This is a genomic window from Paenibacillus sp. fava2 (assembly GCF_058313675.1).
Genome location: NZ_CM177755.1, coordinates 5,845,172 through 5,902,842, shown reverse-complemented (window position 1 = coordinate 5,902,842; position 57,671 = coordinate 5,845,172). Strand labels below are relative to the sequence as shown.

The 57,671-nt window shown below is 45.8% G+C and carries 49 protein-coding genes and 1 tRNA gene (2 of these 50 running past the window's edge); 41 read left to right on the top strand and 9 right to left on the bottom strand.

What is annotated here, in order from left to right; all coding sequences use genetic code 11:
* Both AC4G46_RS25900 and AC4G46_RS25895 read right to left on the bottom strand, forming a co-directional pair.
* Positions 1-603: the 5' portion of an ABC transporter ATP-binding protein gene (locus tag AC4G46_RS25900; protein WP_491125235.1), read on the bottom strand. It extends 129 nt beyond the left edge of the window; only the first 603 of its 732 coding nucleotides appear in the window; the start codon lies at positions 601-603; the stop codon falls past the left edge of the window.
* Between the two features lie 71 nt (positions 604-674).
* Positions 675-1,493 carry a hypothetical protein gene (locus tag AC4G46_RS25895; protein ID WP_491125234.1) on the bottom strand — a complete coding sequence of 273 codons (819 nt, stop codon included), beginning with the start codon at positions 1,491-1,493 and terminating at the stop codon, positions 675-677.
* A 338-nt stretch (positions 1,494-1,831) separates the two neighbouring features.
* Between AC4G46_RS25895 and AC4G46_RS25890 the strand changes: the two genes are divergently transcribed.
* The 5 genes from AC4G46_RS25890 (at position 1,832) to pstA (ending at position 6,724) form a co-directional block, all read left to right on the top strand.
* Positions 1,832-2,281 carry a hypothetical protein gene (locus tag AC4G46_RS25890; RefSeq protein ID WP_491125233.1) on the top strand — a complete coding sequence of 150 codons (450 nt, stop codon included), beginning with the start codon at positions 1,832-1,834 and terminating at the stop codon, positions 2,279-2,281.
* A 201-nt stretch (positions 2,282-2,482) separates the two neighbouring features.
* Positions 2,483-3,898, top strand: coding sequence for a stalk domain-containing protein (locus AC4G46_RS25885; protein ID WP_491125232.1), 1,416 nt, complete (start codon positions 2,483-2,485; stop codon positions 3,896-3,898).
* 60 nt (positions 3,899-3,958) lie between these two features.
* Positions 3,959-4,822 carry a phosphate ABC transporter substrate-binding protein gene (locus tag AC4G46_RS25880; protein WP_221803124.1) on the top strand — a complete coding sequence of 288 codons (864 nt, stop codon included), beginning with the start codon at positions 3,959-3,961 and terminating at the stop codon, positions 4,820-4,822.
* 79 nt (positions 4,823-4,901) lie between these two features.
* The gene (gene pstC / locus AC4G46_RS25875; protein ID WP_491125231.1) at positions 4,902-5,846 is read left to right on the top strand and encodes a phosphate ABC transporter permease subunit PstC; all 945 of its coding nucleotides are present in this window, start codon (positions 4,902-4,904) and stop codon (positions 5,844-5,846) included.
* Entirely contained in the window at positions 5,846-6,724 is an 879-nt protein-coding gene (gene pstA, locus AC4G46_RS25870) for a phosphate ABC transporter permease PstA (protein WP_491125230.1), read from the top strand. Before pstC ends, pstA begins: the two co-directional genes overlap by 1 nt.
* A 116-nt stretch (positions 6,725-6,840) precedes the next feature.
* Here pstA and AC4G46_RS25865 read toward each other — a convergent pair whose 3' ends face one another.
* The gene (locus AC4G46_RS25865; protein ID WP_491125229.1) at positions 6,841-7,758 is read right to left on the bottom strand and encodes a DMT family transporter; all 918 of its coding nucleotides are present in this window, start codon (positions 7,756-7,758) and stop codon (positions 6,841-6,843) included.
* Positions 7,759-7,936: 178 nt separating this feature from the next.
* On the opposite strand from AC4G46_RS25865, the gene AC4G46_RS25860 reads away from it, so the two are divergent.
* Both AC4G46_RS25860 and AC4G46_RS25855 read left to right on the top strand, forming a co-directional pair.
* Positions 7,937-9,280: an aminotransferase-like domain-containing protein gene (locus AC4G46_RS25860; protein ID WP_491125228.1), complete on the top strand. Its 1,344-nt coding sequence runs from the start codon at positions 7,937-7,939 to the stop codon at positions 9,278-9,280.
* Positions 9,281-9,406: 126 nt separating this feature from the next.
* On the top strand, positions 9,407-11,275 hold the full coding sequence (locus AC4G46_RS25855; RefSeq protein ID WP_491125227.1) for a flagellar assembly protein A: 1,869 nt from the start codon (positions 9,407-9,409) through the stop codon (positions 11,273-11,275).
* 963 nt (positions 11,276-12,238) lie between these two features.
* On the opposite strand, the gene AC4G46_RS25850 is transcribed toward AC4G46_RS25855, so the two are convergent.
* Positions 12,239-12,312, bottom strand: a tRNA-Arg gene (locus tag AC4G46_RS25850).
* A 218-nt stretch (positions 12,313-12,530) separates the two neighbouring features.
* On the opposite strand from AC4G46_RS25850, the gene AC4G46_RS25845 reads away from it, so the two are divergent.
* The 5 genes from AC4G46_RS25845 (at position 12,531) to ispG (ending at position 18,197) form a co-directional block, all read left to right on the top strand.
* Positions 12,531-13,376 (top strand): hypothetical protein, encoded by an 846-nt coding sequence (locus AC4G46_RS25845; protein ID WP_491128979.1) that lies wholly within the window; start codon positions 12,531-12,533, stop codon positions 13,374-13,376.
* Between the two features lie 95 nt (positions 13,377-13,471).
* Complete coding sequence (gene tig / locus AC4G46_RS25840; RefSeq protein ID WP_491125226.1) at positions 13,472-14,794, top strand: trigger factor; 1,323 nt, start codon at positions 13,472-13,474, stop codon at positions 14,792-14,794.
* 294 nt (positions 14,795-15,088) lie between these two features.
* Positions 15,089-15,679, top strand: coding sequence for an ATP-dependent Clp endopeptidase proteolytic subunit ClpP (gene clpP, locus AC4G46_RS25835; protein ID WP_221803132.1), 591 nt, complete (start codon positions 15,089-15,091; stop codon positions 15,677-15,679).
* 12 nt (positions 15,680-15,691) lie between these two features.
* Entirely contained in the window at positions 15,692-16,948 is a 1,257-nt protein-coding gene (gene clpX, locus AC4G46_RS25830; protein WP_068726859.1) for an ATP-dependent protease ATP-binding subunit ClpX, read from the top strand.
* A gap of 115 nt (positions 16,949-17,063) precedes the next feature.
* Positions 17,064-18,197 (top strand): flavodoxin-dependent (E)-4-hydroxy-3-methylbut-2-enyl-diphosphate synthase, encoded by a 1,134-nt coding sequence (gene ispG, locus AC4G46_RS25825; protein ID WP_491125225.1) that lies wholly within the window; start codon positions 17,064-17,066, stop codon positions 18,195-18,197.
* Between the two features lie 95 nt (positions 18,198-18,292).
* Here the strand turns inward: ispG and AC4G46_RS25820 are convergent, their stop codons facing one another.
* The 4 genes from AC4G46_RS25820 to AC4G46_RS25805 are packed head-to-tail and all read right to left on the bottom strand — an operon-like array spanning position 18,293 to position 22,381.
* Entirely contained in the window at positions 18,293-19,444 is a 1,152-nt protein-coding gene (locus tag AC4G46_RS25820) for a GerAB/ArcD/ProY family transporter (protein ID WP_491125224.1), read from the bottom strand.
* A gap of 28 nt (positions 19,445-19,472) precedes the next feature.
* On the bottom strand, positions 19,473-19,685 hold the full coding sequence (locus AC4G46_RS25815) for a hypothetical protein (protein WP_491125223.1): 213 nt from the start codon (positions 19,683-19,685) through the stop codon (positions 19,473-19,475).
* Positions 19,682-20,890 carry a Ger(x)C family spore germination protein gene (locus AC4G46_RS25810; protein ID WP_491125222.1) on the bottom strand — a complete coding sequence of 403 codons (1,209 nt, stop codon included), beginning with the start codon at positions 20,888-20,890 and terminating at the stop codon, positions 19,682-19,684. Before AC4G46_RS25810 ends, AC4G46_RS25815 begins: the two co-directional genes overlap by 4 nt.
* A gap of 27 nt (positions 20,891-20,917) precedes the next feature.
* Positions 20,918-22,381, bottom strand: coding sequence for a spore germination protein (locus AC4G46_RS25805; RefSeq protein WP_491125221.1), 1,464 nt, complete (start codon positions 22,379-22,381; stop codon positions 20,918-20,920).
* 169 nt (positions 22,382-22,550) lie between these two features.
* Here AC4G46_RS25805 and lonB point away from each other — a divergent pair, with 169 nt between their 5' ends.
* The 28 genes from lonB to AC4G46_RS25665 all read left to right on the top strand — a co-directional run bounded on the left by lonB (position 22,551) and on the right by AC4G46_RS25665 (position 52,024).
* The gene (lonB, locus tag AC4G46_RS25800; protein WP_491125220.1) at positions 22,551-24,257 is read left to right on the top strand and encodes an ATP-dependent protease LonB; all 1,707 of its coding nucleotides are present in this window, start codon (positions 22,551-22,553) and stop codon (positions 24,255-24,257) included.
* Between the two features lie 424 nt (positions 24,258-24,681).
* Positions 24,682-24,837 carry a hypothetical protein gene (locus AC4G46_RS25795; RefSeq protein WP_491125219.1) on the top strand — a complete coding sequence of 52 codons (156 nt, stop codon included), beginning with the start codon at positions 24,682-24,684 and terminating at the stop codon, positions 24,835-24,837.
* A gap of 338 nt (positions 24,838-25,175) precedes the next feature.
* Positions 25,176-25,745 carry a hypothetical protein gene (locus tag AC4G46_RS25790; protein ID WP_491125218.1) on the top strand — a complete coding sequence of 190 codons (570 nt, stop codon included), beginning with the start codon at positions 25,176-25,178 and terminating at the stop codon, positions 25,743-25,745.
* A gap of 68 nt (positions 25,746-25,813) precedes the next feature.
* Positions 25,814-26,566 carry an SGNH/GDSL hydrolase family protein gene (locus tag AC4G46_RS25785; RefSeq protein WP_491125217.1) on the top strand — a complete coding sequence of 251 codons (753 nt, stop codon included), beginning with the start codon at positions 25,814-25,816 and terminating at the stop codon, positions 26,564-26,566.
* A gap of 46 nt (positions 26,567-26,612) precedes the next feature.
* Positions 26,613-26,828 carry a hypothetical protein gene (locus AC4G46_RS25780; RefSeq protein WP_491125216.1) on the top strand — a complete coding sequence of 72 codons (216 nt, stop codon included), beginning with the start codon at positions 26,613-26,615 and terminating at the stop codon, positions 26,826-26,828.
* Between the two features lie 60 nt (positions 26,829-26,888).
* Positions 26,889-27,716, top strand: a complete 828-nt coding sequence (locus AC4G46_RS25775; RefSeq protein ID WP_491125215.1) for a hypothetical protein — start codon at positions 26,889-26,891, stop codon at positions 27,714-27,716.
* Between the two features lie 291 nt (positions 27,717-28,007).
* The gene (gene lon, locus AC4G46_RS25770) at positions 28,008-30,371 is read left to right on the top strand and encodes an endopeptidase La (protein WP_491125214.1); all 2,364 of its coding nucleotides are present in this window, start codon (positions 28,008-28,010) and stop codon (positions 30,369-30,371) included.
* A 14-nt stretch (positions 30,372-30,385) separates the two neighbouring features.
* Entirely contained in the window at positions 30,386-31,069 is a 684-nt protein-coding gene (gene yihA, locus AC4G46_RS25765; RefSeq protein WP_491125213.1) for a ribosome biogenesis GTP-binding protein YihA/YsxC, read from the top strand.
* The gene (locus AC4G46_RS25760; protein ID WP_491125212.1) at positions 31,070-31,246 is read left to right on the top strand and encodes a transposase; all 177 of its coding nucleotides are present in this window, start codon (positions 31,070-31,072) and stop codon (positions 31,244-31,246) included. It abuts the gene before it with no gap.
* 2 nt (positions 31,247-31,248) lie between these two features.
* The gene (locus AC4G46_RS25755; protein WP_491125211.1) at positions 31,249-32,328 is read left to right on the top strand and encodes an RNA-guided endonuclease InsQ/TnpB family protein; all 1,080 of its coding nucleotides are present in this window, start codon (positions 31,249-31,251) and stop codon (positions 32,326-32,328) included.
* Between the two features lie 131 nt (positions 32,329-32,459).
* Entirely contained in the window at positions 32,460-33,035 is a 576-nt protein-coding gene (locus tag AC4G46_RS25750; RefSeq protein WP_491125210.1) for a non-ribosomal peptide synthetase module, read from the top strand.
* A 102-nt stretch (positions 33,036-33,137) separates the two neighbouring features.
* Positions 33,138-33,920: a tyrosine-protein phosphatase gene (locus AC4G46_RS25745; RefSeq protein ID WP_491125209.1), complete on the top strand. Its 783-nt coding sequence runs from the start codon at positions 33,138-33,140 to the stop codon at positions 33,918-33,920.
* A 140-nt stretch (positions 33,921-34,060) separates the two neighbouring features.
* Complete coding sequence (locus AC4G46_RS25740; protein WP_491125208.1) at positions 34,061-36,052, top strand: S-layer homology domain-containing protein; 1,992 nt, start codon at positions 34,061-34,063, stop codon at positions 36,050-36,052.
* A gap of 104 nt (positions 36,053-36,156) precedes the next feature.
* The gene (locus AC4G46_RS25735) at positions 36,157-36,936 is read left to right on the top strand and encodes a YveK family protein (protein WP_491125207.1); all 780 of its coding nucleotides are present in this window, start codon (positions 36,157-36,159) and stop codon (positions 36,934-36,936) included.
* Positions 36,917-37,603: a CpsD/CapB family tyrosine-protein kinase gene (locus AC4G46_RS25730; RefSeq protein WP_491125206.1), complete on the top strand. Its 687-nt coding sequence runs from the start codon at positions 36,917-36,919 to the stop codon at positions 37,601-37,603. The genes AC4G46_RS25735 and AC4G46_RS25730 overlap by 20 nt, the downstream gene beginning before the upstream one ends.
* Positions 37,604-37,646: 43 nt before the next feature.
* On the top strand, positions 37,647-39,479 hold the full coding sequence (locus AC4G46_RS25725; protein ID WP_491125205.1) for a polysaccharide biosynthesis protein: 1,833 nt from the start codon (positions 37,647-37,649) through the stop codon (positions 39,477-39,479).
* Between the two features lie 23 nt (positions 39,480-39,502).
* Positions 39,503-40,240 (top strand): hypothetical protein, encoded by a 738-nt coding sequence (locus AC4G46_RS25720; RefSeq protein WP_491125204.1) that lies wholly within the window; start codon positions 39,503-39,505, stop codon positions 40,238-40,240.
* Positions 40,237-41,274 (top strand): stalk domain-containing protein, encoded by a 1,038-nt coding sequence (locus tag AC4G46_RS25715; protein ID WP_491125203.1) that lies wholly within the window; start codon positions 40,237-40,239, stop codon positions 41,272-41,274. The genes AC4G46_RS25720 and AC4G46_RS25715 overlap by 4 nt, the downstream gene beginning before the upstream one ends.
* Positions 41,275-41,376: 102 nt before the next feature.
* Positions 41,377-42,006 (top strand): sugar transferase, encoded by a 630-nt coding sequence (locus tag AC4G46_RS25710; protein ID WP_491125202.1) that lies wholly within the window; start codon positions 41,377-41,379, stop codon positions 42,004-42,006.
* Positions 42,007-42,426: 420 nt separating this feature from the next.
* Positions 42,427-43,200 (top strand): glycosyltransferase family 2 protein, encoded by a 774-nt coding sequence (locus AC4G46_RS25705; RefSeq protein ID WP_491125201.1) that lies wholly within the window; start codon positions 42,427-42,429, stop codon positions 43,198-43,200.
* Between the two features lie 153 nt (positions 43,201-43,353).
* Positions 43,354-44,331, top strand: a complete 978-nt coding sequence (locus AC4G46_RS25700; RefSeq protein ID WP_491125200.1) for a glycosyltransferase family 2 protein — start codon at positions 43,354-43,356, stop codon at positions 44,329-44,331.
* A gap of 28 nt (positions 44,332-44,359) precedes the next feature.
* Complete coding sequence (locus AC4G46_RS25695; protein WP_491125199.1) at positions 44,360-45,304, top strand: glycosyltransferase; 945 nt, start codon at positions 44,360-44,362, stop codon at positions 45,302-45,304.
* A gap of 96 nt (positions 45,305-45,400) precedes the next feature.
* Positions 45,401-46,663, top strand: a complete 1,263-nt coding sequence (locus tag AC4G46_RS25690) for an O-antigen polymerase (RefSeq protein ID WP_491125198.1) — start codon at positions 45,401-45,403, stop codon at positions 46,661-46,663.
* 90 nt (positions 46,664-46,753) lie between these two features.
* On the top strand, positions 46,754-48,160 hold the full coding sequence (locus AC4G46_RS25685; RefSeq protein ID WP_491125197.1) for a lipopolysaccharide biosynthesis protein: 1,407 nt from the start codon (positions 46,754-46,756) through the stop codon (positions 48,158-48,160).
* A gap of 68 nt (positions 48,161-48,228) precedes the next feature.
* The gene (rfbA, locus tag AC4G46_RS25680; RefSeq protein WP_491125196.1) at positions 48,229-49,107 is read left to right on the top strand and encodes a glucose-1-phosphate thymidylyltransferase RfbA; all 879 of its coding nucleotides are present in this window, start codon (positions 48,229-48,231) and stop codon (positions 49,105-49,107) included.
* A 12-nt stretch (positions 49,108-49,119) separates the two neighbouring features.
* Positions 49,120-49,680: a dTDP-4-dehydrorhamnose 3,5-epimerase gene (rfbC, locus tag AC4G46_RS25675; protein WP_491125195.1), complete on the top strand. Its 561-nt coding sequence runs from the start codon at positions 49,120-49,122 to the stop codon at positions 49,678-49,680.
* A 33-nt stretch (positions 49,681-49,713) separates the two neighbouring features.
* Positions 49,714-50,709, top strand: a complete 996-nt coding sequence (rfbB, locus tag AC4G46_RS25670) for a dTDP-glucose 4,6-dehydratase (RefSeq protein ID WP_491125194.1) — start codon at positions 49,714-49,716, stop codon at positions 50,707-50,709.
* 334 nt (positions 50,710-51,043) lie between these two features.
* Positions 51,044-52,024, top strand: a complete 981-nt coding sequence (locus AC4G46_RS25665) for an acyltransferase family protein (RefSeq protein ID WP_491125193.1) — start codon at positions 51,044-51,046, stop codon at positions 52,022-52,024.
* A gap of 85 nt (positions 52,025-52,109) precedes the next feature.
* Here AC4G46_RS25665 and AC4G46_RS25660 read toward each other — a convergent pair whose 3' ends face one another.
* Complete coding sequence (locus AC4G46_RS25660) at positions 52,110-53,798, bottom strand: methyl-accepting chemotaxis protein (RefSeq protein WP_491125192.1); 1,689 nt, start codon at positions 53,796-53,798, stop codon at positions 52,110-52,112.
* A 412-nt stretch (positions 53,799-54,210) separates the two neighbouring features.
* On the opposite strand from AC4G46_RS25660, the gene AC4G46_RS25655 reads away from it, so the two are divergent.
* Positions 54,211-57,671, top strand: the 5' portion of a protein-coding gene (locus AC4G46_RS25655; RefSeq protein WP_491125191.1) for an S-layer homology domain-containing protein. Its footprint extends 1,801 nt past the window's final position; only the first 3,461 of its 5,262 coding nucleotides appear in the window; its start codon is at positions 54,211-54,213; its stop codon lies beyond the right edge, outside the window.

Below are 57,671 nucleotides of genomic sequence, written 5' to 3'. Positions count from 1 at the left end.
TTTTTCAGCCTCATCCATGACATGAGTCGTCAAAACGATGGTCGTTCCCTGGCGGTTCAGCGAGCGCAGCTCCTGCCAGATGGACTGGCGCAGCAGTGGATCTATTCCTACGGTAGGCTCATCGAGAATGAGCAGCGGCGGCTCGTGCAGCAAAGCGATGGCCAGCGACAAACGGCGCTTCATGCCCCCGGAGTACTGGTCTACACGCTTGCGCAGATGCTCCTGCAGGTTCACGAGCTCCATCACATCGGCAATCCGCCGCGTGCGGTTTCCGCCCTTTAGCCCGTAGAGTGCGGCAAAAAACTCCAGATTCTCCTTTGCGCTCAGCTCCGTGTACAAAGCGTCCGACTGAGCCATGTACCCGATCTGCTGCAGCATGGCAAGCTTCGGCATCTTGACGCCCATGACCTGCACTTCGCCGGAGCTGACCTCGTCGATGCCTGTCAGAAGCTTCACCAGTGTCGTTTTGCCTGAACCCGACGGGCCCAGCAGGCCGAAGGTTTCTGCACGGTTTACCTGCAGACTGATATCCTTGAGCACCGTTTTGCTGCCAAAAGCCCTGCTGACATGGCTAACAGAAATAACCGGAGTATCCTGATCCATGACTATCTCCTCGATTCCTTTAATGAATTGTTATATTTGTGAGTGAGTACTCACTCATTATTCTAGTGCGTTCACTGCACGTTGTAAATCTTTATTTGCGGGTTTAAAAGAGTACACTCCTCCTGCTCCAACTCCTGGATGTATAAAGCCTCTGTGGCCGTTAGGCGAAACAGCCAAATCAAAGGCAAAAATGCCCTTGATTCCGCCAAAGCAGGCGGAACGGCCAAATCAAAGGCAAAAATGCCCTTGATTCCGCCCCAAGCAGGCGGAACAGCCAAATCAAAGGCAAAAATGCCCTTGATTCCGCCCAAAGTAAGCGGAACGGCCAAATCAAAGGCAAAAATGCCTCTGATTCCGCCCCAAGCAGGCGGAACAGCCAAATCAAAGGCAAAAATGCCCTTGATTCCGCCCCAAGCAGGCGGAACGGCCAAATCAAAGGTAAAAATGCCCTTGATTCCGCCCCAAGCAGGCGGAACAGCCAAATCAAAGGCAAAAATGCCCTTGATTCCGCCCCAAGCAGGCGCAACAGCCAAATCAAAGGCAAAAATGCCCTTGATTCCGCCCAAAGTAAGCGGAACAGCCAAATCAAAGGCAAAAATGCCTCTGATTCCGCCCCAAGCAGGCGGAACGGCCAAATCAAAGGCAAAAATGCCTTTGATTCCGCCCCAAGCAGGCGGAACAGCCAAATCAAAGGCAAAAATGCCCTTGATTCCGCCCCAAGCAGGCGGAACAGCCAAATCAAAGGCAAAAATGCCCTTGATTCCGCCCAAAGCAGGCGGAACGGCCAAATCAAAGGCAAAAATGCCCTTGATTCCGCCCCAAGCAGGCGGAACGGCCAAATCAAAGGCAAAAATGCCCTTGATTCCGCCCCAAGCAGGCGGAACGGCCAAATCAAAGGCAAAAATCCCTCTGAGCCGTGCAGACTATCAGAATTTTTATCAGAAGCGCTGCCTGACTTAATTGAAATTGTGTATAAAGTTACTGTAAACGTTCAGTTACTGTAAACATTCAGTTTGTTCCAATCCCTCATAATTAAACTAAATTCTTCAATATGCGAATTTGTGAGGAAAATGAACAATACCGTTTGCCGCCTGATTAATGCGGGTAAATAAGAATATATGCCCAAAACCGTGACCTTAATCTCAACATTTTACTAATCACATTACTAATCGCAGTTCTATCACCATTCCCGAGTCCAGTCCCCACTATAAAGAGGAGGCTTTTGCTGATGTCCGACAGGAAACCAATGTTACCTCTGCTGGTTCTGCTGGCCGCAAGTCTAAGCTTGGGCGCATGCAGCCGGGCTGAGACAGCCGCAACAGGTACAGGGAGTTTTCATACCCTGGCTGAGGAGAGAATCAGTGAGCCGCAGTATTTGCCCGGTGATTTGCCGATTCCGGAAGGGGCAGGTATTACGTTTACGGAAGGTGAGTTTGCGGGCGGCAAGAAATCATCCATGCTGATCTACGAGACGGACGAAACGATGGCCGAGCTCGGCACCACATACCTCAAATATGTGAAGGAAAAAGCACTCGAAAACGGGACGCAAATTATGGACAAGGACAACCTGCTTATCAGCGGAAAAGCGCCGGGCAGCTATTCCTATTCGATCATCGGCAGCAGCTCGGAGGCCAAGCCGGGCGGTACCGAAATTATTGTAACGTGGGTTGAAAATTAAAAGTTTCATGCTTAATTGCAGGGGCTATCGAATTTTTTGCTGCAGATTTTACATAGCGTTAACTTTCAGGCTATCCTCAGGGTATTTTGGGGCTGGCCTTTTTGTGTACTTAATATTTCCAAAACATTCCTCTCGAACAGAATTCACACTGATAGCAGAAAATAGCATTAGCAGTTACCTATATGAAAAGGGTGAATCTAATTGAGAAATAGTAAATGGTTCAGCGCGGCTTTGGCTTCTGCACTTCTTGTAACAGGGGGAGCAGGCAGTATACTGGGTGCGAACAGCGCGAGTGCCGCAGCCGTGGCCAGTACCGTCAAAACAGGGACAGCCACATGGACTGTAAACAGCAATCCGGCCCAGTTCAGCACAATTGACAGCAGCGGCTACAAACTGTATTCGCTTAGCCAGGTAGCCGGTGAGCTTGGTGCCAAGCTGATTCTCACTAACGGCGGTTTTGAACTGAATGACAGCAAGGGGCTACATACGGTACAGCTTCAAGCAGGCTCCAAAAACTATGTGGTGGATGGTGCATCCCAGCAGTTTACGGTAGCGCCTGTAGTATATAACGGAAAAGTTTACGTTGAGCTGACCAAGCTCGTAACCGCTCTGGGCGGAGAGCTTTCGGCGGAAAGCCTGGAGATTCTGAGCTTTGCCCGTCCGGAAGGCCAGTTTGATACCCTGCACTGGACAGCAGACGGCAGCATCATTGCGAACAAGAGTGACTCCGAAACAGCCCAGCTGCTGAAGTTCAGCGCGTATCCGGGCGATTATGAAGTGTTTTCTTCCAATGAAAGTGCGCTTGATTTCTCCGTATCCGCCGACCAGCAGTGGGGCGCGTTCACCGATGAGACAGGCCAGCTGAAGCTGATCAACCTGTCGAGCGGTGCTATTTCCTCCCTAGGCACCGACACCAGCGTGAAGACGGATCTGGTATGGTCACAGGACGGCAAAACCATCTACTTCATCCAGGGCGACAAGCAGGAAAAAATTGCCCAGATCTCAGTAGAAACCGGAACGGTAAAAGCCGTGCTCGAAGATAAAGTGGAAAATAAATCCGAACTGCGCCTCTCCGCTGATGCGAAAAGTGTGGTGTATATCGTCAACGTAACCGGCGTAGCCAAAAACGATGCCGACAGCACTGAAGATTCCCTGACTGTAGACTACAGCAAAGCCGGAGAGCAGCTGTTCAAGCTGGATCTTGCAACCAAGGATGCCAAGCCAAAAGCACTGACTACCGAGCTCGACAACAAGCTGTATCCCGAGATCCTGGCTAACGGCGGCGTGGTTTATCTGAGTGCAGACGCTGAAGGAAATGCAGCTAACAACCTGAAATCGATCAGCGCAGACGGAGCTACCATTACTAACATTGCACTGGATACAGAAGCTACCTGGTCTGCCGGAGTAAGCACAGGTCTGGTCGTATCCGGGATGGCTGCTGACGGAAGCACTACAATCTATTCCATCGATGCAAGCGGCAATAAAACCGTCCTGTTCCAGACGGCTGAAGATGTATCCGAAGTTGCAGTTTCCCATGACGGCAGCAAGCTGGCAGTAGTTAGCGACGGTAAAGTCCTGCTGATCCAGGGCGGCAAAGCACTGCAGCTGACTAAATAAGACACGTCCCTCATAGCCCACACAATATAACGGCATAGCGCCGGGAGGAGAATTCAGATCATGAAGCTTTTCAAAAAATTTACGGTAACGGCACTGACAGCAGTAATCGCAGTAACCGCATCATTCGCAGGTATTGCGGCAGCAGCCGACACCCTCAAGGGTAAAATCACAATCAACGGTTCTACTGCACTGCTTCCGCTGACACTGCAGGCCGCTAAAGAATTCCAGAAGCTGCACCCTAAGGTGAAAATCGCCGCTTCCGGTAAAGGTTCTGTAACAGGTCCCCAGGCTGTAAAAAAGGGCATCGCTGATATCGGCGCCTGCGACTGGGATGCAAGCATGGACGTTCCAGGGTTCAAGGCTTTTGACGGACAGGTAGCGAACAAGGTAGCGGTTATTCCTTTTGCCACGATCGTTAACAAAAATGTCGGCGTAGACAACCTGACCACTGAACAGCTGGCTGGTATTTTCTCCGGTAAAATCACCAACTGGAAAGAAGTCGGCGGATCTGACGCTAACATCGTAGTAATCACACGTTCTTTCGGTTCCGGTACACGCGTTAACTACCAGGCTAAAGCGCTGGGCGGCGGAGACATCGTGAAGAAAGAAAAGAACTACAAGGAAACAGGCTCCAGCGGTGACATGAAGACTGCCGTTGCCACTACTCCTAACTCCATCGGTTATATCGACCTTGTATACGTAAGCGGCAGCGACATCAAGGCTGTAAAGCACAACGGTGTTGCAGCAACTACAGATAACGTAATCAACGGCTCGTACAAGATCTGGGCATATGGCTACTACATGACTAAAGGCCAGCCAACCGGCGCTACAAAAGAATTCATCGAGTACGTACAGAGCAAGAAATTCCAGAACGGCTCGCTCAAAAAGCTTAAATTCATCCCGATTGCAGCAATGAAAGGCTAAGTAAAAGCTTCATTATATTGAATGGTAACAGCGGCCAGCTCCGGAATATTCGGGGTTGGCCGCTTACAGGAGGGAAAGTATGGGGGCACCAGTCCAAAGCCTGGCATCCAAAGCGCCAAAGAAGGCTGAGCACAGCACGACTAATGAAAAACGCCACAGAAGACATCTGCTTGGCAACCGGTTATCGCGTTATTATTTCTTTTTTAGCATCCTGGCATTGTGCTTCGTGCTTGGACTTGTCATTGTATTCATCGGAAAAACGGCGCTGCTGCTGTTCGGAGATGTCTCTCCGGCCGAGTTCTTCCTGTCCTTTAACTGGACACCGGAGGAGGAGGCTTTTGGTGCAGCGGCCTTTATTGTAAATACACTTACACTGACTGCGCTAACTCTGCTGATTGCAGTGCCGATTTCTGTGGGGATGGCTGTGCTCTGCGCGGAGATTGCCCCGAAATGGATGAAGAGCTTCATCCGTCCCGTGCTCGACCTGCTTGTCGGCATTCCTTCTATAGTATATGGCTACCTGGGCCTCACTGTATTACTACCTTTCCTGCGCAGAATCAGCGGTGAAGGACTGGGCGACGGCGTTCTGGCTGCTGCGCTTGTCCTGGCTCTGATGGTGCTGCCTACGATCTGCCGGATCAGCGATGATGCCATTATTGCGGTGCCGCGCAAATTCCGCGATGCAGCCTATGCCCTTGGCTCCACCCGTCTGCAGGTGATCATGCGGGTTGTGCTGCCGGCAGCAAAACGGGGGATCATCTCGGCAATTATTCTCGGAATGACCCGTGCTGTCGGTGAGACAATGGCTGTTGTTATGGTCATCGGGAATACGCCGCAGCTGGCCAAAAGCCTGTTCACCCCGTCTTCCGTACTGACCAGTAACATTGTAATGCAGATTTCGAACGTGGAATTTGACTCGAACTGGAACTACGCGCTGCATATGATGGCCTTCCTGCTGCTGCTGATTTCCTTTGTGCTGATTCTTATCATCCGCGTAATCGGCCGTAAACGGGAGGATGCCTAATGAATTTTACGCGTAATGCTCATACTGCACGCTCCCGCCGCAACAACAAGATCGCGACATTCGGCTTCTATGCGCTGGGTGCGCTGGTTATGCTGCTGATCTTCTGGCTGCTCTTTACGATTCTCAGCAAAGGATTGCCGCAGCTCAGACCCGAGTTCCTTATCAAGCAGCCTGAGGAGATTGATCCGGGCGGCGGCATCGGGCCGGTGCTGTTCAACTCCTTCTATATCCTGTTTATCTCCCTGCTGATTTCAATTCCGCTTGGTTTGGGAGCCGGGATTTATATGGCGGAGTACGCTCCTGACAACCGTTTTACCGGTGCGCTGCGTATCTGCGTAGAATCCCTGTCTTCCGTACCTTCGATCGTATTCGGTCTCCTGGGTCTGGCCATCTTCGCCGAATATTTCGGGATCGGCCTGACCATTCTCGGGGGCGGCGTCTCACTTGCCCTGCTTAACCTGCCGATGCTGGCCCGCGTAACCGAAGAAGCGGTCCGCGCCGTTCCCGGCGACATCCGTGAAGCCGGCTATGCCCTGGGGATGACCAAATTCCACGTCATCCGTAAGGTCGTACTGCCGGTGGCCCTGCCGGCTATCGTTACCGGCATTTGCCTGGTGGCCGGACGCGCCTTCGGGGAATCTGCGGTTATTATCCTGACCGCCGGGCTCAGCACCTCCGGCGAAATGTGGGACTTCAACCTGTTCTCCCCGGGTGAGACACTCGCGGTGCATCTCTGGTATGTGCAGTCTGAAGCGATTGTCGAAGACGCGCGGCAGATTGCCGACAAGTCGGCAGCGGTGCTGGTCTTCGTCGTGCTGCTGATCAATTTCATTTTCCGGTTCCCGCTGTGGCTGGGCAACCGCAAAAAAGGACACTAGAACGTATGCCACTTCTGCATATGTAATGCTTTCAGGCTGCCGGATAAATCCGGTAGCCTGTTGTTTTTGTTGGCCGGATTGTTCTTCAGCCTTTATTGCCCCCTGCCGCCTGCCGCCTACACCTTTTGTCCCCGCCCAAATAGGTTTACTCCCAGCACCCCGGCAATAATCAGCACCGACCCGGCCCAGTGGTACCAGGCTATCTGTTCTCCCAGGAACAAGGCTCCGGCTGCGATTGAAACGATGGTTGCCAGATTGGAGAAGACACTCATTCTGGAGGCTTCCATCCGGGACAAAATATAAGTGGACGCAAGCGTGGTGCCCAGGGAAGAAATCACGCCAAGATAGAGAACCGCTATCGTAAAGGTGCCGCTCTTCAGCGGGGTAAACAGGGTATTCAGCGTTCCGTCAGCCGTATGGCTGATTAGCGAGATGCCAAAGAATACGGCGAAGCCGGTAGCCATCATCACATAGCTGATTTCGGACGGAGTGAACTGCCTGGCCAGCAGGCGGGCCAGCACGCTATACCCGGCAAAAGCCACACAGGTCAGGAACAGCATCAGAATTCCGGCCATATTCGCCAGGTCAATGCCGCTGCCCTTCATCATGAAGATGAACACGACGCCGAAGACGGAGAGGAAGACAGACAGCTTTTGCAGCAGAGTCGTGGCTTCTTTCAGAAACAGTGCGGCAATTATCAGCGTCACCACAGGGGTGAAGGCATACAGGATGCCTCCCTCGGCCGAAGTAGCATGCTGCAGTCCGAACACCTGAAGTGTAAAGAAGCCCAGCGGGTACATGGAAGACAGCAGCAGCAGCTTGTACACCGGCTTGCCCCGGTAGCTCAGCTTAACCCAGCCGCAGGCGACCGGAACCGACATTACGAGGAAAGAGGCGGCAAACCGGAAGGTCAGCGTATCAACCGGGCCGGAGAATTCCAGAGCCATTTTGGTAAAAAGAAATGAAAATCCGATGATCGCCGCATTCAGTACGGCAAGCAGATAGGCCAGCTTCATTCCAGCAGATTGTTTCATGTGGGTAATTCCTTTCCTTTGTGCAATGTGAAATCAGGAGAGCTATTCCATTACAGCCCCGATCTGTTATTTTAAAATTAAGGGAGTTTAGAGGCGGCTACAACGGGAGATTATTTGAATTGTACCGGTACAGTTTGCTGCGGGACGTTATAATAGGGATATAAAAGGGGGGAGGCTTATGCGTAAATACGACATAGTTCTAGTAGAGATAGAGAAGCAAATCAGTACGGGGCAGTTCCGCCCGGGACACAAGCTTCCGTCGGTCCGCAGTGCTTCGGATCTGTATGGCTGCAGCATCAGCACTGTGATCCGGGCCTACCGGGAGCTGGAGCAGAAGCATCTCATCTATTCCATCCCGCAAAGCGGTTATTATGTAGTCGAGCAGCCCGGAGCCGGGCCGGTTAACCTTGAAGATGACCTCATTGATTTCGGGTCAGCCTCACCTGACCTGAATGTGTTTCCCTATCTGGATTTTCAGCACTGTCTGAATAAAGCGATAGATACCTACAAGTATCATCTGTTCACTTACGGGGAGACTCAGGGCCTGTCCGCCTTGCGGGAGACGCTGGTGGCGCATCTGGCAGACACCCAGGTTTTTGCCAGAACAGAAGCGATCTATATCACCTCCGGAGTGCAGCAGGCGCTGGGGATACTGGCGAAGATGCCTTTTCCAAACGGAAAAGAAACGGTGCTGGTGGAACAGCCGGGTTATAATCTGTACCTGAGACTTCTGGAGGCGGAGGGGCTTCCGGTTAAGGGCATTCCCCGCTCGGGAGACGGGATTGACCTTGAGCAGCTGGAGGAGTTCTTCCGCGGGGGCGGCATCAAGTTTTTCTACACGATGCCCAGATATCATAATCCGCTGGGAACCACCTATACCAAAGAGGAACGTCAGGCAATTGCCCGGCTGGCCGGCAAATATGATGTGTATGTGGTGGAGGATGATTATATGGCTGATCTTGGGGACGGCCGGCACTACGATCCTGTTACTGCTTTTGACCAGTCGGGGCATGTCATTTACTTAAAAAGCTTCTCCAAAATCATTTTCCCCGGCCTCAGCCTCGGGGCCGCGGTCCTTCCGGAAGCGCTGCTGCCTGTTTTTCAGGCCCATAAAAGCTATATGGATACCTCGCTCCTGTCACAGGCCGCGCTTGATATTTATATCAAAAACGGGATGTATGAGCGCCATAAGCATAAAATCCGCAGCCTGTATGCCGAGCGGATGAATCTCCTGAACGAAGCATTGCTGCACTATAATACGGCCGGCCTGATAGAGGTGCCGCGGGTAGATTCCGGGATCTATCTCCAATTGAAGCTGCCGCAGACCGTCAATCTCGAGCAGCTGCTGAAGCGACTGGCTAAACGCAGGGTACAGGCGGTGTCCGGCAAGGGATTCTATCTGGCAAGCTATCTGGAGCGGGAGAAGTTCCTGCGCATCAGCATTTCACGTGCCCGCCGGGAGCAGATTGCCTCCGGGATTGCAGTCATTACGGAGGAACTAGCCGCCGGGGGATGGTGGTAGCCGGTATCCGGCAGAAATAACGGATTCGCAAATGCTTAAAATTGTTAATAATACTACAATGAGTACAATTACGCAGATCGTGCAATTATTCGACAAATGGGCACTTGCCAGGGAGGTGCAGCCCCGATGCCAGAACGCATGAGTGAGCAGGAGCTGAACAAGCTGATCAACATGCTGGAGCTTTCCGAGCATGTGGATGAGGATGAGCTGGATCAGGCTTTTATTGATCATGAAGTTGAAAGTGATCTCGGAGGGCGCGTGCTCGTCCGGGCAGGTAAAATCTTTGTCCAGGACCCGCTGCCCGGCGGCAGTCCGGCCGTCATCTCGGCTGCTGCTCCCGTAGTAGTCCTCGTTAACGGGCAGGCGATTACGGGTCCGGCCGAGGTAACCTCGCTGGATAAGATAGAATGGTCGATTACGGAACCTCCGCTATACAGAATTCATGTATCGGAGGATCATCTGCAGGCTTTTTTCACCCTGTATTCAACGCGGCGTTACCAGTGGAAGCTGAATGACTGCTATTCCTCCAGCATGGTTGAAGTAGAAGCGGCGATGGACACAGACACGGTAATCGGGCTGCTGGGGCTCAATCAGGTCATCGCCGATTTCGAGCAGCGGGGCATTATGCAGAACCTGAACATTTCCGGCATCCATGCCGAGCTGCAAAACCCCACATATCAGCCGATTACAGCGGCCAAGGGGCGGGCGGCGGTTCCGGGGGAGAATGCGGCGCTTGAGCTGTTTTTTTCGGAAACGATTGAGAATGAATTCAGCGAAATAGAGGGACAGGTGGACTTCCGCAGCCATCTCCGGATTCCGTCTGTGATCAGGGGCCAGGTGATTGCCCGCAAAGTCCCTTATATTGAAGGGATTCCCGGCTGTGACGTGTACGGGGAAATTCTGTATCCGCCCCTCCCGGGCGATATTACGATTGTTGCCAAGAATAACACGGTGCTGCTGATCAACAATGAGATCCGTGCGCTGCGGGAAGGCCGTCCCCGGGTTACCGGGGAGAAGGTCAAATATTTTGACATTACGACAACTTATACCGTTCCGGGCAACGTCAGCATCAAAACAGGAAACATCCTTTTTTCCGGTGATGTGGTGGTACGGGGGAATGTCGAAGACAATATGATTATTGAATCGCTCGGCAATGTCTACGTGGAAGGCAGCATTTACAACTCCACCATTACAGCAACCGGCAGTATCGTCGTCAAGGGGAATGTGCTCAACAGCAACCTGTATTCCGGCTACTTCGGCGTGATGTACAACCGGATTTTTAACTGCTCCAAGCTGCTGATCGAGGAGGCTGTCCTGCTCAAAAAAGCGGTCCGTATGCTGATCCAGGCCGTCCAGGCCCGCAAGCAGAGCGTTAAATACGGCCAGGCGGTGCTGCTGCTCCTGGAGAGCAAATTTCAAAAGATTCCCCGTCTGATCAGGGAGCTGCTCTCCTTGCTGGAGACGGTCCAGGCGTCCTATCACCAGGATCTGGACCAGACACTGCATTTCCTGAATCTGATGCTGAAGCCGGTGCAGCTGGTCGACTTCATGAACGAGGCTTCGCTGAACGGTGTAATCGGCATGATTGAGGAGCTGCATGCAGGCGTGGCCCGGATGCAGGAGAACAAGGTGGAGGTCAACATCGGCAAATGCCAGAACAGCACGATTAAGTCCAATGGCGATATCAACATCCACCGGGACGGGATCGTCCAGAGTGAGCTGTTCTCCTCGGGCAACATCACCTTCCGCAAGGTGTTTGCGGTGTGCCGGGGCTCAAAGCTGGAGGCGGGCGGCAGCATCAGCGCGTATTATGTCGGCGGCGAGAGCGGGGCGCAGTCCTACCTGAAGGCCAAGCACAGCATAACCGTACGCAAAATCTACGCCGGCCGGATCACCATCGACAGCTATACCGCAGACATTACTAAGCCGCTGGAAAATATGACGTTTGATCTTGAAAATATCCGTACGGTCAAGCTGCGGATGGAGTCGGAGTGAGGAAGCGTAGTGGGGAGCTTGTGCCGGATGGGATGGATTATGCGACTCGTAAGTATTGTATGGAGTAGTTTGCAAAAGCGTCCGTCCGGGGAACGGTGCATACGAAGCTTGTGCCGGTGCGTCTGCGTTATAAGCGGCTACGGGCAAGTTGTCTGATGTACCAATTGAACCATATCTGCGGGGGAGCCATTAATGCGCCGATTAGATGCTGGCGGGGGGATTTCAACTAACTCTATAGTTTGTTTCTTCAGGCCCGGGGAGGACGCATGCTGTCTGGTTACTAGCTGACAGCATGGGCTGCACCGGCTGCGCGATGTGTTGAGGACTGCTGAGTCCGGTCTGAACTGGCTGCGGGATGTCTAACGGACTCAGAGTCGGTCCGCGCCCGCTGCGCGCTGTCTAACGGACTCAGTGGTCCGGTCCGCCCCAGCTACGGGATGTCTAACGGACTCAGGAGACGCTATTAGTTAGTTTTATTGTGTCTCCACCGTTTAACGGACTCAGTTGCCGTTATTTATGCATTGGGTCAGCGAATGGTGCCTTTTGGAGCAGAATAACGGCTGTGGAGTCCGTTAGAGTTGGATTAAGCAGAAAATCGGCTAAATAGCGTCATCTGAGTCCGTTAAAAGCTGCAGTAGTAGTGTTCTGGTTGAGCTCAGACAAATAGTGACATGTTCCGCCGTTTTACTTTCAGCTATGATCGCAGCTACAATAGCGCTGGCTCCTTGGACTTCGAGTAGTATCGCTGCCCGACAATGCACTCATCCCCCGGAATGCAAAAACAGCCTTCCCGAAGGAAGGCTGTAATGCTTATTACGTCCCGGAAGGGATGCAGCCCATTCGGGCTGATTGCGAAGCGGTTGCTAACGAAGCGGATGCTCCAAAAACGTCCCCCAGCATGGGGTTCTCATCCCCCCGGAACGCAAAAACAGCCTTCCCGAAGGAAGGCTGTAATGCTTGTTACGTCCCGGAAGGGATTCGAACCCCCGACCGTGCGCTTAGAAGGCGCATGCTCTATCCAACTGAGCTACCGGGACACGGACACTCAAAAGCAAGCAAAAATTATGTTATCATAGATGAATAATTTTTTCAACTTGTTTTTTTAAATGCTCTACAGGATATGCTATAATCTACAATTGATCACGGATCGGATAAAAAAGGAGGTGCCCTCATTAATCAATTCAATTCCCCCGCCAAAGAGAATGTCGTGCTGTTTCCGAAGACACTGGATTATTACCAGATTCAGCTTACGGTTATGCTGGAGAGTGAACGCTACGGGGAAGCGATGGAGCTGCTGCGGTTTCTGCTGCAATGCCAGGGACAGGAGGAGCGGCACTACGAGGAATGGCAGTCATTGCTGGACTGGCTGGAGGCGGCATTTCCTTATGATGCCGGAAGTTCAGAGACGGACCGTGCCGCTTACAGCGAGGAGCAGGACCTGAAAGAAGAGGATATGGCCCGTATTTTGGCAAAATCCAAGCTCGAAGAGGACGCTGGTTACCCGGACAAGCTGCTGCGCAAGGTGATGAATGAGCCGCTGTCGGAGGGAACCATTCTGGCGCTGGAGCAGCTATCGTATCTGGAGGGCGGCCATGTGGATGAGACGCTGTCTAGCTGGCTGCAAAAGACCCCGGTGCATCCGCTCCTGCAGTTCCGGGCGCTGCAGACCCTTAAGAAGCGCGGCGTACAGGGAGTCATCCGGCTGGCACGCGGCAGCGAGCTGGCGCAGATCGAGATTGAAGCGGTTCCGCTGCAGAATGAGGATTTTCCGCCGCAGGTTGCCCAGGTCATGGAACGGGTAGCCGAGCAGGCGGAGGTGCATGAGCCTACACTGTATTATTTTGCCCAGGAGCTCTGGGGACAGTTTATTATGTCGATTTATGGGGCGGGCGAATATCGTAAATTACTGGATGGCGGGGATGAACTGCTTGATATCTGGGCGGGTGCGCTGCACCAGCTGGTATCAGAGAGTCTGAACGGAACCCGGCAGGAGGAGGAGACCCGGGCCATGTATGGCATTACCGGAGGCATGCGCTTTCAATTCGAAGGGGCATACCGTTCTCTGAAAGGATTTGTTAAGAGTTCCATACTTGATAAATAAGGCGATGTTGTATATAATATAATGGTTATTCTGTGCGTGAAATACGTAATAATCTAAGTTAACATGCAACCTATTTTTGGAGGGAAAAGTATATTATGAAAGCAACCTGGGAAAAAATAGAGAAGAACCTTGGAGTTCTTGAAGTTGAAGTAGAAGCAGAGCGCGTTGCTGCAGCTCTCGACAAGGCTTTTAATAAAGTGGTTAAGAAAGCAAACGTACCTGGCTTCCGTAAAGGTAAAGTGCCGCGGCCGATCTTTGAATCCCGTTTTGGTGTAGAAAGCCTCTACCAGGATGCAATCGACATCCTTCTTCCTGAAGTATACGGTGAAGCTGTTGAGCAGACTGACATCTTCCCTGTTGACCGTCCTGAAGTGGACATCGAGCAATTCGCGAAAGGCCAAGCCTTCATCTTCAAAGCGAAGATCACGGTTAAGCCTGAAGTGAAGCTAGGTGAGTACAAAGGCCTGGAAGTTCCTGCCCAGAAGGCTGAAGTTACTGAAGACGAGCTGAACGCTGAACTGAAACGCCTGCAGGAGCGTCACGCTGAGCTGGTTGTTGTTGAAGAAGAAGCGGCAGTTAACGGCGACATCGCTGTGATCGACTTTGAAGGTTCTGTTGACGGCGTTCCTTTCGAAGGCGGTTCGGCTGAGCGTCATTCCCTGGAGCTTGGCAGCAACTCCTTCATCCCTGGCTTTGAAGAGCAGGTTGTAGGTATGGCTACTGGTGATTTCAAGGATGTTGAAGTTACTTTCCCTGAGAGCTACCATGCAGAGAACCTTGCGGGCAAGGCTGCAGTATTCAAAGTGAAGCTGCACGAAATCAAACGCAAACAGCTTCCTGAGCTGGATGACGAGTTCGCTAAGGATGTAAGTGAATTCGACACACTGGATGAATACAAAGCAGACCTGAAGGCACAGCTTGAATCCCGCAAGCAGGATGAACTCAAAGGCGTACGCGAAAATGCGGTAGTTGACGCAGCAGCAGCCAACGCTGAAGTTGAAATTCCTGAAGCGATGATCAAGAGCGAAGTAGCGAACATGGTTCGTGATTTCGACAACCGTCTGCGTCAGCAGGGCATGAACATGGACATGTTCCTCAGCTTCTCCGGCCAGACCCGTGAAGATCTTGAAGGCCAGATGAAGGGCGATGCCGAGAAGCGCGTCCGCAACAACCTGGTTCTTGAAGTGATCGCGAAGGAAGAGAACATCGAGGTTTCCGAAGAGGAAGTAACCCAGGAGCTTGCTACCATGGCTGAATCCTTCAAGCGTACACCTGAAGAGATCCGCAGCATTCTGGCAGCGAACGGTTCCCTGAGCAGCCTGAACGAAGAAATTTCCCTGCGCAAAACAATCGACCTGCTTGTAGCAAGCAGCGTTGAAGTTGAAGCACCTGCAGCTGAAGAAGCTAGCGCTGAGTAAGTTCTGCTGTAAACTCCATTTTACCTAGAGCGGCCAGGCAAGTCGGCCTCCATAATAGCAGTCAATAAGGCACGTAAGTTCTGTTACGTGCCTTATTTTTTATCGGTGGAGGGGCGTTTGTGTGTACATAACCAGAAGGCGGATTGGCATTCTGTCAGGAAGTGCGCTATAATGGCAGGCACGCGGTATAATGCGTTTTTTGCCGATAGTGAAAAAATGACATCCCGCCGCGAACGTGTTAAAATATTTCTGAAACGGTAAGACTAATTTGTATAGAGAAAAGAGGTTGGTGGCATGAGTCTGGTACCTATGGTTGTGGAATCAACTAATCGTGGCGAACGCTCATACGATATTTATTCCCGATTGCTTAAGGACCGCATTATCTTCCTGAGCAATGCGATTGATGATGATGTTGCCAATCTGGTCATTGCCCAATTGCTGTTCCTGGCCGCGGATGACCCGGAAAAAGACATACACTTGTACATCAACTCGCCCGGTGGTTCTGTAACAGCCGGCATGGGTATATATGATACGATGCAATATATCAAACCGGACGTTTCAACCATTTGCGTCGGAATGGCAGCCAGCATGGGTTCACTTCTGCTCACAGCTGGAGCGCCAGGCAAGCGTTATGCGCTGACCAACAGCGAGGTTATGATTCATCAGCCGCTCGGCGGTGTTCAGGGGCAGGCGTCCGATATTTGGATTCATACAGACTGGATTCTCAAGACGAGACAGAAGTTGAATCAGATTTATGTGGAGCGCACAGGTCAACCCCTTGAAAAAATCGAACGGGATACGGACCGCGACAACTTCATGAGCGCGGAAGAAGCGAAGGAATACGGGCTTATCGACCAGGTACTCTCTTCACCGATCATATCTTAAAGGGGTGGTTAGATGTTTAAATTTAATGATGAAAAAGGGCAGCTGAAATGCTCCTTTTGCGGTAAGTCACAGGAGCAGGTCCGCAAGCTTGTAGCAGGACCAGGCGTTTATATATGCGACGAATGTATCGAGCTTTGCACGGAAATCGTGGAAGAAGAGCTCGGTCATGAGGAAGAGCTGGATCTCAAGGATATTCCGAAGCCGAAAGAGATCCGTGACATTCTTGACCAGTACGTAATTGGCCAGGAGCAGGCGAAGAAATCGCTCTCCGTTGCCGTATACAATCACTACAAGCGTGTCAACAGCCAGAGCAAGATTGAGGATGTTGAGCTGACCAAGAGTAATATTCTGCTGCTCGGTCCGACCGGTTCCGGTAAGACCCTGCTCGCCCAGACGATGGCAAAGATCATCAACGTTCCTTTTGCCATTGCAGACGCTACTTCTCTTACAGAAGCCGGCTATGTCGGTGAAGATGTGGAGAACATTCTGCTCAAGCTGATCCAGGCTGCAGATTACGATGTTGAGAAGGCCGAACGCGGCATTATCTATATTGACGAAATTGATAAAGTAGCCCGGAAATCCGAGAACCCGTCGATTACCCGCGACGTTTCCGGTGAAGGCGTGCAGCAGGCGCTGCTGAAGATTCTGGAAGGTACAGTCGCTTCCGTTCCTCCGCAGGGCGGACGCAAGCACCCTCATCAGGAGTTCATTCAGATCGACACGACGAACATCCTGTTCATCGTCGGTGGTGCTTTTGACGGACTGGAGCAGATGATCAAACGCCGTATCGGCAAAAAAGTCATCGGCTTCAACGCTGCAGTTGAAGGCCAGAAGGATCTGAAAGCCGGCGAATACCTGTCTATGGTATTGCCTGAAGACTTGCTGAAATTCGGGCTCATCCCTGAGTTTGTGGGCCGTCTTCCGGTCATTTCCACTCTGGAGCCGCTTGACGAAACAACCTTGGTACGCATTCTCTCTGAGCCTAAGAATGCATTGACCAAGCAGTACATCAAGCTGCTGGAGATGGACAATGTGGCACTGAAGTTTGAGCCGCAGGCCCTTGAAGCTATTGCCAAGGAAGCGATCAAACGCAACACAGGTGCCCGCGGTCTGCGTGCCATCATTGAGAGCATCATGCTCGATGTGATGTACGAGGTTCCGTCACGCGACGATATCAAGGATTGCGTGATCACGGAGCAGGTTGTCCAGGAGAAGGCATTGCCTGAGCTGGGCATCAAGAAAGACAAAAAGAAAGAGGAAAGCGCCTAAGAGCCGCTAGCCTTACAATAAACCACATCACAGCCTCCACCGTTCTCCCGCTTATCCCGCTTCACTGCGGAGCGGGAGGGGTGGAGCTTTGACCGTTATGGGGGAGAGAGAAACCATGTTCTTGAGACACCAGACCCGGCCCGTCAAAGTCGGCGGCGTAATTATCGGGGGTAACAACGAGGTTGCTATTCAAAGCATGTGTACGACCAAGACCGCTGACGTAGAAGCTACAGTGGCTGAAATTCTGCGTCTGGAAGAAGCGGGCTGCCAGATCGTGCGCGTAACCGTCAACAATGAAGAAGCGGCTGCAGCGATTAAAGAGATTAAGAAGCAGATCCATATTCCGCTCGTAGCGGATATTCATTTCAACCACAAGCTGGCGTTGTTGGCGATTGAGAACGGCATCGACAAGGTGCGGATCAATCCCGGCAATATCGGCCGCCGTGACAAGGTAGAGGCAGTAGTCAAAGCATGTAAAGAGAAGGGCATTCCAATCCGGATCGGCGTTAACGCCGGCTCTTTGGAGAGCCATCTTCTGGAGAAATACGGCTACCCTACACCGGAAGCAATGGTAGAAAGTGCTTTGTATCATATTGGTATTCTGGAAGAGCTGGATTTCCACGATATTATCGTCTCGCTGAAGGCTTCGGATGTTCCTATGGCCATTGAAGCTTACCGCAAGGCGGCAGAAGTCATCCCTTATCCGCTGCATCTCGGGATTACCGAGTCCGGCACGCTGTTCGCCGGAACGGTGAAGAGCTCAGCAGGGATTGGTGCGCTGCTCTCGATGGGTATCGGCAGCACTGTCCGCATCTCGCTTAGTGCTGACCCGGTAGAAGAGGTGAAGGTAGCGCGTGAGCTGCTCAAGACCTTTGGCCTGATTTCCAATGCGGCTACGCTCATCTCCTGCCCGACCTGCGGACGCCTGGATATCGATCTCTTTTCCATCGCGAATGAAGTGGAAGAGTATATCTCCAAGCTCAAGGTGCCGATAAAGGTGTCGGTGCTGGGCTGTGCCGTTAACGGTCCCGGAGAAGCGCGTGAAGCAGATATCGGCATTGCCGGTGCCCGCGGTGAAGGCCTGCTGTTCCGATACGGCCAGATGATCCGCAAGGTGCCTGAAGCCGAGCTGGTATCCGAGCTGAAGAAGGAAATTGACGTCATCGTGGAGCATTTTGAACGGACAGGCGAAATTCCGGGGCGGAAGCATGCCAATCTGGCGCCGGCTGTGCAGCCGGGAAATGCTTAAGACTGCTGAACCTGAAATGCGATCCTGCAAGAGGGTACTCATTTAACTATACGTTTTTCATAATAAATCCCCTTAGGTTCCGGAGAGTCCGAAGTCTAAGGGGATTTTTGGCTTTCCGGCTGCTGCGTCCGGCTGCCTGCAGGTCTCTCCGGCAGCTTCTGCTTAAGCAGCTTCACCCTGACCAAGGCTATGAGGTAAAGGACGGCCGGCACGATAATCAGAAAGAGCGAAGAAAATTTCATCCATACCGTAGCGATAATGTCATTGACATACACGGTGTTGGTGTAGGTGTTCCAGGCAATAATCATGAACAGCGCGGCCAGCGGATAGATCAGATGATTTTGCCGCTTCAGCCTGAATATGCTGCGCAGCCCCTGGAGCATCGATAGGAACAGTACGGAGATTTTAATGAAATAAGTCAGAATCCATATGGTGATCAGGATGCCTTCGACCCGCTGCAGGGTGTTGCCGATATTAATGGTTTTGGCCAGGGCATAGGCAGGGAAGGTGCTGTTCTCCGTCTGCTCAATGCCAAGCACAAGCACGCTGAGCATAACGATGGCACTGAGGACAAGATCGCCTGCAGCAGTTCCCAGAAGATAGGCGCGTTCACGGGATTTCTGTTGCTTGACCAGCGGGAGGAAGACCATCAGCACAATCACTTCCTGAAAAACAGAGGATTGCAGACCGGCCTGCAGCACCGGCAGCCAACCGTCCTCAAGCACCGGCTTGATATAATTCCATTCAATCTGCGGAGTCAGGGCCAGAATAAGAATGAGCAGCAGCAGCACTACCCACGGGAAGAATAGCTCCCCGACCCGGGCCAGGATGACGATTCCTTTGCGGGCGCTGATAATGGCGGCAACCAGGAAAATAATCTGCACCACCTCCGGGGGCGTTTCCGCCATCACCTCGCCGGAGACGAAGAAGCCGAGATTGCCCAGCAGAGTGCCGACCAGTGAGATGAAATAGAACAGGTAGATCAGTGTCAGCAGCTTGCCCGGCCATTTTCCGGTAACAGATTCCAGAATTTCGTACAAGGACTGAGCGGGGTAGAGCCTGGCAAGGGCAATATACAGCGCAACCATCAGCAGATTGATTGCCATGCTGACTAATGAGGCGATCCAGGCGTCCTCTCTGGCGATATGAGCCACGCCGCTGGGGACAACGAGAATAGAGGTGCCTATGGTTAGACCGAAGGTCAATATGAAGAACTGCAATGCGCTTATCCCGGTTTGGCGCTTCACAGGTAGCCTCCTTTCAACTCATAATGAATCAGCCCGGAAAAAGCTGAACAATGCTGCGGGCCCAGTCGAGCACCCTCCACTGCGGGAATCCGGCCGTCATACCGATGGCTGAAGCCAGGGCGACCGCCCATATCCCGTAAAAGACAAGCAGATCCTTAGGCGAGCGTAACCTGACCAGCTGCGGCGTTTCGAAGACGGGGACCACAATTAGTGATATTACTAAAAAGAGGCTCCAGCTCATTTCTGCTCCATCTCCTTTTGCTGCGGCTGCACGACTGAACCGATCCGCCGGATGGCGACATCGGATTTGACGCTGACCTTGACCGACTGAAAGCTCTCATCCCAATGCTTGCGGTAGCTGCGCCACAGCTTCGGGTACTGCCGGTGCAGCTCCTCGCCCAGCCCAAAAATATCAGAGTCGAATTTCTCCTGAACCAGCCTGATATTGGCAGCCATCAGATTATCAAACTTCTCTTCCATCCGCTGCTCCAGCTCCTTGATGCTGGCTGTCTGGCTGAGATCGAGCCTGCTGTGCAGCGTGGTGAGATTGGCTTCCGCTTTTAGATGGATGACAAATTCGGGCTCATCCATTTCATTAATGGAAATTCTGATGCGGCTTTTGGCATCGGTGATGATAAAGCCCGCGACACCGCCGTCCGGACAATCGACGTTGCCTTCAGTCGTATATACCTCGTTCAGCACATAATTGACGGTTTTACTTGGTGCTTCCCCCAGCCAGCCGATGAGCTTGTCCTTTTTGAATACGGCGATGCCGGCCTGCTTGATCAGGGATTGGGGGATAACGCTCTGTACATTTTTGACAGAACCCTGCTCAGAAGTATCGCCCTGCAGCTGAACCCCGGACATGATCGGGTTGGAGCCGCCGCGTTCCAGCTCTACAATGAACTGCTGGAGCGTCACTTTTCCGGTGCCTGCCCAGTTCTTGTGCGAGACAAGGATGGAGGAATAGAGGGAGTTGGCCGGGATCTGTTCAAAGGGGGTAATGACATCCAGAATTCGGAATGCATCCGTATGCTTGGCTACAAGCAGAAAGAAATCGGTACGGAGCTCATGGTTGCGGGTCAGAAAATCAATGGCATCGCCTACACCCTGCCTGGCATAGGCTTCTCCGAAGACCAGTACCCGGACATGGGCCAGATACAGAGTGCGCGGAGTGGTACTTAGCATGCGCTGGAGTGCTTCCGGCATCGTTTTGCCTGTAGCCTTATAGGTGACAACCGGCAGACTGCCGTTTGATCCGCCGGACAGGCTGTCGGCCTGGCCGGGGTTCATTACCTGTGCGGAGACCGCATAACCATCCTTATCCAGATCCACGCCGAGTGCCATGACAATGGCCAGATCATTGAGCTCCCTGCGGCTCCAGCAGCCGCTGAGAACGGTCAGGCAGATGAGCAGCAGGATGCAGCCGAGAGATTTTGTTTTCAAAAGACAGCCCTCCTCTTTCTGCCATAATCAGCTCCGCCCGAAGTACCGCTTCTTCATCCGTTGTGACAGCCTGACAAAGGTATCCTTCTGTGCTCTCCGGTGGAGCGGGGCAAAGGAGCTCATGTAAGGAACGCCGAGCGACTCCAGGCTGCAGAGGTGCAGGGCGAGGAGTATGAGCGCAATTACCATGCCGTACAGGCCGAATGAGGCGGCAATGGCCATCAGCACAAACCGCAGCATCCGCACAGAGATGCCAATATTAAACGCCGGCAGGGCGAAGTTGGCAATTGCGGTAATGGCGACGACAATAACCATGGCGGCAGAGACGAGTCCGGCGTCAACAGCAGCCTGACCGATGACCAGTGTTCCGACAATCGAGACCGACTGTCCAATGGACTTCGGCAGCCGGATGCCCGCTTCACGCAAAATCTCGAAGGTAACCTCCATAATAAAGGCCTCCAGAAAAGCCGGAAACGGAATGCCTTCACGCTGGCCGATCAGGCTGATCAGCAGGCTGGTGGGTATCATCTCCTGATGAAAGGTCGTAATAGCAATGTAAAAGGACGGTGTCAGCAGGGCGAGCAGGAAGCAAAGGTAGCGGAGCAGCCTGACCAGACTGGCAAAATCACTGCGCTGGTAATAATCCTCGCTGGACTGGAAAAACTGAACGAGCAGCGCCGGAACAATCAGCACAAACGGCGTGCCGTCTACGAGAATGGCGATCCGGCCTTCCAGCAGGGCTGAAGCTGTTGCGTCTGGCCGTTCGGTATTGTACACGGTGGGAAATGGGCTGTAGTGCTTGTCCTGAATCATTTCCTCGATATAATTGCTCTCCAGGACACTGTCCAGCTTAGCAGCGTTCATCCTGCGTCTGAGCTCCTCCAGCGCCGCCATATCCACTCTGTCCTCCATATACATGACGGAAACGGCGGTACGGGTGGTCTCACCCAGCTTCTGTTCCTCGATCCGCAGCTGCGGATTCTGAATCCGTCTGCGGACAAGCGCAGTATTCTCGCGCAGTGACTCCGTGAAGCCCTCACGCGGACCTCTGACGACAGCCTGGGAGGCGGCATCCTCTACAGCACGCTGTTTCAGATTTTCGGTCCCGACGGACAGGGCGAATGCAGCTTTTTCAATGTAAAGAACCGTGTTGCCGCTAAGGATTTCCGCTTCAATCTGCGCAAGTGTGTGGACTTCTCCTACTTTGCCGAGCGTAATCGTCCGTTCTTTCAGCAGCTTCAATCCCCGGGCAGGCTCTGCCCCGTCCATCTCCGAGTATAGAGGCAAATCGCGGTGCAGCGCCTCGATCAGCGCCTGGGGATCGGCCATTCCTTCTATGAAAACAGCAGCAGCGGAGAAAGGGCCCAGCGCGAGAAAACGGTAAATAATATCCGTGCTCTTCCCCAGCCGGCCGCGCATCTCCTCCAGAAAAAGCGCCTGCGTACCCGGCAGCTGCTCCTGCCGCTTTTCCGGATGCTGCTTCTCAGTCATTTCCATCTCCTCCTGTCCGCTCAGTATTTCCGCCTGTATAGGGTAGTATGCAAAAAAATAGTGCAGTCTGAATCGCCTGCGCGTTTACTAATTTCTGAAACGGCTATACTACCTAGTAGCAGCCAATTGGGCCGAAGAGATAGAAATGAATGAAACAGGAGGGTAACCTATGGAATTAGGTATATTGCTGATGATCGTGCAGCTCTTTTTCGCGCTGGTTATCGGCGTTTATTTTTGGAATCTGCTGCGTGGACAAAAGACCAACAAAACTGCGGTGGACCGGGAGTCGCGCAAGGAGCTGGACAAGCTGCGGAAAATGCGGATGATCTCCCTGACCAAGCCGCTCTCGGAGAAGACACGTCCGGCCTCAATCGGAGATATTGTCGGGCAAAAGGACGGGCTGCGTGCGCTCAAAGCGGCGCTCTGCAGCGCGAATCCTCAGCATGTAATCATCTACGGACCGCCGGGAGTAGGAAAAACCGCAGCAGCCCGGGTGGTAATGGAAGAGGCGAAGAAGAACGCGCTCTCTCCTTTTAAGCATGATGCGAAGTTTACAGAGATTGATGCGACTACGGCACGTTTTGACGAGCGGGGGATTGCCGATCCGCTGATTGGCTCGGTGCATGATCCGATTTATCAGGGGGCCGGCGCGATGGGGATTGCCGGAGTACCGCAGCCGAAGCCGGGGGCAGTGACGAAGGCACACGGGGGGATCCTGTTCCTGGATGAGATCGGGGAGCTGCATCCTATTCAAATGAACAAGCTGCTCAAGGTGCTGGAGGACCGCAAGGTACTGCTGGAGAGTGCCTACTATAACTCGGAGGACAGCAACACGCCGGCTTATATTCATGACATTTTCCAAAATGGCCTGCCCGCTGATTTCCGGCTGGTTGGAGCGACTACGCGCTCACCGGATGAAATATCTCCGGCCTTGCGTTCACGCTGCATGGAGATTTATTTCCGGCCGTTGCTGCCGGAGGAGATTGAGGTGATCGCCAGGGATGCGATCCAGAAGATCGGTCTGAAGCCGAGTCCGGAAGCGGTGGCTGTAGTCCAGCAATACGCGACTAACGGCCGTGAAGCCGTGAATATGATCCAGCTGGCCGCCGGGCTTGCGCTGACCGAGCAGCGGGACACGCTGAGCGCGGCGGAAGTGGAGTGGGTAGCGGGCAGCAGCCAGCTGCCGCTGCGCACTGAGCGCAAAATACCGACCTCCCCGCAGATCGGGCTGGTCAACGGGCTTGCCGTCTACGGGCCGGGCATGGGCACGCTGCTGGAGATTGAGGTATCCGCCGCCCTGGCGAAGAACGGGCAGGGCAGGCTGAACATCACCGGCGTAGTCGATGAAGAAGAGATCGGCGGCGGCTCCCGGACGATCCGCCGGAAGAGTATGGCCAAGGGTTCCGTCGAGAACGTGCTAACCGTGCTGCGCATGATGAACCTGGAGCCGGACCGCTACGACCTGCATGTGAACTTCCCCGGCGGCACGCCGATTGACGGCCCGTCTGCCGGCGTAGCAATGGCTGTTGCCATCGTCTCCGCCATCCGCCAGCTGCCGGTCGACAACACCGTCGCCATCACCGGCGAGATTGGCATCCACGGCCGGGTGAAGCCGGTCGGCGGCGTCATCGCCAAGGTCGAAGCCGCCTTCCAGGCCGGCGCGACCACTGTCTTTATCCCGAAGGATAACTGGCAGTCCTTATTTGCCGACGTTGCACCCCTTCAGGTCATCCCCGTCGACACCGTTGACGAGGTCTTCCGTCACCTGTTCGGCTCCGGCACCGCTGACATCCGCCTGCCGGCAGTATCGGGCGAGACGTTCTCTGCGGCTTCGCTGCTCAAGGCGGATGCTGCGGGGGAAAGTGCGCAGGCATAAGACGCGAAAGAATATGGAGGCTGTCTCTCAGAGGCAGCCTTATTTGTCAGTTAAAGCAACAAATTTTACTTACATAATTGGGAATTTGCAGGTATTATATAAAGATGTTGTGAAATTAGTGAATAGGAGTACAGGGTATGCTGAACAAGCTGTTACATAGAAAGTATATTATTGCTCTTCTGATCATCCTGCTGGTTCTGTTTTCCTTCCTGCTGCCGGTTAAGGCGAATATTCTTGGATAGAATCCAGTTAGCTGAGCTTCCGCATTCGCCCCGGCAGCACGCGATGTACATACTGTAATACCAGCAGTCCAGTACCGGAGGAATCATGTCCGGCTTTTTGTGCTGGTCGTACTATTTTCGCTTAATCCCTCATAGAATTGGTTAATAATCAATACTAACAATCCAGCTAAGGGGGGATTCTTATGTTACACGAATGGAGACGCAGATGGAATGACTTTCTGGCCGGGTACTACGAAACTCTTTATGCCGATTGCCTCGTTCCCGCCAAAAGAGAAGAGCTGCTGATGAAAGCCCGCGAGCATTCATACAGATCCTATAGATTGAGCCGGACGCCGTGAGGCGTCTTTTTTTAATGTGACCGGAGGATGAGGTTTAAGTGGTTTTTTACTAAGAATGGGGTATAGATGATGCTCCTTGTGGATCAGTCAAGTAATAGATGGAAATAGAAAGTTTGATGCGCGTTGGCGGAAACGGCGGAGCAGATTTCATTGCTTGGGGACGACAAAGCCGATAAAACCGCGCTTCAAGTCACAAACGCAAACCTAGCCCTAAAAGCCAATATAGCAGACGTCAATAACCAGATTGCCGCAGTGACGAGCGGTCGCCAAAGGGTGTATACTCAACGGTCTCAGCCTTACAGGCTGCGTTTCCTACCGGTAACACGAATATTTATGTTGTGACGGCAGACGGAAACTGGTACTACTGGAACGGAGCGGCGTGGACAGTAGGTGGAACGTACCAAAGCACGGGACTCGCGGAAAAGAGTGTCACTTATCCGAGATTAGCTACAAACTATAATTATGCAGGTGTGTTGAGTACTGAAAACCTTGACACCATTACTAACACGGGGACCTACATTACTGTGGGAGCAACCTTTAATAGACCCCCTGATGCACATACAACCGCTTTGTTACATGTCTGGAGTAATGATGCCGGTACGTACTGCACACAATTGTACCAAGATATTGACGGAAATATTTACTCCCGGATAAGGACCTTAAACTATGGAGGATTTGGCGAATGGACATCATTAAAAAATGAATTGTTCGATCGAAGCGTAACCAATACAAAATTGGCATTAAACTACAACTATAGCGGCGCATTAGATGAAACTGATGACCTGGACGCCTTTTCCAATACAGGCACTTACATTACAACGGGAGCGACGGTGAACCGACCAAACGGAGCGGGAACCACAGCGCTTTTACATGTTTGGAGTAATGATGCTGGGACATACTGTACGTAGTTTTACCAGGATATCAACGGCATTATTTATTCTCGGATTAAATCACTGAATTATGGATCATTTACAGGTTGGACTCCAGTGAACAAACCTCTGGGCGGAAAATAATCGTTAATTTCGGGGACAGTATTGTCGGAAACTTTGAAGCTCCATCAAGTGTGTCTGCATATATTGCCAGTAAAACAGGGGCGACGGTTTATAATGTCGGTTTCGGCGGTTGCCGGATGAGCGCTCACTATGGTTATTGGGATGCCTTTTCGATGTACAGACTTGCTGATGCTGTGGCGACAGGTGATTTTTCTTTGCAGGATCAAGCCTTGATTGACGATACATCGAATGAGATGCCGGCATATTTTGATGCGCACTTAGCAACTCTAAAAGGCATTGATTTCAATGCCGTTGATTATATCACGATTTCGTACGGAACCAATGATTGGTTCAATGATGATACAGGAATGGATGATACAAACCCACTTGAACGATGGACGTTTAAAGGGGCGCTTCGATATACCTTAGAAAAACTGATTCCTGCTTACCCTCATTTAAAGATTATGGTCTTAACTCCTATTTACCGGACATTTAGTGAAACAGAAAACAGTGATAACTATGTGCGTAGAGGATTAAAGCTTACGGATTTCGTTCAGGGAGTAATTGATGTGGCGAAAGAGTATCATATACCGGCATTAGATAATTATTACGATCTTGGATTCAATAAGTTTAATCGAGATTATTATTTTCCTGCCGATGACGGTACACACCCTAACGCACTCGGACGGCAACGCATTGGCGAAAAGGTGGCAGGCGCTTTGGTCAGCAGATTTTAACGAACTATCGGCGAACAGAGTGAAGATTAAGGAGGGCGATCTCAGAGTGAAAAAGTTCAAGGTTTTTATTCAAGTAGGTGGTACTCTAGAGGATCCAGATTTTCATGAAGAAGATATTTTAGAAATCAATGAGACCACCGCAGATAAAGCTATAGAAAAATGGCTTGAACTAACAAATTGCAACGACCCTTCTTACTTATTGAGAGGAGAAGATGGGATAGGCTGGTCGTACTACTTCCCAATAATTTGTTCAGAAATCTAATTTAAATTATCCTCCTAAATGTTATTATTGACTTACTAATATTTAGGAGGAAGTTTCAAAATGGTTAATTTACCACCAGGCATCACCATGCAGGATTATTTGTTTAATGTAGATGTGCACATACTTTTAAATAAAATCGACAGATTCAGAAACTTAAACATTAAAAAAATGTCAGTTAGAGAAATAAGAAAAGAGATTTTGGAAGTTTTAGTGTTCGATAATAGGTCGGTACTGTTATCTTATATGAACAATTTTAAAACTGGTACTTTAGTTTATAGAATAAGAAAGCTCAAAAATTGTGATATTCCAAATAAAGAATTAAATATAATTCAGGACTTGTGGAATCCACCCAGTAAATTTGTAAAATATATGCGATTAAACAAGCCACACGAATCTTTGCTGTACGCGTGTTTTGATATTGAAACAGCAATTGAGGAAACTAAAGTGAACGAAATCGATTCTTTCACTTTAATTACTTATGAAGTAATTGATGAAATTAAGGCAGTACGTATTGGGAACGATGATGATTTTTCTTCATACAGTAGTAATGATAGGTTGAAATTAAGGATTATTAACAATTTTCTTAAAGAAGAATTTACTAGAGAAGTGGGGATTGGAAATGAGTATTTGTATAAAGTTTCAGAAATTATTGCAAAGGACTACTTTGATCTCCCGCCAAGAGACGTACAGGATGCTTGGAGTTATCCTTCTGTAGCAAATAAACCATCTATAAACATATGTTTTAGACCAGATATTGCAAGAGAAAAACTGAAAGTATTGAATGTTCAAGTAGTGGATGGCTATAAAAGAATGCCAAACGACTTAAGTTTAAATATCGTAGGAAACATTAAAGTTATTGACGAAAAATTAACATACTTGAAAAGTTAGTATATTGTAGTCGGAGATTACTGTTCACTAACAAGATCGATAAATAATGCCATTACATAGCAATCCAAAAAGCAGGAGCAATTATCCTGCTTTTTTATTTGAAAACTGAATGTCGGCAAACATAATCAGAATAGCTCAATGCTTTTGACATATTATTATCGCTAACCACAAATAATACATAATGTGATAGGTCTGCTTTTAAACACTTGCTTCCCAGTTGGTGTTTTCAACCTGCTTTTGTTAAAATGATGTATATGACATAACTTGAGAACCATGGGAGGTGCGAAAGCGATGATGCCGAACAAATCCAAAGGTCGTCGTTTTCCTTTATTGCCGCTTAGAGGTCTTCTTGTGTACCCTAGCATGGTTCTGCACCTTGATGTAGGGCGCGAGAAGTCCGTTCGTGCACTGGAAAAAGCTATGGTTGAAGATAACCTGATTCTCCTCTGCTCCCAGTCAGAAGTGAATATTGAGGAGCCTGGACAAGAAGATATTTTTCGGGTTGGTACTGTTGCTAATGTGCGGCAGATGCTGAAGCTTCCGAACGGCACGATCCGTGTGCTGGTTGAAGGAGTGGAACGGGCCGAAATTATTCATTATACAGATAATGAGGAGTTTTATGAGGTTATGGCGCGCGAACTGCCGGAGCAGGAGGATGTCGATCAGGAGAGCGACGCCTTGATGCGCACGGTGCTTAGCCAATTCGAGCATTATATTACGCTATCCAAGAAGGTCACTCCAGAGACGCTGGCTGCTGTCTCCGATATTGAAGAGCCGGGGCGTCTGGCTGATGTCATTACTAGCCACCTGGCGTTGAAGATCAAGGATAAGCAGGAGATTCTGGAAACCATCGATGTCAGCAAACGTCTGGAGAAGCTGCTCGACATTCTCAATAATGAGCGTGAAGTGCTGGAGCTTGAACGTAAGATCAACCAGCGTGTGAAGAAGCAGATGGAGAAGACCCAGAAGGAATATTACCTCCGCGAACAGATGAAAGCGATCCAGAAGGAACTCGGTGAGAAGGAAGGCCGGGCCGGTGAAGCCGAAGAGCTGCGCTCGCAAATGCAGGAGAAGAACCTGCCGGAGCGGGTGCAGGAGAAGATCGAGAAGGAAATCGACCGTCTGGAGAAAATGCCTGCGAGCTCAGCCGAAGGCAGCGTTATCCGCAACTATGTGGATTGGCTGCTTGGTCTTCCTTGGAGCGAAGAGACCGAAGACGATCTGGATATTCTAAAAGCGGAACAGGTGCTCGATGCCGATCACTACGGTCTGGAGAAACCTAAGGAACGTGTCCTGGAATACTTAGCCGTACAGAAGCTGGTTAAGGAGCTGAAAGGGCCGATTCTCTGTCTGGTAGGGCCTCCGGGCGTCGGTAAAACCTCACTGGCACGCTCCATCGCCCGTTCGCTGAACCGCAAGTTCGTCCGCATTTCGCTGGGCGGTGTGCGTGACGAAGCCGAGATCCGCGGCCACCGCCGTACTTATGTCGGCGCCATGCCGGGCCGGATCATCCAGGGGATGAAGACAGCCGGAAGCCTTAATCCGGTCTTCCTGCTCGATGAAATCGACAAGATGGCTTCTGATTTCCGCGGCGATCCGTCCGCTGCCTTACTCGAAGTGCTCGATCCGGAACAGAACAATACGTTCAGCGACCACTTTGTAGAGCTGCCGTTTGATCTTTCGAAGGTTATGTTCGTGACCACAGCGAATGCGGTACACAACATTCCTCGTCCGCTGCTCGACCGGATGGAGATGCTGTATATTCCCGGCTATACAGAGCTTGAGAAGCTGCAGATTGCCAGCCGTTACCTGCTGCCGAAGCAGCGTAAGAATCACGGTCTTGAGGATGCACAGCTCGTAATTGAGGACGACACGTTGCTGAAGATTGTCCGCGAATATACGCGGGAATCCGGCGTGCGTAACCTGGAACAGCAGATTGCCGCGCTCTGCCGTAAGGCTGCGAAGCAGATTGTATCCAGCGAGAAGGAGCAGGTTACGATCCTTCCTGAGGAAGTTAAGGAATATCTGGGTGAATCCAAATACCGCTACGGAATGGCAGAGCTGGAGGATCAGATCGGTACAGTCACCGGACTGGCGTGGACTGAAGTCGGCGGAGATACACTGCTGATTGAAGTAACAGTGGTTCAGGGCACAGGCAAGCTCACGCTTACCGGTAAATTGGGCGATGTCATGAAGGAATCCGCACAGGCTGCCTTCAGCTACACCCGTTCCAAGGCTGAGGAGCTGGGACTTGCCCCGGACTTCCACGAGAAGAACGATATTCACATTCATATTCCTGAAGGTGCAATACCTAAGGATGGTCCGTCTGCCGGCATAACCATTGCTACCGCGCTCATCTCAGCACTCACCAAACGTTATGTCTCCAAGGATGTAGCGATGACAGGTGAGATTACGCTCCGTGGACGTGTCCTGCCAATCGGCGGACTCAAAGAGAAATCACTGGCTGCCCACCGGGCCGGCTACAAAAAAATCCTGCTGCCTAAAGACAACGAACGTGACCTTAAAGACATTCCTGAGAGTGTACGTAATGACGTGGAGTTTATACCGGTGTCCCATATGGACCAGGTACTCCAGCATGCGCTCGTAGATCAGCAGGCAGATATCCGCAGTAAAGCGCCGAGTAGTGTGCATTAGAAAGGAAGTTCCATTTGAAAGTTAACAACGCCGAATTTATCATCAGCGCCGTAGGCCCTGATCAATACCCAACGGACGCCTTGCCGGAGATTGCTCTGGCAGGGCGCTCCAACGTCGGGAAGTCTTCACTTATCAACCGGATGATCAACCGCAAGAATTTGGCCCGCACCAGTTCTACACCGGGTAAGACACAGCATATGAACTATTACCGGGTTAATCAGGATATGTATTTTGTCGATTTTCCAGGCTATGGTTATGCCAAGGTATCCAAGACTCAGCGGGCCTCATGGGGCAAAATGGTCGAGAAATACATGGAGGAGCGTGAGACGCTGAAGCTCATCCTGCTTGTAGTGGATCTGCGCCATCCGCCCACAAGTAATGACAAAATGATGTTTGACTGGCTCAAGCATTACGATCTGCCGCTCTGTGTGGTAGCGACCAAGGCAGACAAAATTCCCAAGACACGCTGGCCAAAGCACATCAAGATCATGAAGCAGGAGCTCGGCGTATTGCCGGGAGATAATTTCATTCCGTTCTCATCGGAGCTGGGACTAGGCCGTGAGGAGCTGTGGGCTCTAATTGAGGCTTACAGCAGACTTAATGAGATGGAAGAAACTGAAGAGCCATTGGAACAAGTTGAACCTGAGGGGGTAACCTCTGGGAAGAATGCGCAATCTGATGAGGAAATCGAATCCTGAGTGTCTGCTGTTGTAGAGTACCTGATAGGGTACACATCGCGTATTTTGTGCCAAGAATTCAAGGGGCTTACTTTCCTGCTTCCATCACTATGGACTAATAGCTATTTCTTCGGAGCTGTCGGCAGCTTATCGCATGAACCAAAAAAGCGGTATTTTGAAGAACATAAGGAGCATTGAATATGCAAATCGCGTACAAATACCGACTGTATCCTAACGGCGAACAGCGCAAAGCGATAGACTTCACTTTAGAACGTTGCCGACTGCTGTATAACCGTTTACTTGATGAACGTATCTTTGCTTATAAAAAAGAAGGTAAGAGTCTCAACTATTACGATCAGACAAATACATTTACCGAGCGGAAAGCAGCGGTTCCAGCACTGAAGCAAGTTCACTCCCAAGTATTACAGGACGTTGCCAAACGATTAGAAAAGACGTTTCAAGCTTTTTTTCGTCGGGTTAAGGCTGGAGAAAAACCGGGTTTTCCCCGCTTTAAGCCAGCCTCGCAGTATGATAGCTTCACCTATCCGCAGGGCGGCTATAAGCTGGAGCGTAACAAGCTCAGGTTGTCTAAGATTGGAGAAGTTAAGATTAAGCTTCACCGTCCAGTGGAAGGCAAGATTAAAACATGCACTATCATCCAGAAGAACGGCAAATATTACGCTTGTCTGTCTGCCGAAGTGAAGCGACAGCAGTTACCTGATTGTTCGGAACAGATTGGTGTTGATCTCGGATTAAGGCATCTTGCTATTACATCTGAAGGCGAGATGTTTGATACGCCGAAATACTTACGCAAAAGCGAGAAGCGGATAAGGCGGATGCAGCGTTCTGTAAGTCGTAAGAAGCGAGGGTCTAATCGACGTAAAAAAGCAGTGCGTATACTGGCTTGTGTGCACGAACATGTTGCCAATCAACGCAAAGACTACGCACATAAACTGTCTAGGAGTCTCGTAAATCGTTTCGGTTTGATCGCTTTCGAGGATCTAAATACGCTTGGTATGGTCAAGAATCATCATCTTGCAAAGTCGATTGCTGACGCAAGCTGGTTTCAACTTGTACAATTCACGAAATACAAGGCTGAGAGTGCTGGTAGAATCGTGAAGCAGGTTGACCCACGTAATACATCGCAACTTTGCTCTCATTGTGGTAAAATCGTCAAAAAAGAGCTGACGGAACGTGTGCACAATTGTCTGCATTGTGGTTTCGTCACGGATCGAGACGTGAATGCTGCTATTAATATTTTGAAAAGAGCCACAGCCTGAACATTGACTGCGTAGGCTCGGATGGAGCCTTCAGCGAGGGAATGGGTTGCCGTTTCCGTTGACCTGAGAAGCCCTTCCCTTTAGGGATGGGAGTCATCACAAAGAATAGAGGGATGGTTATGGCTCAGCGATTGGCAACAGAATATGTAAATGCGACTTTGCAGATGACAGAATTTCAGATGAACCAGTTTCTGCTCACAGCCGATACCTGCTATATCAGCCACCGGGTTAAGGTCGCCGGGGGCGGGGAGCAGGTCATTGTTCTTGAGGAAGCCGGGGGGGAAGAAGTACGCCTCACAGTCGAGAATAAGCGGGGGATCTACATCTGTTCGCTATCCTGCCGTGTGGTCAATTCACATCTCAATAATGCTGTCCGCAAGCTGTTCGTCACCTATAAAGGGACCGGGACTGTGAATAGAATCTATAAAGGCTTTACTATGGTCTATTATTATGAGCGCGGATCTGTGCGCCGGATTTCGGAATTGACGGATTCGGGGAGTAAACTAATCTATCAGCATAAGCATTCCCTGTCAGAAATAATAAATTTGTATAAATCAGATGCTGTAGAGCGGGAGATCACGGAGCTGCGCCGCACGGCTGACAGATTGCTGGATTTACGCAATGCTGCACAGTCTGATAAGGTATGCAGTGAGATTGATAAAGAGCTTGCGACAATAGCAAAAGTCATGTTTTTCCTGGAAGCTTAAGCTTGAACAAAGTACATTTTTAGCAATCATTTCCTAGTGAAATGGTTGTATTTTTTTGACGAATCTATTCAAATCAACTGGAAAAGGACCGATAAATAGTATATGATAGATATTCATAGCCACATTTTGCCTTTTATGGATGACGGTGCTGCCGACTGGGAAGCAGCCCTCTCCATGGCACAGGATGCTGTACAGGATGGCATTTCTACTGTTGTTGCCACGCCGCATCATGCTAACGGAGTATATATGAATCCCGCCCCGGCCATTGGACAAGCGGTAGAGCTGCTGAATGATAGAATCAGGCAGGCCGAACTTCCGCTGCTTGTACTTCCCGGTCAGGAGATCCGTGTCTACGGGGATCTGCTGAATGATCTGGAGCAGGGAGAACTACTGACGCTGGCAAATACGAGATACATTCTGCTGGAAATGCCTTCTTCACGTGTGCCGCGCACGATGGAGGAGACCTGCCACGAGCTGGTGATTCAGGGCTTCGTTCCGGTCATCGCCCATCCGGAGCGCAACGCTGAGATTGCCAGTAACCCCGTCAAGCTTGAGAGATTAATAGAGCTGGGAGCGGTGGGTCAGGTGACAGCCCAGAGTCTGGCCGGAACCTTTGGAAGCAAGCTGCAGAAGCTGTCTATCGATCTGTGCCGCAGGAACGCGGTTCATGTTGTCGCATCGGATGCACACGATAACAGTCATCGTCCGTTCGGACTGAGTGAAGCCTTCAAAGTTTTGGAGAAGGAACTGGGTGATGTGGCTTGCGACAAATTCCGCCAAAATTCGCAAAAAATCATCGACAATGAGGAGTTAATTCGGGTTATTTATAGTAATTCGGGCAAGAAGCTTCATAAAATGTTCGGATTTTTTTCTCGTAAAGGGTGACCAATCATGTGAATGATGGTAGAATGGGTATTACTGGGTTATTGTTATATTTTATCAAAAAAACATTGGTATTGGGCGCAACAAATCCGGCAGTACAGTAGTATAAAGAATATAAATACATATGAAGAGGTGGATGACAAGTGAGTTTGAAGAAGAAACTGGCAGTATCAACTCTAGCAGTAAGCATGGCAGCAGCATCCGTAGCAGGGTTTCCATTCAGCAGCGAAGGTTTGGCTAAACACCTGGGAGTTAGTGTAGCTTCTGCTGCGACTAGCAGCACTATTTTTGAAACATTGAAGACTCGTGCAAATGTACTATACTCTTCCCTGACTGCAGATGAGAAGACTGTTCTTCGTGATTTCCGTACAGAGCTTCAAGGTGTAACTCAAGCCGAGCTGGAAACAGCCTTCGCACCGGTTACTGGTAAACTGACATTCTTGACAGCTGAAGACAAAGCGCTTCTGTTTGATCTGTATGTTGACGTTGTTAATTCTTATTACACAACTGATTTTTCCGCAGTAACGGATATTCAGCAATCCGAGAATTACCCGGCTTATAAAGAACTCGTTAAGAAGATTGCAACTAATGTTGGTGTTCCTAGCCTGACAATTGACGATGTTTACAACTCCATCTTCGGTACTGCCGGCGTTGAACAGACATTGATTCCTATCCTGAAAGGTAAAAGTGAAGCCGTTATCGCATCAGCTTTGCTAGACCCAAGCAGTGAACTCTTCAAGCAGGCTGAAGCTGCTGTTCTTGGAGTCAAAGTGGGTACGTCCACTGTTCAGGATGTAGTATACGGACTCAACGATTTCGAAGTTACAAAAGCCGACCTTTCAACTGTAAAGACTAACCTTGAAGCTGTAGTATCTCCTGCAAAAGCTAAAGCAGCAGCTCTGGTTCTTGCTAAAGCATACTATAATGCTTACCTGAAGGCTGATACTAGTAACCCTGGAACTGGCGGCAACTCCGGTACTGTTACTAATCCTGTTGCAACTCCAGGAACTTACGATGTATCCTCTTTGGTTAGCATTGTAAATGGCACTGCTACTCTGAAGCTGGTAGATGCAGATGTACTTAAGGCATTTGACGCGCTGGTAGCGGCTAATGCTGGTAAGACAGGTCTTACACTCACATTGAGCCTTGGAACTGTTAATGCTGCAAAAGTAGAAGTTCCTTTGTCTCAAGCAATCATTGAAGCTGCCAAAGCTAAAGGTATTGCTAATATCGCTGTTAGCTTTAATGGTCTGACTATTACGATTCCTGTAGGGCAGTTTGGTGCAGCAGTTACATTGACAGCGGCTACTGTTGCTGATACTACTGTTACATCTATCACTAGCCTGAAACTGGCTTCCAATGTATATGAATTTGGTCTGACTGTTGGTGGAGTTGCAACTACTACTTTCAAACAGCCACTGACAATTAAGCTTCCGCTTAAGAACACAACTGGCCTTGATAAGGAACTGCTGTCTGTAGCCAAGATTGTATACGGCGAACTGCAATTCCAAGGTGGTGTGGTTGACGGTGATTACATCGTTGAACCACGTGATACTTTCTCTTCCTATGCAGTAGTTGAGAATAAGGTGACCTTCAGCGACATCGCTAGTGTACAAGCTTGGGCTGGAAGACAGATTCAAGTTGTAGCTGCTAAAGGAGCAATTGAAGGTATCGGTTCCGGTAAGTTCGCTCCTAAGAGCAACGTAACCCGTGCTGAATTCTCCAAGATGCTGATTCGCGCACTGAACCTTGAGAACAGCACAGCAACTGAAAGCTTCAGCGATGTAGCTTCCACAGCATGGTACGCTCCTTATGTTGCAGTAGCAGCAGAGAAAGGCATCATCACTGGACGTAATGCTTCAACCTTTGATCCTAATGCCACAATTACACGTGCTGAAATGGCTACTATGATCGCCCGTGCAATCAAATCTCTTAACCCTGCAGCAACTACTGATGCATCTGCATTGAGCAAGTTCTCCGATGCAGCGAAGATCAGTGCTTCCCTGAAAGACGGCGTAGCATTTGCAGCCAGCAACAACCTGGTAATTGGTAATGCCGGTAAGTTTAACCCTAACGACACTGCTACTCGTGCAGAAGCTGCTGTTATTATCTATCGTACAATCAACTTCAAATAAGAAGTTAGATAAGCAAGTGGAGAGCCTCCTCTCGTCAGTGTGAGAGGAGGCACTTTTTTAGCATGGAATGAAATATTACAGAAACCGCTTGGAGGGAAATTCACTTGTCAGCACAAGAATTGGATCTGCGCGATTATTTTCAGATTGTTAAGAAGAGACTGTGGATGATTGTTAGTATAGTAATTGTAGTATGTCTTCTCGCTGGGATTTATAGCTTATACATTAAGAAACCGGTATATGAGGCCTCCACGAAGATTATTGTAAATCAGACGCAGCAGGTACAAACTACAGGCTCACAGCTGGATTTGAATCAAATCAATACTAACATTCAGTTAATCAATACTTATAAGGAAATTATCAAAACACCAGCTATTCTGGATGTTGTTGCTCAGAATTATCCGGAATTTAATACTACTGCTGAAGAATTGCTGAGAAAAGTTAACGTGAGTTCTGTAAATAATACGCAGGTGATGACACTTGTCGTTCAAGATAATTCATATGAGAGAGCAGCAGAAATGGTTAATGCTATTTCACTTGTGTTCAAACAGGAGATTCCTTCCTTGTTCAATGTACAGAACGTATCGATTTTAAATGAAGCAAAACTTGAACCGCCTGTTACACCAGGTCCAGTTGAACCTAATGTAATAATGAACATGGCGATTGCCTTTATTGTTTCGTTGATGATCGGTCTGGGGATTGCGTTCCTGCTAGAATATATGGATGATACATTGAAGACGGAAGAGGATATCGAGAAGTATTTAGGGCTACCGACAATAGCAATGATTACAAGACTTGGTCAGGAAGAAACTAAAGGTACAGAAACACAGGCTCAGAAGCTATCCAGAAAGGCAGGAGAACTTGAACATGTCACAGCAAACAAATAAACAACGCCATCTTATTACCGTGACGAATCCGCGGTCTCCGGTATCAGAAGCTTTTCGGGCGCTTCGTACGAATATTGACTTTTCTTCTGTGGACGAGCGAATTCAGATTATTATGGTTACCTCCTCCGGGCCAGAAGAAGGAAAGTCGACGGTTACTGCTAATCTTGCTGCTGCTTATGCTCAAGCTGACAAGAAAGTACTATTAATTGATGGTGACCTGCGAAAGCCTACATCTCATAAGACTTTCTCTCTCAGTAATCGTTATGGGCTTTCTTCATTGTTATCCCAACAAGTTGAATTGAGTGAAGTGATTCAGGAATCTGGTGTGCCAAATCTGTCTATTATGACTTCTGGCCCTATTCCTCCCAATCCGGCAGAGATGATGGCTTCCAATCGGATGAGCATGGTTTTACAAGATCTCCGCCAGCAATTTGATGTAATTATGTTTGATACCCCACCATTGCTGGCAGTTACAGATGCTCAAATTGTCGCCTCTAAAAGTGATGGTGTCATCATGGTTGTTAGCTACGGTAAAGTGAAACGAGATATCGCAGCCAAAGCAAAAGCAAATCTTGATCGTGTCGGGGCAAAAATGCTTGGGGTAGTACTTAATAATGTCAAACGTAAAGCCAGTGAAGGTTACTATTATTATTACTACGGTAATTGATATTGTTCTGTTGAGAAAATTGTTATTTTTGGAGGCACTAAAAATGACAGCGAAAACGAGAGTGTTTATGTTGTTTCTCATTGATCTTGCTATTATTTGGTTCAGTATTATAACTTCTTATTGGTTTCGATTCAATGAAGGTATCCCTCATGGGTACGTTATACAGATGTATCAATTCGGAATTATATCAACCCTTGTAATAGGGGGGAGTTTGATCTATTTCGGACTCTACCGGCGGATGTGGCAATACGCAAGTATCGGAGAGATTATTTCAATTCTTAAAGCAATAGTGGTGGGTGCAGTGGTTTCTTACCTTGTTGCACTATTGTTGCTGCCAGAGCGTGTGCCGTTTGCTGTTGAGGTTCGTTCAATGGAAACGATATTGGTTTTGGTTGGTGGTGTGCGTTTTTTATGGAGGGTTTTCCATAATGATCGTATTAAAAGTCAAACAACCGAAACGCATGCCCTAATAGTTGGCGCTGGGGACTGCGGAATATTGATTGCAAAAGAAATGATGGGACCTTCTTTTTCGCATACAAAAATAGTTGGTTTCATTGATGATGATCATAATAAATATCACATGTCAATATTAGGGTTACCAGTCCTTGGAAATCGTTATGATATACCACGACTAATTCAAGAAAAATATATTCATGAAGTTATTATTGCAATGCCGTCTGTTTCAAGAACTGAAATTTCTGAAATTATTAATTTGTCTAAAGCAACGGGAGCCAAACTTAAGATTATCCCTGCTCTTAACGACCTAATTGCAGGTAAGATATCTGTAAAAAAGCTGCGTGATGTTAGTGTTGAAGACTTATTAGGACGGGAGCCGGTCACAGCAGATTTAAATGGGATTCTCGGTTATGTGCATAACAAGACTGTTATGGTAACTGGAGCTGGTGGATCCATAGGGTCAGAACTTTGTCGACAGGTGTCACCTTTTGCACCCGAGAAACTGTTACTGCTGGGACATGGTGAGAACAGTATCTATACAATTGAAATGGAGCTTCGAAAGAAATTCCCTGAGCTCGAGATAGTTACAGTTATCGCTGACGTGCAAGATCGTAATCGTATGATGGATGTTTTTCAGACATATAAACCGCATGTAGTCTTTCATGCGGCAGCTCATAAACACGTTCCGCTGATGGAACGCAATCCATCGGAAGCTATCAAAAATAATGTCTTCGGTACTAGAAATGTTGCGGACTGTGCTGACAAGTTCGGAGCAGAACGTTTTGTTATGATTTCATCTGATAAGGCTGTTAATCCTACTAGTGTGATGGGTGCGACAAAGCGTATTGCAGAGATGTATGTACAAAGTCTGAATACTACTAGTAAAACTAAATTCTCTGCTGTTCGTTTTGGTAATGTCTTAGGAAGTCGTGGCAGTGTAATTCCAGCATTCAAACAGCAGATTGCTGCCGGTGGTCCTGTTACTGTTACCCATCCTGAAATGGTCCGCTATTTCATGACTATTCCTGAGGCTGTCCAACTGGTAATCCAATCTGGTTCCTTTGCCAAAGGTGGAGAAGTATTTGTACTGGACATGGGAGAACCTGTAAAAATTCTAACGTTGGCGGAAGACTTAATTACCTTATCGGGGTATGAACCTTATAAAGATATTGATATTAAGTTTTCAGGTATACGTGAAGGTGAGAAACTTTATGAAGAATTACTGACAGACGAAGAGAATCTAGGTTCTACTCAACATGATCGTATATTTATTGGTAAACCAAATGTGATCAGTCAGAATCAACTGGAGTTAGAATTTAAACGGCTTGAGCGTGTGTTAACTGAGGAACCAAGTGCTATTCGTGAAGTGATTAATCAGATTGTCCCTATGCAGCCTGTTGCCCAAGCCGCTATTAGCTAATTTGTATTATCGGGAGGGTTACAATGTTCAACAAGAGATGGAAAAAAGTATTGGCATGGTCGTTATCTGTGGTAATTGTATTAGCAATTGGTGGCTTGTTTGCTGTTAACTATGCAATAGATAAGCTTATGACTTCGTTGGCTGAAGGAATAGAAGTGGAATCTAATAATGCCTCTGACAGCGAAACTGTATTGGAAGCAACGCCTACATTCACTGCAGTACCTACAGAAACAGCAGCTTCTGATATATCTACTAATGAGAATGTAAATAGTAATGATGATGCTCCTGCTGAGACTGTAATACCACTGAATACACCACAAGCTGCAGAAGAAACAAGACAGCCAGTAGAAGAGAACTCTTCTAAGAACAACGGTGAACAGCCGAGTAGGGTCACTCCTAATCCAACAAAAAGTCCAGCCGCTGAGGAGAATAATAATTTAGAGGGCTATTCAGCTCAGGTGTCGGCTGATAAAGCTAAACATATACAAGAGAATGTAACTGTGAAAGAAAAGGCAGATGTCGCATCTATTGTAATGGGCCAACTCAGCATGTCAGATATAAAAAGATTACAGGAGTTGGCATCTGGAGGTTTAACAATTGAGGAGAAGCGGGAGGCTCGGAGCATTATTCTTGGTAAGGTTTCTGAAGAGCAATACAATGAACTTTCGCAAATTGCTAAAAAGTATGGTGTAAGTGAAGGGAAGACGCAAGCTCAGGTTATAGCTGAAGAAAAAGCATCGGAAGAAGGAAGTGAACAATGATGAGTAAGATTAAATTGTCTGCAGCGACTGTGTTGCTGCTTTTGTCTGTAGGTGTAGCTCCTTTAACCGCTTCGGCTCCTTTGTCTGCATTAGCAGCTTCAACCGAGAAGACTGTAAGTAATACTATCAGTGTCAAAACAAATTTTATCAAAGTAAATACTGTAAACGTTAAAATGGTTTTTGATGGTGTTAAGCTGACGCCGCCATCCGAGCAGATAGTTTTTAGTTATAATAATACAACGTATGTTCCACTGCGTTTTATGTCTTATGCCCTTCAAAAATCTGTAGCATGGGACGCAAAAAATCTTAAAGTAACAGTAAATGAACCAAGCTCATCAGAGCTTGTTTTAATCAAAGAGTACTTAATGAATGTTACAAGTGATCAGAATGCTTTTACTTCTAAGGTCGTAACCTTAAGTGACATGAAAGCTAAGTTTGTTTTTAATGAAAAGACCAAAACTCTTCCGATAGGCCAATCCAGTTATATACTTAATGGTTCTTTATACGTACCGCTTCGTTTCATATCTGAATCTGTAGGTAATAAAATCACTTGGGATCAAAAGACTAAGACAATTACTAATGAATCTAAGGATTATAAGGAACAGAATATCTACTCTTCAGGTAGTACTGTTGAATCAGCGAGCCAAACCTCTTCTGCAACAGTTAAACCAACAGCAACAAGTGAAACCTCAGTTAAAGGCGGATCGACGAATAAAGAAACTATCACGTATGAACAAATTACAAGTGCAACAGAAGCGAAGCTTAATGCTTTGAGATCCCAAAGCACCTCTACTCTAATGAGTCTAGCTCTTGAATATATTGGTGCAACTGATGAAGCTACTAAATCAAGCTTATTGGCTAGAGGAAAACAACAGCTTGCTTCATTTACCTCTAGCTTCAATAGTATAATCTCTGATGCTGAGTCGCAATTGACCTCTAATGGTTACAGTACTGATATTATTAATCAGTACAGAGCAACCTTTGAAGCTGAATTACAAAAAGGGATGGAAATAGCAGAAGGTATGGGGAATTAATAAGTTTTTTGTTTAATCTGTACTGTACAACCTCTATCTATATTGCTGGTGATGAGGTTGTACTACAATGAAATATATGTCCTAAAAGGATCAGGTGAACTTATGAAGCCTTATGTAATTGTAAAACCAATCATTGATTTTGTACTGGCTCTAATTGGGATTCTCCTTTTATGGCCTTTTTTGTTGATAATTGCTTTTTTGGTTAAGTTGAGTTCAAAAGGGCCTGTTTTATTCCAGCAGAAAAGAGTAGGGAAAAACAAAAAAGAATTTTATATACTTAAATTTAGAACTATGCGCACTGATACTCCAGCAGAAATGCCTACACATTTGTTACAAGATCCGGATTTCTTTATTACCAAAGTAGGTAAATTATTGAGGAAGACAAGTTTAGATGAGCTTCCACAGATAATTAATATTCTAAAGGGTGAAATGAGTATAATAGGACCCCGTCCAGCACTGTGGAATCAGTACGATCTGATTGCAGAAAGAGATAAACTTAGAGCTAATGACATAAAGCCAGGTTTGACTGGATGGGCCCAAGTTAATGGTAGAGACGAACTTTCTATTGAATTGAAAGCAAGTCTTGATGGTGAATATACTGCAAATATTACTTTTTTGTTCGATGTGAAAGTTTTCTTTATGACCATTCTGAATGTGCTGAAATCTGAAGGTGTGAGGGAAGGAACGAACGATGAGGAAGTAGCATCAAACACTAAAGGGGCTGCTTTATAAGATGCTTCTTTGAGCCCCCTATGATTTATAGGAGATTTTCTAAAAGGAATTATTTGATTTTATCAAAATCCGCCAAAAATACCTTTATTAATGTTGATAACAAGATAAGTATATTACATATTGATAATCTCTCTGAATTTTTACGATTGAGGGTGAGTACAAAAAAGGTTTAATGAACAATAGCGAATATATAAACTAGCAAAATGGTGCAATCGATAGTTTAAGGAAATAATATTTAATTTGTCTGTATATTCCTAATCTAAAAGTATTGATTAAGCATCTGGGGATTGTAAATAAAGTGTTCAGTGATTTGGTATATGATCAACATATGAATAATTATAAAGAAAATTACAGTGTTAGGGGATTTGAAGATCCCATTTTGAAAACTGAGAAATAAACACTGAAGGTGAGGCTGTACAAGTGAGTGATTCATTAATTGATTTTGCCGATGATTTAGTATCGATAATAACTCCAGCATATAATTGTGAAAAGTATGTAGAAGAATGTATTGACAGCGTTATTAACCAAACGTACAAAAACTGGGAGATGATCATTGTTAATGATAGTTCTACAGATAACACTAAAGAAATCATTGAACGATACGTTAAAAAAGATTCACGAATCAAGCTCTATACTCAGGAAGTGAATTCAGGAGTTGTTAAAGCAAGAAATACAGGAATTGGGCAATCTCGTGGTAGATTTATTGCTTTTTTAGATTCTGATGATTCATGGAAAATGAATAAACTTGAGAGACAAATTTCATTTATGCGTACTAATAGTTATGCCTTTACGTTTACTTCCTATGAAATTATGAATTTTGAACCTAATAAACGAAATAAAATTTTTAGTGTCCCTAAAACCATAACTTATGAACAATACTTGAAAAACACTATTATAGGATGTTTGACTGTTGTGCTGGATAGGGAAATGATAGGTGAAGTTAAAATTGAGAATGGTCATCTTGAAGATGCATTAACGTGGATGAAATACTTAAAAGCGGGTCATACGGCGTTTGGTTTAAATGAAAATCTAGCTTCATATAGAGTAGGTGAAAACTCTCTGTCGAGTAATAAGTTTAAAAACTCCAAACTCTATTACAAATGTTTGAGGGAAAGACAAAATTTACCCGTTCTAAAAAGTATCTACTATCATGTAAACTACATGTTTAATGCAACCAAAAAGAGGTTTTTATAAGCGTTATAAACTGGATGATTCTTCGGATAAAACTTATACTAAGATAATGGCTTGCAATTTTGTATGAATATTGTATTTAAATAATCTAATCGGATACAGGTTTGTAACTTTTTCAGGTTGTTATATCATGTACTAAAATTTTAAGGAGAAAAAATGCTGAATAAATTAGATGAGAAAATATATATAATTTTGTTGAATTATAATGGATATGAGGAAACAATTAAATGTCTTGAAACATTATTTAAGATCACATACTCAAATTTTCAAGTTGTAGTTGTTGATAACAAATCAACTGATAATTCGATATCTGCTATAAAAAAATGGGTTGCTAGTAAGTATAATGATTTTTTAACTATTGAGTATCCGTCTAAAGTGAGTAAATCAATGCTATTAGAAAATGAGACAGTACTACTAAAAAAAACTTCAAACTGTAGATTGGTGATAATAAATTCAGATAGTAATTTGGGTTTTTCAGGGGGAAATAATCTTGGAATAAAATACGCAGTGGAAAACGGTGCTGATTTTGTAATGTTACTAAATAATGATACTGAAGTAACAACGGATTTTTTACAGCCATTACTTAAAGAATTTAAAGATAGCAATGTTGGTATGGTTGGTGGGAAAATCCATGATTATAATAATAAAGATGAATTTATTGGTGGTGGATATATAAGTCTACATAAAGGTTCGGGTTACCATTATTATAATAATCCATCTGAAAAGTCAGAAAACGTAGGTTTTCTATCAGGATGTATGTGGCTTATAGAAAAAAGTTTATTTAACGATGTTGGGTATCTTGATGAGAAATATTTTTTGTATGTAGAAGACGTCGATTATTGCTATAGAGTAATACAATCAGGAAAAAAACTTATATATACTCCAAATAGTGTTATATATCACAAAGAAAGCAGCTCAACTGGGAAAAATAGTTCAACCTCAATTTATTATAATAACAGAAATCGTTTGTATTTTTTCAGTAAGTGTAAGACTTCGATTATAACAAAAATCCGCTTTTTTATCTTTTTCTTTTTAACTAGAGGGATTAAAGTGATAATAGATAACAAAAGAAAATACGTTCTAAAAGGAGTTTTCGATTTTTATAGAAATAAATTAGGCAAAGTAGAACTTTAACTTATTAATAATAAGAGAGCTGAAAATTATGGATAAATTTATCACGATTATCATTCCAATGTTTAATGTTGAAAAATATATAAAAAAATGCATCGAAAGTTTAGTGGTTCAACAAGATGAAGGTTTCGAAATAATAATAGTGGATGACGGATCCACTGATAAAAGTAGTACAATTGCTTTAGATTTTTGTACTCAATACCCTGATAACATAATATTAATTCATCAAAAAAATCGTGGACAGGCGGCTGCCAGAAACTTGGGGCTTTCTAAAGCAAAAGGTAAATATATATCTTTTATTGATTCTGATGATTTTATTGAGCCTAATATGTATAAAATAATGTTGGAGATAATTGAGTCTCATCATTTAGATATAGTTCAATGTGGATATTTGAATTGGTATGATGATAATTCCTTAAGAAACTCAAAATATAAATTTGATATCGATGATACCAAAATTTATACGGGGAAAGAGTATTTTGAATTTGAACCTTCCTTGTCACCGTGCGATAAAATCTATAGAAGGGAATTTTTAGAAGAAATTGGATTTAGTTTTATGGAGGGGCGTTATGCAGAGGATGTTTTAGAGATCTCCAAAACACTTTTTCGAGCAAATAAAGTAAAATATATTAGCGAATACTTTTATAATTATAGAAGGATTAGTTTCAACTCAACACGAAATTCAGTAGATTTAATAAAGACAACAAAATTAGGTGTTGATAAAATATTTATTGCATCTAAACTGCATGAATTTAAGGAGAAACATAGTTGGAGAGGAAAAGTAAACAGAATAATTATTAGAAATATTATTGGAGCTTTCACTAAGAAAGAAATATTAAAAAAGAGTTATAGATATGCAATTTTAAGGGAATTTAAGAGGGAAAATTGCTTAAGAATAATGTTTATGGATTTGAGTATTAAAGATATCCTTGCTTATATATACATAGGGATTAGCAAGGTCATATTGAAGGAATAACATTAAATGTATTATGTATGATTAAATAATTGTTTCTAGACGACTTAAGAAATTTAAGGTTCTTAATTTATACTTTAAAGAGCAGTGAGGTTAACTATGTTAATATTATTTATATTTATTAGTCTAATAAGTTATTTAATTGGTCTTTTATTGTATAAAAATTGGAAAAATCCTATAACTGTATACTGCTTCATATGGTTATTATGTGTTTCTCTGCATCAAACTGGATGGATACTATACTATGAACTGAATGCAAATACTTGGTATGTTATTATTCTGGCAGAAATGATTTATGTTACTGGGTGTATGTGTGGAGTGTTCCTTTCTAAAAAACAAGATAACAATGATGTTTACAAGAATGAAGAAAATGTAAGGAAATCATTGAAAAAATATATAGTAGTCCTATCTATTATTTCTTCTTTATCAATTTTGATGAAATTAGCATTTGTTATTCGTACATATGGATTTAATTTAATTACAAATATATCTCAAATATATAATGACTCTATATATGAAAGAATGAACTATACGGATATTTTCAATACTGAGGGTGTAATATTCGTTGCAATCGTATTCTCTTCAGTATACCTGTATAGATACAAATATGAACATGTTATCTTATTACCTTTATTATTATTAGTACTTAGTCAACTCACATCTGGTTCGAGGGGCAGTTTGATTTCTGGCATTATTTTGTTTTCATCTCAGTTCTTTTTGAAAAAAAGTAAGATTAAAGTTACTGAAAAGAATTTCAAAGGTAATAAGTCAAAAATGAAATTAATAATACTATTAGGTGCATTATGTTTTGTAGTTTTTTTAATTACTTTTAATAGGACAGGTGAAGCAGTTGTACTACCATACGCCAGTACAAAAATTCAGGAACTATCAGTAAATAATTCAATTATATATAGTATAGTTTTTTACTTTAGTTCCCCAATAGCTGTATTAAATGAATATTTAAGAAGTCCAATCCACAGTCATTGGGGGGCTGCAACTTTTAGAATTTTTTATTTAGTTCTAAATAAATTAGGTGTTGTTGATTACAATGTGAACTTTATAGGGGAATATACGTATTACACACCAGCATCTTCAAATGTTTTATCATATATCGGAGAACTTATCTATGATTTTGGATTCGGAGCAATTTTTGTGGTATTTATTTTAGGGTGTGTTTTTAGTTTCTCCTACATAAATATGAAAAAAAAGGAAAGTGTTTTATACGATGTTCTGGTAGCAGCGTGTTTTGGTTTAGTGTTTTTATCGTTTTTTGCTTGGTTTTTAAGGTTATCTATCTTTTGGTATGTACTGTTAATTGGAGGAATACTAGCGTTAGTCATTGATCGTCGTAAAGTAAAATAAACTAGGGATTTTTTTGAACCTAAAACGCTGAAAATTTAGTTTGCATTCAGTCGAAATTATGGTATTTATTCTATTGAGGGGTAAAAATAAGTGAGAAAGATCATTAATAGTGTGCTTATTGCCTTTGCAGCACAAGGATTTTCTTTTTTCGTAAGTGTAATAATGTCATTACTAATTCCTAAAGTTTTAGGTGTTGAAGAGTATAGTTACTGGCAACTTTCTGTTTTTTATGTGAGTTATGTTGGGTTCTTTCATCTTGGTCTTAATGACGGGATCTATTTGAGAAATGGCGGAAATGACTACGAAAAAATAAACCATCGTCTCTTAGGTTCGCAATTTTGGATTTCCTTTACTACTCATTGTTTTATCGCAATTGCAATTATAAGCTATAGCATAGTATTTACAGATGATGCAAACAGAAAATTTATATATTTAACTACAGCTCTATATATCCCGTTATTAAATGCTATTGGTTTTATAGGTTATCTACTTCAATCAGTCAATAAAACTAAATTGTATTCTATTTCAATCATTGTCGATAAATCGTGGTTTATAATAGTAGTTGCTATATTGCTTGTTAATAAATGTGATAGTTTTTCTTATTATGTAATTTTAGATATATGTGGAAAGATATTTGCGCTCATATATTTATTTTTTAACTCCAAAAAATTAATCTGTGTAAAAATCAAAATGGGCTTTGCAACTGTGAAAGAATTATGGTCGAATATGTCAGTAGGAATAAGTTTACTATTATCTAATATAGCAGGTTTATTGATTTTAGGAAGTTCTCGTTTCCTAGTTGATAGAAAATGGGGAATAGAGGTATTTGGTGTATTCTCGTTTTCATTAACACTTGCAACATTTATATTAGCTTTTATTGCTCAAATAAGTATGGTTCTTTTCCCTACACTCCGTCAAACTAGTAGTGAGCAGCAAAGAAAGATTTATAGTTTTACAAGAGATTTACTAGATATTTTATTACCAGCGATTTTTCTTTTATATCTGCCCCTATATTATGTTTTAGGTATATGGTTGCCAGAATATCAAGAAAGTTTACGTTATTTAATTATTTTTATTCCATTATGCATGTATGATGGGAAAATGAATCTATTATGTTCTACATTTTTTAAAGTTTTAAGAATGGAACGGACACTTCTTTGGATAAATATAGTATCGCTATTTACAAGTGCACTTTTAGGTGTTTTGGGTGCTTATATATTTGAAAATATTTACATAGTTGTAATTGGATCGGTTTTTGCAATAGTCTTAAGAAGTATGATTTCAGAATATGTTTTGTCTAAATATATGAACACTTTCATCTTCAGGAACCTAGTACAAGGATTATCTTTAGTTATTATATTTGTTCTCAGCACGTGGTTTATATCACCTGAGATGGGGTTTTTCATCTATTTACTTTGTTATTTTTTATTTCTATTATTGTCCAAAGAAAGAATTGGGGATCTAAAAAGTTTTGTAAATAGGTACATGAAAAAGTAGCCGGTTTTAAACATTAATAATTAATAATCTAAATTTGATAACAATTTTTTGTGAGGTGTAAATATTCTATGAAAGGCATCATTCTTGCCGGAGGTAGCGGCACCCGCCTTTATCCACTAACCATGGTAACCAGTAAGCAACTGTTACCTATATACGATAAACCAATGATTTATTATCCATTATCTACTTTAATGCTGGCCGGAATTAATGAAATCCTTATAATTTCCACTCCAGAAGACACACCAAGATTTGAGAGTCTCTTAGGAGACGGCTCTCAATTCGGTATATCCCTACAATACATAGTCCAACCTAATCCTGATGGTTTGGCACAGGCTTTTATTCTAGGTGAATCGTTTATCGGAGAGGATTCAGTCGCAATGATTCTTGGCGATAACATTTACTACGGTAACGGAATGCGAAAAATACTTAAACGTGCATCGGATAAACAACAAGGAGCTACGGTATTCGGGTACCATGTGCAAGATCCGGAGCGTTTTGGCGTGGTTGAATTTAACGGTGAAGGTAAAGTGCTCAGTGTCGAGGAAAAGCCAAGTGATCCTAAGTCTAATTACGCTATAACAGGGCTGTATTTCTATGATAACCGGGTAGTCGAAATTGCCAAGAATGTGAAGCCTTCTGTAAGAGGGGAACTTGAGATCACTTCTGTTAATGAGGCTTATCTCAAGCTTGGTGAACTAGATGTTGAATTGTTGGGTCGTGGTTTCACTTGGTTAGATACTGGGACTCACCAGAGTCTTGTTGATGCAACTAACTTTGTCAGAACTATTGAAGATCACCAAGGTATTAAAATTGCTGCGCTTGAAGAAATAGCTTATATCAATGGTTGGATCACTAAAGAACACCTCTTAGAATGTGGACAGAAACTTAGCAAGACAGGTTATGGCCAATATTTGATCAAAGTAGCTACAGGGAAAATTCAATATTAAGGTGTGAACATTATGAAGATCACAGAAACTACACTTTCTGGAGTATACATAGTAGAACCTGCTGTTTTTGGAGATCACCGCGGATGGTTCATGGAGACTTTTAGTGATGCGAAGTTCAAAGAACAAGGACTTGATATTACTTTTGTGCAAGATAATCAGTCTTATTCAGCTGTGAAAGGAACACTCCGAGGACTACATTATCAATTAAATCCCAAAGCACAATCGAAGCTCGTACGTTGTACACGTGGAGTTATTTATGATGTAGCAGTCGATATCAGAGAGGGCAGCCCTACATATAGTAAGTGGTTTGGAATTGAGCTGAGTGCTGAGAATAAGAAGCAATTACTGATACCCAAGGGGTTTGCACATGGTTTCATGACATTGACTGAAGATGTTGAGGTGCAATATAAATGTGACGAGCTCTATGCCCCGGATTGTGACGGCGGCATCCTTTGGAATGATCCAGCTATCGGTGTAGAATGGCCAATTGATATTCAGCCGATACTTTCTGGAAAAGATGAAAATGCTCCTTTATTAAAGGATGCTCAATTGAATTTTGTGTTTGAAGGTTAGTAAGACCAAATAGTTAAATCTGAGGTGTATGAAATGAGCAGGAAGAAACTATTGATTACAGGCGGTGCCGGCTTTATAGGTGGTAACTTCGTACAGTACATGACTAATAAGTATGCTGATTATGATATTACTAACTTGGATTTATTGACTTATGCCGGGGAGTTAAGAAAGCATTCTACAATTGAAGGTAAGTCAAATTACCATTTTATCCAGGCAGATATTGCGGACAGAGAAACGATTATATCTCTGTTTGATCAAGAAAGATTCGATTATGTGGTTCATTTCGCAGCTGAAAGTCATGTGGATCGTTCCATTACAGATCCTGCTATTTTTGTACGGACAAATGTAATGGGGACACAAGTCTTGCTTGATGCTGCAAAGAAAATCGGTATTTCGAAGTTTGTTCATGTCTCTACCGATGAGGTATATGGAGAATTGGACTTTGATCCAACCGTATTCTTTACAGAGGAAACTCCGTTACAGCCTAATAGTCCTTACAGTGCAAGTAAAGCTTCTTCTGATTTGCTCGTACGCGCCTATCATGAAACGTTTGGCTTACCTATGAATATTACACGTTGCTCTAATAACTATGGACCTTATCATTTCCCAGAGAAGCTGATTCCGCTGACAATTTCTAAGGTAATGAATGAGCAGAAGGTTCCAGTCTATGGTGATGGTAAGAATATCCGTGATTGGCTACATGTATGGGATCATTGTGCTGCGATTGATCTGGTGCTCCACGAAGGTGTGAGCGGTGAGGTCTATAATGTTGGCGGTCATAACGAACGCACTAATCTTGAAGTAGTAAAGACGATTATTCAAACATTGGATAAATCTGAAGATTTGATTGAGTTTGTTACAGACCGTTTGGGTCACGATAAGCGTTACGCTATCGATCCTACCAAGCTAGAGAAGTTAGGCTGGAAACCCACTTATACCTTTGAGACAGGGATAGCTCAGACTATTCAATGGTATATTGACAATACTGAATGGTGGGAGCTTATTCTTAGCGGCGAATACCGAATTTAGTATTAATATAAAATATTCAGAACGGGCAAGCCATTACTGAGAGTTTTTCATAATTGGCTTGCTTTTTTATTTTGCATTCTCATCCAAAGATTTATAAATTAACCATTAATTATCTGTGATATACATCCGTTTTTTTTCTTCCTAACTGCTGTAATTATTATTCTATTATCTGTCCTTTTATTAAATTTAACATTCTAATAATGAAGAAAACCATATTTAGTTTATATATGATTAACAGATTTATTTCCTATATTTAATTGCAACACTAAGACAAAATTCGACATTTTTGATATAATCATATCATTAAATTCGAATCAAGAGGAGATTTGCGCAAATGTTTTTAAGGTACATAAATAACTTTCGTGGTTTTTCAATGATAATGGTTATTTTAATTCATACTCTAATACCATTCAATGGAGTTATGAATCGTGAAATGTATAATGTCTTTTTTTCATTGTTTCAAGATAGTACTGTATTGTTTGTGTTTATTTCTGGATTCTTGTTTCAATACCTTATGCGAAAATATAGTTATAAGAAGTATTTACTATCTAAAGCGAAGTATGTTCTTTCTCCATATTTAATACTATCATTTCCGGGAATCATGTGGTTTTATTTCAAAGGAGAGAATGTAGATGTTTACTCTATTGTGAAAATGATTCTAATTGGAGATATCAGCGGTACAGGAGGAACATACTGGTTCATTCCTATGATACTTATATTTTTTATCATATCACCTGTACTAGTATTTATAGATAAACGACCTAAATACTACTACACCTTACCGATATTCTTTCTCGTTTCTACTTTTATTACAAGGGAAGGAATGCCTTATCAAACATTTATTCATTTTTTCCCGATTTATGTTTTTGGTATGTTTGTAAGCCATTTTCAAAACATTGTACTGCCAGTGTTAAAAAAATATAAAATAATTATACTATTTTTGTTTTTGTGTATTTCGCTACTTGATATATTTAATTTGCATACTAACTTTCAATATAATCCTTTGGGAGATAATGCATTTCTACGTATGTGGAGTAAAGTATTGCTATGTTGTTTACTATTAGTCTTTTTTGAATCTAAAGATCATTTGATAGGAGATAAATTTAAATTATTTGCAAGATATAGTTTTGGATTTTATTTTTTTCAAGGTTATGTAATTACTGTTCTTTTAAAATGGACTTGGGGATTTTTTGAAGCCGGCTCTGTCTTTTTGTATGCAATATTTTCAATTTTGACTATAAGTGTATGTTTATTGATATTATGGTGCGGAAAAAGAATTTTGGGTAAGGCCAGTAGATACTTCATAGGGATTTAACAATACAAAAATGTGAAGAAAATAAAAGTTGTGGAATAGTAGAGGACGAGAACTAAGCAGTCCTCTACTATTAATGTCTATTTGCTTAAACCCTAAACCGCCCCAACACCCCCCGCAGCTCCTCCGAAGTCTCTACCAGCTCCGCCGCAGAGCGGCTGATCTCGTCGATTCCCTCCAGTTGCACGGCAGTAGCGGCTGCGACCTGGTGCGAGTTAGTGCTGGTGGTGCGGGCGATTTCGGTGATGCTGGTGACGGAGGCGGTGATCTGCTGGATGCCGGCGGACATCTGCTCGGAGGCTGCGGCCATTTCTTCGATCTGGGCGGTGATCTGGCCGTTGGTCATGAGGATCTCCCGGAAGTTGTTCTCGGTATCATTCGCGATCTGCAGGCCGGACTGAACCTCACTGATCATTTGAGCCATAGCCTGCACGGATTGATGCATTCCGTTCTCCATCTGATGAATCAGCTCAGCGATACGGGCAGAGGATTGCCCGGACTGTTCGGCCAGCTTCCGGACTTCGGTAGCTACGACGCCGAAGCCGCGGCCATGCTCACCGGCCCGTGCGGCTTCAATCGAAGCGTTCAGGGCGAGGAGGTTGGTCTGGCCGGCAATCTGCTGAATGACAGCGAGAATAGCTGAGATTTCCCGCGACTGCTCGTCCAGCAGACGGATAACGCTATCTGTCTCATGCGCTGAGCGGCTGATCTGGTTCATTTGCTGTACCGTGCTGTGTACGAACCCGGCTCCTGCTTCGGCCTGCAGCTTGGAGTGGTGGGCAGAGGCAGAAATGTCGGTGGCGCTTTCGGCCATCTTTTGGATTCCGATTGAGACTTCTTCCATGGCCAGCAGATTTTCGTTGCTGCTCTGGGTCTGTGTTTCCGCTCCTTGCGTGACCTCGCCGATAGCTTGGGCAATTTGCCTGGACTCTGTAGCCGTCTGCTGCGTAACCTCTTTTATAATACCGGTTGCTGTAGTAACCTTAGCCGCTGTCTCGAGGCCGTGAGTGATCAGGGTCTGGAGATTATTTTTCATCTGATTATAGCTTGTGACCAGGTCGCCAATTTCATCGCGGGTCGTATCTTGAATCGAGACGGTAAAATCACCGCCGCCCGCCTGCTGCAGTGCAGACGAGATTCTTCTGATTCTGGTTGTCATGCGGCGGATGAACAGCACCATAACCAGCACGGACAGGACCATGGCAATGATCATCATCCACACAAAATGCTGCATAAAGGAAGAGATAATCACATCAATCAAGCTTTGGGATGCACCCACATAGAAGATACCAATGATCTCATTCTGCCCGTTCAGGAGTGGTAAGTAGGCAGTCTGGTAGGTCTGGCCCACCACATTTGCTTCTCCGTAATATTCTTCCCCTTTGATGAGCACTGTTTCATGAACGGCTTCCGAGACAGTTGTGCCGACCGCCCTCTGACCATCGGTCATTACGTTGGTGGTTACCCTCTGATTCCCCTGAAAAAGAGTCACCGTATCCCCGGTCAACTCGCCGATTTCATCAACCAGCCCATAGTTCTCATTGATTCGAATATCGCCTTTGTAGAGTTGACCGTCCTTGATCTGCCAAGGTCCGGGGTATTTATATTCAAGGAACCCCTCAGCCAGCTTCAGATCGCTTCGCGCCTTCTCCCCGGCAAAGGAGGTAATTCCATTCTTCATCTCATTAATGACAACAACCATCACAGCAGCCGAAAAGACCAGCAGCACCCCTATTAAAATCATGCTGATCCTGGTTCCGATACTTCGCCTATTCATCCTTTTCCTGCTTCCCCCAGTCAATATCCGGTATGTAAGTTAAGCCGCAGCTCTATCTATTTATCGGCAGAAAACAGAATATTATTTAAAATTTGAATGAAATTCTTTGCCGGATAGAATCATTTTGATTTTGGTTCTGCCTATGAAGCATCGTTGAAATTCGACAAAATAGAAGAAATATCCCGTAATTATGATTAAGATATACATGTCTGTTAAGGGATTAATAGACATTTTGAAGAAAAATATGTATTATGCGTCCTAGAAGTCGAATTTAAAGAGGTTCTGTCGTGAAGGGGGCAGTAGCGGAAGATCAGGTTATCATCTGAAAATATGAAAATTACTGGGGATTGGTGGGAGTTGGGTTATGTATTCGAAGCTTTTTCGCAGAGCTGTTTCACTGGTTCTGGTATTGATGTTAACTGTCGTGAATGTTATGGGGGTATCCGCAGCCTCGCTGAAAGCGGGAGTAGCCACCAATATAAAGCTGCCGGACGGTAATCATAAGATTACAGTCAACAGTGTAGTGGACGTTACCTACAATGATCTTAAGACTCTGCAAGAGGTTACATTTATTCTGTCGAAGGATGGGGCAGAAATTAACCGTCAGGTGAAACCCAGAGGTGATGCGAAGCTTACGGTGCTGGACGCTGTATACTCCTCCCTCGAATACAGTGGTATTCCCTTTGACGGACTGAAGGCTGGTGAAGAGTACTTGCTGCACGCAGAATTTGCGGGGCTGGAAGGAACGGTCGCTACTGCGCCTCAGAGCATTCGGGTACCTGCAGCAATAGGAATTGAAGTAGTTGTAGAACGGATGACTAAGGATTCTAATACATATGTAAGTGCGGTTAATGACGAGATCCGCAGTGATGACAAGAATATCAGATTAACGATTCTTAACAACGGCGTCCCGGTAGCGAAGGAACAGGTTTCAATCTGGAGTTATTATTCCACCTCCACCTTTACTACAGATGCAAACGGTCAGATTCAGCTGAAAGATAATAACAGCTTCAGGTTCAATAATTCTGTTATTTTTGTAATGTTAATGCAAGGCAGCGATCAATATGAGGCTAAGCCTATCTATGTAACAGACCTCCAGCAGGCAGGTACATACACCGTGGCTATCCGTTATCTGGATGCTGACGGCAAGCTGCTGCACAACCAGAATGCCAGCTCCTCTTCATGGCCCTCGGGGGTTGTTAACCGCTATGGGGTTGCAGGACTCGATGTCCTGGTGGTGAAAACGGGCATTATATCCGGAAATTATTCAAGCTACGTTGTTTCCGATGATGGAACGTATCTATTCCAGGTCAGCCAATCTGCATTGTATTCGTCTGTTGACGGAGTGCATAAAGAGATTATCGAGGATGCCAGCGATTATAGCCGCATGAATCTTCATTATTCCTGGGATAATACCCCTGTGAGGCTGGAATCGTATTCTCTCATTGATAACAATCAATATAAACAGCTTAACGGCGGATATAGCAATGCTGTGTTCAGATCACCAGCCATCTATGTCAAGAAGAATAAGGAATACGAGATTACTGCGGTTGGGGTCATTCAGGGTTTGAATGATAAAGTAGTTTTCCGTAATCGGGTTAAGCCTGCAGAAGCTGTGGTTGAAGTAACAACCGCCGCTAATCCGGCCGATTATAGTGCATTGAATCTTCAGGTGCCCAAGCAGAGTAATGGTGAAGGACAGGTACAGCTGTCTTATCTTAATGACAAATTCAATTATACCCAGGTCAGCACTGCGCTTCCTGCAGCCGGCGGCAAGGTATATGTGCGCAAGGGCGAAGAGATTCATCGTCTGACCAGCAATATCGCACCTTCTGCTACAAGTCAGAGCAACAGCAATAACCGGATTGTTATGAAAGCCTTTTTCAGTCCGGAGGATAGTGAATACAACCTTCAGGGCGGCAGCACTTATACAGCCCGGATCGATGTTGTTGTACCAGACACCTCTTACTACGGCAAGGATGAATTGCGGAATGAGGTAGTATTAGGCGAAAGTGTCGAGAACCGGGTCGTTATGACTGATGAATATGGAAATGTGGTGGATCTGAACAGCACCTATAAGCTGTCGATTGTGGATGAGAGCGGTAAGGTACTGTCCAATGATTCACTGTATTGGACAACAGAAGAACAAAACGGTCATCCGGTCCGCATTAATCAGCGGGACTGGAAGCCTGTTAACGCAGGAAACTACAAGATTCAATTGTTTCCAAATGTCTATAGCGGAGGCCAGTATGTTAACGGAGAACTGCTTGCTGAGGCGGAGCTGAAGGTACTGCCTAAGAATGAGTTCGATGTAGAGATCAGAGACAAGGACGGTAAGCTGGTTGATCTGGTAGACAAGCCGTATCTGACGGTTGAACAGGCCAAGCAAGTAACAGTTACCGTACGGAAGCATGTTACCGGCGGACAAGGTGAACTGCAGGCCGGAGTAGAAATCAGCCGTTACGGTGAAGTGCTGGGAGTTACGGATGCCCAAGGGAAATTCGTTATACCTGCGGAGCAGTCCACCTATCTTGGCGAGCTCATGTTCAAGAAACCGGCCTTCTTATTCAAAAAAGTAAAAGTAGCAGTAATCGATCCGCAGACTGAAGCGGTTATCCGCGTCCGCGGATTGGATAAGGCCGAGGGCAGCAGCTATGCCGGTGGTGTACCGCTGGATTATGCCAGTGTGCAGGCAATCACCAAGAATAAAGACGGCAATTATACTAGAGGCTCCTATTTCATTAATACATCAGAAGCCCAGGCTATTCTGGTTGTAGATTCACCTTCTGTTGTAGGGGTGGACTTCATCCGTTATAACCGGAGCTATACAGGTGTAGAATCCAAGTATGGTTACTACATGTTCGGATCGATCCAGACAGAGCCGGGTAAGGATTATTCGCTTGTGCTGGATGCAAGACAGGAGCTGCAGGAAGTAAGCAAGGTGTTGCTGGACAGACCGGCGGAAGATCTGTCTGTCGTTAGAGCGGATTTGGCCGGTGCAGAGAATGTTCCGTATGTCATCGACAGCAATGCACAGGATGAGAATTATTTTTACGCTACGCAAGGGACTTACAGTATGCTGGCGCAGACAGCAGGAGAAACCTTTATTTACCGTGATGGCGTGGTAATCGGGGCCGGTGACAATACCTTAAATCTGGATGTTCCAGCTTCAGAGCTTGCTACACTGGTTGCACCGGAATCCGGAACAATTTACAGTGTGGAATACACCACTCCGTATCAATCGAAGCTTAAGAGCTATGCACATAATGCAGATCAGGTGCAGCTGACTCCGGGCGATGTAACGGTCCAGGTGGATAAATTATTCGGGGCGATTGAATATCAGTACAATATTCATTTTGCGCCGGGAACACTGAAGGCCGGAACACTGACAGAGCTGGCTCCGCAGTCTATACAGGGTCTGGATATTGCGGGGCTCAAGGATGGCAAGCTGGTTCGTGCTGCAGGCGAGAACACACTTGAAATTGGACTCGTTGACAATGCCGGTAATCAGATCGGGCAGATCAAGAAGCCGCAGATTCTGGTTATCAGCAATGGCGGCTGGTCCAACGGGTACAAATATGTTACTCCAGAGGCTGCTTCCTATGAGATTCAGAATGAGTCTGGTGTCACGTTGTATTCCAACTCCTCCGTCAGCTATCCGCTGACTGTATACACCTATGATTCCACAGGTGAACGTTACAAATTTTTGACCGATGGAACGTATATTATCAAAGCATCCATGACGCTTGACGGTCAGCAGTATACGCTTAATAAGAAGATTATTATTGAGTCAACAACAGGGACCATTGTAGAGCCGGGCGGCAACGTGCCGGGGACAGATACAGGCAATGGTAACGGCAATGGTAATGGTAA

What these genes read in the sequence shown, in the direction of transcription:
- AC4G46_RS25865 (WP_491125229.1), bottom strand. Translation starts at nt 7,758, where the DNA reads ATGAAACAATCTGCTGGAATGAAGCTGGCCTATCTGCTTGCCGTACTG.
- AC4G46_RS25855 (WP_491125227.1), top strand. Translation starts at nt 9,407, where the DNA reads ATGCCAGAACGCATGAGTGAGCAGGAGCTGAACAAGCTGATCAACATG.
- AC4G46_RS25700 (WP_491125200.1), top strand. Translation starts at nt 43,354, where the DNA reads ATGCTGAATAAATTAGATGAGAAAATATATATAATTTTGTTGAATTAT.
- AC4G46_RS25725 (WP_491125205.1), top strand. Translation starts at nt 37,647, where the DNA reads ATGACAGCGAAAACGAGAGTGTTTATGTTGTTTCTCATTGATCTTGCT.
- lon (WP_491125214.1), top strand. Translation starts at nt 28,008, where the DNA reads ATGATGCCGAACAAATCCAAAGGTCGTCGTTTTCCTTTATTGCCGCTT.
- AC4G46_RS25890 (WP_491125233.1), top strand. Translation starts at nt 1,832, where the DNA reads ATGTCCGACAGGAAACCAATGTTACCTCTGCTGGTTCTGCTGGCCGCA.
- rfbC (WP_491125195.1), top strand. Translation starts at nt 49,120, where the DNA reads ATGAAGATCACAGAAACTACACTTTCTGGAGTATACATAGTAGAACCT.
- lonB (WP_491125220.1), top strand. Translation starts at nt 22,551, where the DNA reads ATGGAATTAGGTATATTGCTGATGATCGTGCAGCTCTTTTTCGCGCTG.
- AC4G46_RS25730 (WP_491125206.1), top strand. Translation starts at nt 36,917, where the DNA reads ATGTCACAGCAAACAAATAAACAACGCCATCTTATTACCGTGACGAAT.
- AC4G46_RS25695 (WP_491125199.1), top strand. Translation starts at nt 44,360, where the DNA reads ATGGATAAATTTATCACGATTATCATTCCAATGTTTAATGTTGAAAAA.
- AC4G46_RS25715 (WP_491125203.1), top strand. Translation starts at nt 40,237, where the DNA reads ATGATGAGTAAGATTAAATTGTCTGCAGCGACTGTGTTGCTGCTTTTG.
- tig (WP_491125226.1), top strand. Translation starts at nt 13,472, where the DNA reads ATGAAAGCAACCTGGGAAAAAATAGAGAAGAACCTTGGAGTTCTTGAA.
- AC4G46_RS25805 (WP_491125221.1), bottom strand. Translation starts at nt 22,381, where the DNA reads ATGACTGAGAAGCAGCATCCGGAAAAGCGGCAGGAGCAGCTGCCGGGT.
- rfbA (WP_491125196.1), top strand. Translation starts at nt 48,229, where the DNA reads ATGAAAGGCATCATTCTTGCCGGAGGTAGCGGCACCCGCCTTTATCCA.
- AC4G46_RS25775 (WP_491125215.1), top strand. Translation starts at nt 26,889, where the DNA reads ATGGTTAATTTACCACCAGGCATCACCATGCAGGATTATTTGTTTAAT.
- AC4G46_RS25710 (WP_491125202.1), top strand. Translation starts at nt 41,377, where the DNA reads ATGAAGCCTTATGTAATTGTAAAACCAATCATTGATTTTGTACTGGCT.
- AC4G46_RS25665 (WP_491125193.1), top strand. Translation starts at nt 51,044, where the DNA reads ATGTTTTTAAGGTACATAAATAACTTTCGTGGTTTTTCAATGATAATG.
- AC4G46_RS25815 (WP_491125223.1), bottom strand. Translation starts at nt 19,685, where the DNA reads ATGAGCTGGAGCCTCTTTTTAGTAATATCACTAATTGTGGTCCCCGTC.
- AC4G46_RS25795 (WP_491125219.1), top strand. Translation starts at nt 24,682, where the DNA reads ATGTTACACGAATGGAGACGCAGATGGAATGACTTTCTGGCCGGGTAC.
- AC4G46_RS25845 (WP_491128979.1), top strand. Translation starts at nt 12,531, where the DNA reads ATGCTGGAGAGTGAACGCTACGGGGAAGCGATGGAGCTGCTGCGGTTT.
- AC4G46_RS25690 (WP_491125198.1), top strand. Translation starts at nt 45,401, where the DNA reads ATGTTAATATTATTTATATTTATTAGTCTAATAAGTTATTTAATTGGT.
- clpX (WP_068726859.1), top strand. Translation starts at nt 15,692, where the DNA reads ATGTTTAAATTTAATGATGAAAAAGGGCAGCTGAAATGCTCCTTTTGC.
- ispG (WP_491125225.1), top strand. Translation starts at nt 17,064, where the DNA reads ATGTTCTTGAGACACCAGACCCGGCCCGTCAAAGTCGGCGGCGTAATT.
- AC4G46_RS25720 (WP_491125204.1), top strand. Translation starts at nt 39,503, where the DNA reads ATGTTCAACAAGAGATGGAAAAAAGTATTGGCATGGTCGTTATCTGTG.
- rfbB (WP_491125194.1), top strand. Translation starts at nt 49,714, where the DNA reads ATGAGCAGGAAGAAACTATTGATTACAGGCGGTGCCGGCTTTATAGGT.
- AC4G46_RS25880 (WP_221803124.1), top strand. Translation starts at nt 3,959, where the DNA reads ATGAAGCTTTTCAAAAAATTTACGGTAACGGCACTGACAGCAGTAATC.
- pstA (WP_491125230.1), top strand. Translation starts at nt 5,846, where the DNA reads ATGAATTTTACGCGTAATGCTCATACTGCACGCTCCCGCCGCAACAAC.
- pstC (WP_491125231.1), top strand. Translation starts at nt 4,902, where the DNA reads ATGGGGGCACCAGTCCAAAGCCTGGCATCCAAAGCGCCAAAGAAGGCT.
- AC4G46_RS25860 (WP_491125228.1), top strand. Translation starts at nt 7,937, where the DNA reads ATGCGTAAATACGACATAGTTCTAGTAGAGATAGAGAAGCAAATCAGT.
- AC4G46_RS25755 (WP_491125211.1), top strand. Translation starts at nt 31,249, where the DNA reads ATGCAAATCGCGTACAAATACCGACTGTATCCTAACGGCGAACAGCGC.
- AC4G46_RS25660 (WP_491125192.1), bottom strand. Translation starts at nt 53,798, where the DNA reads ATGAATAGGCGAAGTATCGGAACCAGGATCAGCATGATTTTAATAGGG.
- clpP (WP_221803132.1), top strand. Translation starts at nt 15,089, where the DNA reads ATGAGTCTGGTACCTATGGTTGTGGAATCAACTAATCGTGGCGAACGC.
- AC4G46_RS25745 (WP_491125209.1), top strand. Translation starts at nt 33,138, where the DNA reads ATGATAGATATTCATAGCCACATTTTGCCTTTTATGGATGACGGTGCT.